This is a genomic window from Pantoea sp. A4, from assembly GCF_000295955.2.
GTDB classification, from domain to species: Bacteria; Pseudomonadota; Gammaproteobacteria; order Enterobacterales; family Enterobacteriaceae; genus Pantoea; species Pantoea multigeneris.
Genome location: NZ_ALXE01000004.1, coordinates 1 through 57,671, shown reverse-complemented (window position 1 = coordinate 57,671; position 57,671 = coordinate 1). Strand labels below are relative to the sequence as shown.

Annotated in this window: 46 protein-coding genes, 1 riboswitch and 1 other annotated feature (1 of these 48 running past the window's edge); of the genes, 28 read left to right on the top strand and 18 right to left on the bottom strand. The window is 52.4% G+C overall.

What is annotated here, in order from left to right:
- On the bottom strand, positions 1–148 hold the start of the coding sequence (robA, locus tag B880_RS0101540; RefSeq protein WP_017345626.1) for an MDR efflux pump AcrAB transcriptional activator RobA. The gene continues 731 nt to the left of window position 1, outside the view; only the first 148 of its 879 coding nucleotides appear in the window; the start codon lies at positions 146–148; its stop codon lies beyond the left edge, outside the window.
- A 194-nt stretch (positions 149–342) separates the two neighbouring features.
- Here robA and creA point away from each other — a divergent pair, with 194 nt between their 5' ends.
- A complete protein-coding gene (creA, locus tag B880_RS0101535; protein ID WP_017345625.1) occupies positions 343–816 on the top strand; it encodes a protein CreA in 474 nt (157 codons plus the stop codon).
- A 69-nt stretch (positions 817–885) separates the two neighbouring features.
- On the opposite strand, the gene arcA is transcribed toward creA, so the two are convergent.
- Positions 886–1,602, bottom strand: coding sequence for a two-component system response regulator ArcA (gene arcA, locus B880_RS0101530; RefSeq protein ID WP_017345624.1), 717 nt, complete (start codon positions 1,600–1,602; stop codon positions 886–888).
- Positions 1,603–2,196: 594 nt separating this feature from the next.
- Between arcA and B880_RS0101520 the strand changes: the two genes are divergently transcribed.
- The 8 genes from B880_RS0101520 (at position 2,197) to B880_RS0101490 (ending at position 12,537) form a co-directional block, all read left to right on the top strand.
- Complete coding sequence (locus B880_RS0101520; protein ID WP_017345622.1) at positions 2,197–2,901, top strand: tRNA/rRNA methyltransferase; 705 nt, start codon at positions 2,197–2,199, stop codon at positions 2,899–2,901.
- Positions 2,902–3,088: 187 nt separating this feature from the next.
- The gene (thrL, locus tag B880_RS27275; protein WP_071524358.1) at positions 3,089–3,157 is read left to right on the top strand and encodes a thr operon leader peptide; all 69 of its coding nucleotides are present in this window, start codon (positions 3,089–3,091) and stop codon (positions 3,155–3,157) included.
- Positions 3,096–3,215 (top strand) — a sequence feature (Thr leader region). (Overlaps the previous gene by 62 nt.)
- A 25-nt stretch (positions 3,216–3,240) precedes the next feature.
- Positions 3,241–5,703: a bifunctional aspartate kinase/homoserine dehydrogenase I gene (gene thrA, locus B880_RS0101515; protein ID WP_017345621.1), complete on the top strand. Its 2,463-nt coding sequence runs from the start codon at positions 3,241–3,243 to the stop codon at positions 5,701–5,703.
- 2 nt (positions 5,704–5,705) lie between these two features.
- Entirely contained in the window at positions 5,706–6,635 is a 930-nt protein-coding gene (thrB, locus tag B880_RS0101510) for a homoserine kinase (protein WP_017345620.1), read from the top strand.
- Between the two features lie 3 nt (positions 6,636–6,638).
- A complete protein-coding gene (thrC, locus tag B880_RS0101505) occupies positions 6,639–7,925 on the top strand; it encodes a threonine synthase (RefSeq protein WP_017345619.1) in 1,287 nt (428 codons plus the stop codon).
- Between the two features lie 434 nt (positions 7,926–8,359).
- Positions 8,360–8,689 carry a hypothetical protein gene (locus tag B880_RS0101500; protein ID WP_017345618.1) on the top strand — a complete coding sequence of 110 codons (330 nt, stop codon included), beginning with the start codon at positions 8,360–8,362 and terminating at the stop codon, positions 8,687–8,689.
- Positions 8,690–9,160: 471 nt separating this feature from the next.
- On the top strand, positions 9,161–10,438 hold the full coding sequence (locus B880_RS0101495; protein ID WP_017345617.1) for an HlyD family efflux transporter periplasmic adaptor subunit: 1,278 nt from the start codon (positions 9,161–9,163) through the stop codon (positions 10,436–10,438).
- A complete protein-coding gene (locus B880_RS0101490; protein ID WP_017345616.1) occupies positions 10,438–12,537 on the top strand; it encodes a peptidase domain-containing ABC transporter in 2,100 nt (699 codons plus the stop codon). Before B880_RS0101495 ends, B880_RS0101490 begins: the two co-directional genes overlap by 1 nt.
- A gap of 5 nt (positions 12,538–12,542) precedes the next feature.
- On the opposite strand, the gene yaaA is transcribed toward B880_RS0101490, so the two are convergent.
- Positions 12,543–13,319, bottom strand: a complete 777-nt coding sequence (yaaA, locus tag B880_RS0101485; RefSeq protein WP_017345615.1) for a peroxide stress protein YaaA — start codon at positions 13,317–13,319, stop codon at positions 12,543–12,545.
- Between the two features lie 224 nt (positions 13,320–13,543).
- On the opposite strand from yaaA, the gene tal reads away from it, so the two are divergent.
- From tal to nhaA, 6 genes are all read left to right on the top strand, one after another.
- Entirely contained in the window at positions 13,544–14,497 is a 954-nt protein-coding gene (gene tal / locus B880_RS0101480) for a transaldolase (RefSeq protein ID WP_017345614.1), read from the top strand.
- Positions 14,498–14,619: 122 nt separating this feature from the next.
- Entirely contained in the window at positions 14,620–15,207 is a 588-nt protein-coding gene (gene mog / locus B880_RS0101475; protein ID WP_017345613.1) for a molybdopterin adenylyltransferase, read from the top strand.
- Positions 15,208–15,320: 113 nt separating this feature from the next.
- The gene (locus B880_RS0101470) at positions 15,321–16,619 is read left to right on the top strand and encodes an MFS transporter (RefSeq protein WP_017345612.1); all 1,299 of its coding nucleotides are present in this window, start codon (positions 15,321–15,323) and stop codon (positions 16,617–16,619) included.
- Positions 16,620–16,822: 203 nt separating this feature from the next.
- A complete protein-coding gene (gene dnaK / locus B880_RS0101465) occupies positions 16,823–18,733 on the top strand; it encodes a molecular chaperone DnaK (RefSeq protein ID WP_017345611.1) in 1,911 nt (636 codons plus the stop codon).
- Positions 18,734–18,833: 100 nt separating this feature from the next.
- Positions 18,834–19,973: a molecular chaperone DnaJ gene (dnaJ, locus tag B880_RS0101460; protein ID WP_017345610.1), complete on the top strand. Its 1,140-nt coding sequence runs from the start codon at positions 18,834–18,836 to the stop codon at positions 19,971–19,973.
- Between the two features lie 178 nt (positions 19,974–20,151).
- Positions 20,152–21,330, top strand: a complete 1,179-nt coding sequence (nhaA, locus tag B880_RS0101455) for a Na+/H+ antiporter NhaA (RefSeq protein ID WP_017345609.1) — start codon at positions 20,152–20,154, stop codon at positions 21,328–21,330.
- Between the two features lie 31 nt (positions 21,331–21,361).
- Here the strand turns inward: nhaA and B880_RS0101450 are convergent, their stop codons facing one another.
- Positions 21,362–22,381, bottom strand: a complete 1,020-nt coding sequence (locus B880_RS0101450; RefSeq protein WP_017345608.1) for a YVTN family beta-propeller repeat protein — start codon at positions 22,379–22,381, stop codon at positions 21,362–21,364.
- 409 nt (positions 22,382–22,790) lie between these two features.
- Positions 22,791–23,054, bottom strand: coding sequence for a 30S ribosomal protein S20 (gene rpsT / locus B880_RS0101445; protein WP_026042361.1), 264 nt, complete (start codon positions 23,052–23,054; stop codon positions 22,791–22,793).
- Between the two features lie 317 nt (positions 23,055–23,371).
- Between rpsT and ribF the strand changes: the two genes are divergently transcribed.
- From ribF to ispH, 5 genes are read left to right on the top strand one after another with little or no spacing between them, the layout of a single operon-like run.
- Positions 23,372–24,310: a bifunctional riboflavin kinase/FAD synthetase gene (gene ribF / locus B880_RS0101440; protein WP_017345606.1), complete on the top strand. Its 939-nt coding sequence runs from the start codon at positions 23,372–23,374 to the stop codon at positions 24,308–24,310.
- Positions 24,311–24,337: 27 nt separating this feature from the next.
- Entirely contained in the window at positions 24,338–27,157 is a 2,820-nt protein-coding gene (gene ileS, locus B880_RS0101435; RefSeq protein WP_017345605.1) for an isoleucine--tRNA ligase, read from the top strand.
- On the top strand, positions 27,157–27,663 hold the full coding sequence (lspA, locus tag B880_RS0101430) for a signal peptidase II (RefSeq protein WP_017345604.1): 507 nt from the start codon (positions 27,157–27,159) through the stop codon (positions 27,661–27,663). Before ileS ends, lspA begins: the two co-directional genes overlap by 1 nt.
- Before the next feature lie 4 nt (positions 27,664–27,667).
- Entirely contained in the window at positions 27,668–28,138 is a 471-nt protein-coding gene (gene fkpB / locus B880_RS0101425; protein WP_017345603.1) for an FKBP-type peptidyl-prolyl cis-trans isomerase, read from the top strand.
- Positions 28,119–29,069, top strand: coding sequence for a 4-hydroxy-3-methylbut-2-enyl diphosphate reductase (gene ispH / locus B880_RS0101420; RefSeq protein ID WP_017345602.1), 951 nt, complete (start codon positions 28,119–28,121; stop codon positions 29,067–29,069). The genes fkpB and ispH overlap by 20 nt, the downstream gene beginning before the upstream one ends.
- A gap of 49 nt (positions 29,070–29,118) precedes the next feature.
- On the opposite strand, the gene B880_RS25565 is transcribed toward ispH, so the two are convergent.
- On the bottom strand, positions 29,119–30,150 hold the full coding sequence (locus tag B880_RS25565) for a pentapeptide repeat-containing protein (RefSeq protein WP_017345601.1): 1,032 nt from the start codon (positions 30,148–30,150) through the stop codon (positions 29,119–29,121).
- A 253-nt stretch (positions 30,151–30,403) separates the two neighbouring features.
- Between B880_RS25565 and dapB the strand changes: the two genes are divergently transcribed.
- From dapB to folA, 5 genes are all read left to right on the top strand, one after another.
- On the top strand, positions 30,404–31,219 hold the full coding sequence (gene dapB, locus B880_RS0101410) for a 4-hydroxy-tetrahydrodipicolinate reductase (protein WP_017345600.1): 816 nt from the start codon (positions 30,404–30,406) through the stop codon (positions 31,217–31,219).
- A gap of 469 nt (positions 31,220–31,688) precedes the next feature.
- The gene (gene carA / locus B880_RS0101400) at positions 31,689–32,837 is read left to right on the top strand and encodes a glutamine-hydrolyzing carbamoyl-phosphate synthase small subunit (protein WP_026042360.1); all 1,149 of its coding nucleotides are present in this window, start codon (positions 31,689–31,691) and stop codon (positions 32,835–32,837) included.
- 13 nt (positions 32,838–32,850) lie between these two features.
- Complete coding sequence (gene carB, locus B880_RS0101395) at positions 32,851–36,075, top strand: carbamoyl-phosphate synthase large subunit (protein WP_017345597.1); 3,225 nt, start codon at positions 32,851–32,853, stop codon at positions 36,073–36,075.
- 527 nt (positions 36,076–36,602) lie between these two features.
- Positions 36,603–37,745: a porin gene (locus B880_RS0101390; RefSeq protein ID WP_017345596.1), complete on the top strand. Its 1,143-nt coding sequence runs from the start codon at positions 36,603–36,605 to the stop codon at positions 37,743–37,745.
- A gap of 229 nt (positions 37,746–37,974) precedes the next feature.
- Positions 37,975–38,454: a type 3 dihydrofolate reductase gene (folA, locus tag B880_RS0101385; protein ID WP_017345595.1), complete on the top strand. Its 480-nt coding sequence runs from the start codon at positions 37,975–37,977 to the stop codon at positions 38,452–38,454.
- A 51-nt stretch (positions 38,455–38,505) separates the two neighbouring features.
- Here folA and apaH read toward each other — a convergent pair whose 3' ends face one another.
- From apaH to lptD, 6 genes are read right to left on the bottom strand one after another with little or no spacing between them, the layout of a single operon-like run.
- Entirely contained in the window at positions 38,506–39,363 is an 858-nt protein-coding gene (apaH, locus tag B880_RS0101380) for a bis(5'-nucleosyl)-tetraphosphatase (symmetrical) ApaH (RefSeq protein WP_017345594.1), read from the bottom strand.
- Positions 39,364–39,423: 60 nt separating this feature from the next.
- Complete coding sequence (gene apaG / locus B880_RS0101375; protein ID WP_017345593.1) at positions 39,424–39,801, bottom strand: Co2+/Mg2+ efflux protein ApaG; 378 nt, start codon at positions 39,799–39,801, stop codon at positions 39,424–39,426.
- 4 nt (positions 39,802–39,805) lie between these two features.
- Positions 39,806–40,630 carry a 16S rRNA (adenine(1518)-N(6)/adenine(1519)-N(6))-dimethyltransferase RsmA gene (gene rsmA, locus B880_RS0101370; RefSeq protein WP_017345592.1) on the bottom strand — a complete coding sequence of 275 codons (825 nt, stop codon included), beginning with the start codon at positions 40,628–40,630 and terminating at the stop codon, positions 39,806–39,808.
- Positions 40,623–41,615: a 4-hydroxythreonine-4-phosphate dehydrogenase PdxA gene (gene pdxA, locus B880_RS0101365; RefSeq protein ID WP_017345591.1), complete on the bottom strand. Its 993-nt coding sequence runs from the start codon at positions 41,613–41,615 to the stop codon at positions 40,623–40,625. The genes rsmA and pdxA overlap by 8 nt, the downstream gene beginning before the upstream one ends.
- Entirely contained in the window at positions 41,605–42,900 is a 1,296-nt protein-coding gene (surA, locus tag B880_RS0101360) for a peptidylprolyl isomerase SurA (RefSeq protein WP_026042359.1), read from the bottom strand. Before surA ends, pdxA begins: the two co-directional genes overlap by 11 nt.
- Positions 42,901–42,954: 54 nt before the next feature.
- A complete protein-coding gene (gene lptD / locus B880_RS0101355) occupies positions 42,955–45,324 on the bottom strand; it encodes an LPS assembly protein LptD (protein WP_017345589.1) in 2,370 nt (789 codons plus the stop codon).
- A 181-nt stretch (positions 45,325–45,505) separates the two neighbouring features.
- Between lptD and djlA the strand changes: the two genes are divergently transcribed.
- Entirely contained in the window at positions 45,506–46,321 is an 816-nt protein-coding gene (gene djlA / locus B880_RS0101350) for a co-chaperone DjlA (protein WP_017345588.1), read from the top strand.
- 98 nt (positions 46,322–46,419) lie between these two features.
- Here djlA and rluA read toward each other — a convergent pair whose 3' ends face one another.
- The 3 genes from rluA to polB form a co-directional block, all read right to left on the bottom strand.
- Positions 46,420–47,073 (bottom strand): bifunctional tRNA pseudouridine(32) synthase/23S rRNA pseudouridine(746) synthase RluA, encoded by a 654-nt coding sequence (rluA, locus tag B880_RS0101345; RefSeq protein WP_026042358.1) that lies wholly within the window; start codon positions 47,071–47,073, stop codon positions 46,420–46,422.
- 39 nt (positions 47,074–47,112) lie between these two features.
- Complete coding sequence (rapA, locus tag B880_RS0101340) at positions 47,113–50,019, bottom strand: RNA polymerase-associated protein RapA (RefSeq protein WP_017345586.1); 2,907 nt, start codon at positions 50,017–50,019, stop codon at positions 47,113–47,115.
- Positions 50,020–50,174: 155 nt separating this feature from the next.
- On the bottom strand, positions 50,175–52,571 hold the full coding sequence (polB, locus tag B880_RS0101335; RefSeq protein WP_051005671.1) for a DNA polymerase II: 2,397 nt from the start codon (positions 52,569–52,571) through the stop codon (positions 50,175–50,177).
- Positions 52,572–52,687: 116 nt separating this feature from the next.
- Between polB and B880_RS0101330 the strand changes: the two genes are divergently transcribed.
- The gene (locus tag B880_RS0101330; RefSeq protein WP_017345584.1) at positions 52,688–53,452 is read left to right on the top strand and encodes a DedA family protein; all 765 of its coding nucleotides are present in this window, start codon (positions 52,688–52,690) and stop codon (positions 53,450–53,452) included.
- Here the strand turns inward: B880_RS0101330 and thiQ are convergent.
- The 3 genes from thiQ to thiB are packed head-to-tail and all read right to left on the bottom strand — an operon-like array spanning position 53,449 to position 56,700.
- Positions 53,449–54,144 (bottom strand): thiamine ABC transporter ATP-binding protein ThiQ, encoded by a 696-nt coding sequence (thiQ, locus tag B880_RS0101325; protein ID WP_017345583.1) that lies wholly within the window; start codon positions 54,142–54,144, stop codon positions 53,449–53,451. The two genes, B880_RS0101330 and thiQ, sit on opposite strands and share 4 nt — an antisense overlap.
- Entirely contained in the window at positions 54,128–55,714 is a 1,587-nt protein-coding gene (thiP, locus tag B880_RS0101320) for a thiamine/thiamine pyrophosphate ABC transporter permease ThiP (RefSeq protein WP_026042357.1), read from the bottom strand. The genes thiQ and thiP overlap by 17 nt, the downstream gene beginning before the upstream one ends.
- On the bottom strand, positions 55,714–56,700 hold the full coding sequence (gene thiB / locus B880_RS0101315; protein WP_026042356.1) for a thiamine ABC transporter substrate binding subunit: 987 nt from the start codon (positions 56,698–56,700) through the stop codon (positions 55,714–55,716). Before thiB ends, thiP begins: the two co-directional genes overlap by 1 nt.
- Positions 56,701–56,745: 45 nt before the next feature.
- Positions 56,746–56,835, bottom strand: a riboswitch (TPP riboswitch).
- Positions 56,836–57,157: 322 nt separating this feature from the next.
- Here thiB and B880_RS0101310 point away from each other — a divergent pair.
- Positions 57,158–57,586 carry a DcrB-related protein gene (locus B880_RS0101310; protein ID WP_017345580.1) on the top strand — a complete coding sequence of 143 codons (429 nt, stop codon included), beginning with the start codon at positions 57,158–57,160 and terminating at the stop codon, positions 57,584–57,586.
- Positions 57,587–57,671: the final 85 nt, after the last annotated feature.

Below are 57,671 nucleotides of genomic sequence, written 5' to 3'. Positions count from 1 at the left end.
TGGCATGACCGGTGACATCCTTAAACATCCTTTGCAAATGCCATTTGGAATAGCCTGCCTTGACGGCAACATTATCCAGGGAAAGGGGCTGATCAAGGTGACTCTCCAGCCAGACAAGCAAATCACGAATAATACCAGCCTGGTCCATATTACTTCCTCATACTCTGGTGTTGCAGCTAAACGAAGTCGCTGAATGATAGCACTAAATGCACAATTTAACTGGCGGGTTTTGTGTGGTTGATTGTGCTATATCAATGCAGTTTTTACTCTGCCATGTATTGGTCAATGATCGGTTTCCCCGTACATTACCGTTTTAACGATAAATCTTGCAATGGTAACCCAATGTCAACAATTCGCATTCTGATCGCAGCGCTCACCACACTGGCACTGAGCAGCCCGGCAATCGCCGAGGAGATTGGCTCCGTCGATACGGTATTTAAGATGTTCGGACCGGATCATAAAATTGTGGTGGAAGCCTTTGATGACCCTGATGTTAAAAATGTCACCTGCTACATTAGTCGTGCAAAAACCGGCGGCATTAAAGGCGGTTTGGGGCTGGCTGAAGATACCTCCGATGCTGCCATCTCTTGCCAACAAACGGGCCCGGTAGAGCTTAACGACAAAATTACGCAGGGCAAAGCGCAGGGCGATATTGTATTTCGTCAGCGCACGTCATTACTGTTTAAGAAGTTGCAGGTTGTACGCTTCTTTGACAAAAAACGCAACGCGTTGGTGTACCTGAGTTATTCCGACAAGGTGGTCGATGGTTCACCGAAGAATGCGATCAGTGCAGTTCCGATTATGCCCTGGCACTAAAAGCCAACGGGCTAATCTGAAAGCAGGATGAAGAGCGTATCCGCTAGCGGCCAGCGGATACGTAAAGACTTAACCTTCCAGCTCACCGCAGAAGCGATAACCTTCACCATGAATGGTGGCGATAATTTCTGGGGTATCTGGCGTTGATTCGAAGTGCTTACGAATACGGCGGATAGTGACGTCCACAGTACGGTCATGCGGCTTGAGTTCACGGCCGGTCATTTTCTTCAGCAGATCGCCACGGGTCTGGATCTTGCCCGGATTCTCACAGAAGTGCAGCATCGCGCGGAACTCACTGCGTGGCAGTTTGTACTGTTCGCCATTTGGGCTGACCAGTGAACGGCTGTTGATATCCAGCTCCCAGCCATTGAAGCGATAGCTTTCTACCAGACGACGCTCGTCACTTGGTACGGCCAGATTCATGGTACGTGACAGCAGATTGCGGGCACGAATCGTCAGCTCACGTGGGTTAAATGGTTTGGTGATGTAATCGTCAGCGCCGATTTCCAGCCCAAGGATTTTATCAACTTCATTATCACGGCCGGTCAGGAACATCAGTGCAACGTTTGCCTGTTCACGCAATTCACGTGCCAGTAACAAGCCATTTTTCCCTGGCAGATTAATGTCCATAATCACCAGATTGACATCATTTTCTGTCAACACCTGGTGCATTTCGGCACCATCAGTGGCTTCATAAACGACGTAGCCTTCCGCTTCAAAAATACTTTTGAGCGTGTTTCGGGTGACCAGTTCGTCTTCAACGATAAGAATGTGCGGGGTCTGCATGTCTCGCTACCTAAAATTTGCCAACAAATCGAAAACAGGGCGTACAGCGGTAATATTACCGGGTTCAGCAACAATGAACCACTATACGAAATTATGTAATTGATACACGATGCATCAACGTCAACAACAGAGTTAGCTCAGCCAGTCAGGATGAATGCTGCATGCCCCGGAATGATTGGTGCATATCCTAACCGTATTAACAGCAACCTTACAGCACCAACAACAACCGAGAAGCATAAAAAAAACGCTTCGTTGACTTATATCAAATGCAAGTGTAGCACGTTAACACTTTTGTGAAAAACTTCTCCTGGAATGCCAGCTTAGCTCACAAAATGCAGCATTTTTGCTACATCTTAAGACCTGTCTGAGATTGTCTCCTTTTTACAGAGATTATATTTCATTGCTTTGAATTAAAATGTTTTTATTTACATAGCAAAGATAAATCTCGTTCTTTGACTTAAAAACAGAGGGTGGCACATTTTTTCTGTCTTTTAACATTATTAACATCTCCTTTTCCTTTCTGCTGAGTGCTGTTAATTCCGGGCGCTGCATGCCAACATAGGCCGCGATATCTTATGAACCGGTGAAAGAAACATGCATTTCCCTCTTATTCTCGTCTCTCCTGCTCGCCCGGAAAATATTGGTGCGGCAGCGCGCGCCATGAAAACCATGGGCTTTACCCAGTTACGTATCGTTGCCAGTGACGCCTGGCAGGACCCCGCCGCCCGGCGTGTTGCCCATGGCGCAGGTGAAATTCTTGATACGGTGCAAACGTTTGACACGCTGGAGCAAGCGCTGGCGGATATTGACTTCTCAGTGGCGACTACCGCGCGTAGCCGGGCAAAGTTTCGTTACTATGCCACGCCACAGCAGGTCGAGACGTTGTTGCAGGAGAAGCGTCAATGGGTCAACAGCATGGCGTTGGTGTTTGGCCGTGAAGATAGCGGGCTGACGAATGAGGAGCTGGAGCAGGTGGACCTGCTGACCGGCATTCCGATGGCGAACGATTACCCTTCGCTCAATCTTGGTCAGGCGGTGATGGTGTACTGCTATCAACTGGCCTCACTCAATCAAGTGGCGGCGCAGGTAGAAGCGCCAGCGGATGGTCAGCAGCTTCAGGCACTGCGCCAACGACTGGAGCAACTCTTGCTCCAGCTGGAAGTCAGTGACGATCGTAAACTGGCGGACTGGATCGACCAGCGCCTTGGCCTGCTGGCGCAGCGTGACAGCGCCATGTTGCATCGTCTGCTGCATGACGTAGAAAAAAAACTTATAGATAATTCCGCTGGAAAAGCGTAGTTCTTCAGCAACAGATCGCATTTGCCTATGCTTTTTTAATCAATACAGCAGAAATCAGGGTGATCTGGCGCATGATTGCGCAGTGTTGAAAAAGTGTCCAAATGGACAAATGCGTTGACTTACATAGCACTTTGCTTTACTTCTGGAAGACAGGACAGACTTAAAAAGACAGACAGAAAAAATCTCAATGCGTACAAACAGCCTGATTATTACCATTATTACCACCACCATTACCACAGGTAACGGTGCGGGCTGACGCATACAGGAAAAACAAAGAAAAAAGCCCGCACCTAACCAGTGCGGGCTTTTTTTTCGGCATAAATTCAGGAGAGTTTTAACATGCGAGTGCTGAAATTCGGTGGGACCTCGGTAGCGAACGCGGAACGTTTTTTACGCGTTGCCGATATACTTGAAAGTAATGCGCAGCAGGGACAGGTTGCCACCGTGCTCTCTGCACCCGCAAAAATCACGAACCATCTGGTGGCGATGATTGAGAAAACCATCAGTGGGCAGGACGCTCAGCCCAACATCAGCGATGCCGAACAAATTTTCGCCAGCCTGCTGCAAGGCCTGGCTGATGCCACGCCGGGGTTTGACCTGGCGGGTGTTAAACGTCGCGTTGAGCAGGAGTTCGCGCAGCTTAAACAAGTCCTGCATGGCATCAGCCTGCTGGGGCAGTGTCCGGATAGCGTCAATGCGGCCATCATCTGTCGCGGTGAAAAACTCTCTATTGCCGTCATGGAAGCGCTGCTTCAGGCGCGTGGTTATGCCGTCACCGTGATCGATCCGGTAGAGAAGCTGTTGGCTGTGGGCCACTATCTTGAATCGACCGTCGATATTCCAGAATCAACCCGCCGCATCGCCGCGAGCCAGATCCCTGCGCAGAATATGATTTTGATGGCAGGCTTCACCGCCGGTAACGATCGCGGTGAGCTGGTGGTACTGGGCCGTAACGGTTCTGACTACTCTGCGGCGGTGTTGGCCGCGTGCCTGCGCGCTGACTGCTGTGAAATCTGGACCGATGTCGATGGTGTTTATACTTGCGATCCACGCCAGGTGCCGGACGCCCGTTTACTGAAATCGATGTCTTATCAGGAGGCGATGGAGCTCTCCTATTTTGGTGCGAAAGTGCTGCATCCTCGCACCATCGCTCCGATTGCGCAGTTCCAGATCCCGTGCCTGATCAAAAACACCGCGAACCCGCAAGCGCCGGGCACGTTGATCGGTGGCAGCAGCGAGCTGGATGACAGCCCGGTAAAAGGCATCACCAATCTGAATAACATGACCATGTTCAACGTCTCCGGGCCGGGGATGAAAGGCATGGTCGGTATGGCCGCGCGGGTGTTTGCCGCGATGTCACGTGCGGGTATTTCTGTGGTGTTGATCACCCAGTCTTCCTCCGAATACAGCATCAGCTTCTGCGTCCCTCAGGGCGAGCAGGCGCGAGCGCGTCGTATCCTGGAAGAAGAGTTCTACCTTGAGCTGAAAGATGGCCTGCTGGACCCTCTGGAAGTGATTGAGCGCCTGGCGATCATTTCGGTGGTGGGTGATGGTATGCGCACGCTGCGTGGCATCTCAGCGAAGTTCTTCTCGGCACTGGCCCGGGCGAACATCAATATTGTGGCCATCGCTCAGGGCTCTTCGGAGCGTTCTATCTCGGTGGTGGTGAGCAATGATGAGGTCACCACTGGCGTGCGTGTTGTGCACCAGATGCTGTTCGCTACTGACCAGGTCATTGAAGTGTTCGTGGTGGGCGTTGGCGGTGTTGGCGGAGCCTTGCTGGAGCAGTTACGCCGTCAGCAAGCCTGGCTGAAACAGAAACATATCGATCTGCGCGTTTGCGGGATTGCTAACTCCCGTGCGCTGCTAACTAACGTTCACGGTATCGATCTGGGCAACTGGGAATCTGCGTTAGCAGAAGCCAAAGAGCCGTTGAATCTCGGTCGCCTGATCCGTCTGGTGAAGGAGTATCATCTGCTTAATCCGGTGATTGTGGACTGTACTTCTAGCCAGGCGGTGGCCGATCAGTATGCTGATTTCCTCGGCGAAGGCTTCCACGTGGTGACGCCGAACAAAAAGGCCAACACCTCTTCCTGGGCGTACTATCAGCAGATGCGTACTGCGGCGGCTAAATCACGCCGTAAGTTCCTGTACGACACCAACGTAGGTGCGGGCCTGCCGGTTATCGAAAACCTGCAAAACCTGCTGAGCGCGGGCGATGAACTGTTGCAATTTTCCGGTATCCTCTCTGGCTCGTTGTCCTTTATTTTTGGCAAGCTGGATGAGGGTGTTTCGCTCTCGGAAGCAACCAAAATGGCGCGTGAGCTTGGTTTCACTGAACCAGACCCGCGTGATGACCTTTCAGGTACCGACGTAGCGCGTAAACTGCTGATTCTGGCGCGTGAAGCGGGCCATCAGCTGGAACTCAGCGACATTGAAATTGAAGCAGTGTTGCCAGATGAGCTGAACGCCATCGCTGATGTCGAAACCTTTATGCAGCGTTTGCCAGAGCTGGACAATGCGTTTGCGGCCCGCGTGGCGCAGGCGCGTGATGCCGGTAAAGTGCTGCGCTTTGTCGGCGCGATTGAAGAGGGCGGCAAGTGCAAAGTGCAGATTGCTGCGGTAGATGGCAACGATCCGCTGTATAAAGTGAAAAATGGCGAGAATGCCCTGGCATTCTATAGCCGTTACTATCAACCCATTCCGCTGGTGTTGCGCGGATACGGTGCGGGAAATGATGTGACTGCAGCGGGCGTATTCGCCGATCTGCTGCGCACACTGTCGTGGAAGTTGGGAGTCTGATAATGGTTAAAATTTATGCGCCGGCCTCGATTGGTAACGTTAGCGTCGGCTTCGATGTGCTGGGCGCGGCGGTATCGCCGGTAGATGGCACGTTGTTGGGTGACTGCGTTACCGTAGAAGCGGCTGACAGCTTTAGCCTGGTGAACGAAGGGCGTTTTGTCAGCAAGTTGCCGACCAATCCGCAGGAAAACATTGTTTATCAATGTTGGCAGCGCTTCTGTGAAGCGATTGGCAAGCAGGTTCCGGTAGCAATGAAGCTGGAAAAGAACATGCCAATTGGCTCAGGTCTGGGTTCTAGCGCCTGCTCAGTGGTTGCCGGACTGATGGCGATGAATGAGTTTTGTGGCAAACCGCTGACCGATACCGAATTGCTGGCGCTGATGGGCGAGCTCGAAGGGCGCATTTCTGGCAGCGTCCACTTTGACAACGTGGCACCTTGCTTCCTCGGCGGCATCCAACTGATGCTGGAAGAGAACGGCATCATCAGCCAGGAAGTTCCTGGTTTTGATGACTGGCTGTGGGTGATGGCTTACCCTGGCATTAAAGTGTCCACGGCTGAAGCGCGTGCCATTCTGCCCGCGCAGTACGCAAAATCCGACATCATCAAGCATGGCCGTCTGCTGGGGGGCTTTATTCACGCCTGCCACACACGCCAACCGGCTCTGGCCGCTAAACTTATGCAGGATGTGGTGGCTGAGCCTTATCGCACCCAACTGCTGCCGGGCTTTGCGGAAGCCCGTCAGGCCGCGCTGGAAATCGGTGCGCTGGCGTGTGGCATCTCTGGCTCCGGCCCAACGCTTTTCGCTGTTTGCAATCAAATGGAAACGGCACAGCAGATGGCAGCATGGCTGCAAGAAAACTATCTGCAAAACGATGAAGGCTTCGTCCATATCTGCCGTCTTGATACGGCTGGCGCACGTAAACTGGGATAACGCATGAAACTCTACAATCTTAAGGATCATAACGAGCAGGTGAGCTTTGCACAGGCGGTTAAACAAGGCCTGGGCTCACAGCAGGGGCTGTTTTTTCCACTGGAACTGCCGGAATTTGAACTGACGGATATCGACGCCATGCTGGAAATGGATTTCGTCAGCCGTAGCAGCAAAATTCTCTCTGCCTTCATTGGTGATGAGATCCCAGCCCATCAGTTGGCTGAGCGTGTTAAAGCGGCCTTTGCCTTCCCGGCACCGGTCGCAAAAGTCAGTGAAGATATCTCCTGTCTTGAGCTGTTCCACGGTCCAACGCTGGCGTTCAAAGACTTCGGCGGCCGTTTCATGGCGCAGATGCTCTCTTACGTGTCTGGTTCAGATGAGCAAATCACCATTCTGACGGCGACCTCGGGTGATACCGGTGCAGCCGTTGCCCATGCATTCTACGGCATGAAAAACGTACGCGTGGTGATCCTCTATCCAGAAGGTAAGATCAGCCCGTTGCAGGAAAAACTGTTCTGTACGCTGGGCGGCAACATCGAAACTATCGCGATTGATGGCGACTTCGATGCGTGTCAGGCGCTGGTGAAACAGGCGTTTGATGATGAAGTACTGAAGAAGGCGATTGGCCTGAACTCCGCTAACTCCATCAATATCAGCCGTCTGCTGGCACAGATCTGCTACTACTTCGAAGCGGTAGCACAGTTGCCGCAAGATAAACGCAACCAGCTAGTGATTTCAGTCCCGAGCGGTAACTTCGGTGACCTGACGGCTGGCCTGTTGGCAAAATCCCTTGGCCTGCCGATTAAACGTTTCATCGCGGCAACCAATGCGAACGATACCGTACCTCGCTTCCTCGGCAATGGTGCGTGGACGCCAAACCCAACTGTGGCGACACTCTCTAACGCCATGGATGTTAGCCAGCCAAATAACTGGCCGCGTGTGGAAGAGCTATTCCGCCGCAAAACCTGGCGTTTGACCGATCTGGCCTACGGGGCAGTGACGGATGAAACCACTAAAGAGACCGTGCGTGAACTGCGCGATATCGGTTATATCTCTGAGCCACACGCTGCGATTGCCTATCGCCTGCTGCGCGATCAGCTGCAGGAAGGCGAGTTCGGCCTGTTCCTCGGCACTGCTCACCCGGCGAAGTTCAAAGAGAGCGTTGAAGAGATTCTGGGCCAGGAATTGCCACTGCCAAAAGAGCTGGCCGATCGCGCCGATCTGGAACTGCTGTCGCACAAACTCTCAGCGGACTTCGCAGAACTGCGCGCGTTCTTACTGAAGGCGTGAATGTTGCAAGCAACATGACGTGTTCGTGCAGTTAAGTATCTCGTAACCCGGCATCGCCGGGTTTTTTTCATTAAAAATAGTTAGTTATAAAGTTAAATTAATAACAGTATGGGACTCAAAGGATTTATAAAAAAATCTAATGATGAGATTTGTGTCACAAAAAATCAAAATAATAAAATAAGCCAGAGTTAAGCTGCCACGCTAATTTTTATCTGAAAAGTGTTATTTAAATAAATATCTTTTGATTTGTATCAATGAAAGTTTATTTTTATTATCAATAGCTATCGATTTTTATATTAAAAGCGAGTCGCGTCTTGTTTTTAATTCATAAAGTGAACTTCATTAATTAGCTGTCGTGTTATTGAATGTATGGCTCTTTTGAGTAATTATTCGCGTGCCTCTTATGAAGGCCTGTTAACTACAAAGGAATAATTATGAAAAAGCTTAATAATGAAGAAATGATGATGGTCTCAGGTGCAGGTAACTTTGCGGATAAATCTTCCAATGGTCGGGTCAGTAATGATAGCCGAGGAGGGCGTGGTGATAGGCGAGGAACAATGAGCGAGCGCGTCAAGAGTTGTAATGATGGAATTATTGGTGGAACACTCGCCGGTAGTTTAGGTGGAGTACCTGGAATGGCTGTGGGGATGGTAGGAGGGGCTATAGCGGGTGGATGTTTTAGAAACGAGAGTTCATCGTCAAATAACAATAATGGTAAAGGTTCGGGGGGCGCTCAAAATTATGGAGCACAATGTAAATGGTAGAGGATATAACACACGAGGAAAATCATGAAGCGATATGTTAGCTGGATTTCTATTTTTCTGAGTGTGATTTTTGGAGCTTCCTTACTCAGTGGTGCAGGCATAGCTTTTGATAACTGGATTAAATTCCCTGTGTCGATATCAAGACCGTTGGTTATCATATTAACTTTATCAGCACTTGTTAAAGTGGCATTATGGCTAGTGAGGAAAGTATTCAGATGATGTTTTTTATCGTTTCACTTCGTAAATAATATGTTTAATATTATCTTTTTAGACTATTAATTATGAATGTTCATTTTTTCATCTTTAATGTGTGTTTAAGATGTGTTAATGAACAAGGTTTAGGTTGAAACCTGAGAGCCTAATAAGCATGTATATCTGATATTTATCTTCCAGTATTAATTTTCAAGGTTATATAAAGCCCACAAAGGAGTAATTTGTGGGCTTTATATGTGAAGTTTTGACAGGAGGAGCATGTCTGATATTTTCAGAAAGGAAGTATTTGAAAGGAATGAGGTGAAAAATTCTCACATACTCAGGTCAAACTTAATAAAAAGTTGGCTTTGTTCCTTCATCTTAACCTTGATAGTAGCATTTATGTGTTTATTAATAACCTTTGGGTCCTACACGCAACGAATAGAAGTATATGGGGAGTTAATATCCTCGGTTAGACCAATTAACATATTATCCCATCATCAGGGTTATATTTCAGAGAGATATTTTTCTACAGGAGATATGATAAAAAAAGGTCAGAGGATTTATAAAATAACAACCGGAAATGAGAATATTAGTGGTGAAGTTCCTTATCAACAAAAAAAGAGGATTGAATTGCAGATAGATAAAATAGAAGAGATTATGTCAGGACTCAGAGAGGATGAAAATATAACGATAACAGAGTTAATAAGTCAAAAAGAAAAATATTCCGATCTTGAAAAACAATCTGCACTATTGGTAGAAAATACAAGCCAGTCTATGAATTATTTTGGAAATATTGTAAGTGATTATGCTGAGCATCGTAGGAAGGGAATGATCACTAATGATCACTACATAGCTCAATTAAATAACTATTATCAGCAGGAAAGAATGTTAAATGATATTAAAATTCAGAATGCACAGGAAAATATACAGCTAATGACAATTGATAAAGAAATCAACTCTCGCAGAATAGAGTTTAAAAATAAATTATTAGAGCATGAATTGAAAATTCAGGAGCTTCTAAGGGAAAAAATAGTGGCCGAAGCAGAAGGTGAAATATATGTCACGGCTTCTCATGATGGTAAGATAGTCTCCGAGCATACCAGCCTTGGCCAGTTTGTGACGTTTAATGATAGCCTGGCTCAGATATTACCCGACTTTGAGGGTGATTATTTACTGACACTCTGGGTACCGGACACAACAATGCCCTATCTTATTTCTGATGCCGCAATAAACGTACGTTACGATGCCTTTCCTTGGCAAAAATTCGGTCAGTTTACCGGGGCAGTAAAAGAAATATCTACCGTTCCAGCCACCCTGCAAGAAATGGCTGCATATCGCAGTGCACCACGTGAGGAACTAATAAAAAGTGGCGGAAATTATTATCGTATAATTTGCAGCCTATCAGAAAAAGGATTGTATTATGAGGGGAGGTTCATCGAGCTCTCTAATGGGCTGACGGCTAGCGTTACTCTTTTTCTGGAAAAAAGAACGCTCTGGCAATGGATTTTATCGCCATTATATGAAGTTCAATCCAGCATTGCGGAGCCGGTTTAATGGAGAAATATCATGATGGGCTTCATTTTAACTGGAGAAAGCGTACGCCCGTTATTCTGCAATCAGAGGCAGCTGAGTGTGGGGTAACATCATTACTCATGGTAATGAATTACTATGGAGCTAACCTTGATCTTCTCAAGATAAAAAGTCAAAACAATATTCCATCCCGAGGTATGAACCTTTACGATCTCAACAAACTAGCAGAGAAATATCACTTTGATACAGAGCCTGTGTCTATTGATATTGATGAAATCCATGAGCTGACATTACCCTGTGTGCTGCACTGGGATTTAACGCATTTTGTTGTTCTTACGAAAATACAGAAAAGATATTTTACCCTACACGATCCCGCATTGGGCGAAATTAAGGTTAATAAAAAAGAGTTATCACAACATTTCACGGGTGTTGCTTTGCAGATCAGCCCAGCGAAAGGATTCGAAAAAAATGTGGAGCCAAAGAATTTAATATCCCTTAAGGCGCTTTTTTCAGGTGTGCAGGGATTGAAGAGTGCCTGTTTTAAAATATTTTTTCTTTCTTTAACTATAGAGTTTTTCACACTGCTGCTCCCGATGGGTAATCAATTGATGATGGACCATGTGCTTCCTGCGAAAGACTATGGTTTTTTGACATTAATTTGTATTGCGATGCTGTTACTGACCATTACCCAGACATTCATCTCTGTCATGAGAGAGTGGATGGCCATTATTTTTGGTACGAAGCTACAACTGCTTTGGCGAAAATCTATGTTCAGACATTTAATCAATTTACCGGTTAGCTTCTTTGAGAGGAGAAAACTCGGTGATGTTGTCTCAAGATTTAATTCACTCGATGCCTTAAGAGAGACCTTTACCACCAACATCATTCAAATCTTACTGGATATTATCATATTGATTGGCGCTTCAGTAATCATGATGCTGTATTCTCCTGTACTCTATTTTTTAGTTGTGTTTTTTTTGCTCATTTATCTATCGATACGGATTGTGACTTATAGCTATTACCGAAGGATATCCGCAGAGCAAATACACAAAAGTGCGTTGCAGAGCTCACATTTCATGGAAACTCTTTATTGCATAGCATCAATAAAGGGTATGAACATGCAAAGTGCCCGACTATCCTGTTGGCATAATCTGAATGTGAATGAATTGAATGTTGATTTAAAATCTGCACGGTTTAATATTGTTTATTCTACCGTGTCAGGGCTGATCTCGGCCCTGGACTCCATTATTGTTCTCTGGGTTGGTATCCAACTTGTGATTCAGAATGAACTCTCTCTCGGCATGTTAATGGCTTTCAATATTTATCGCTCTGAGTTTTCTCTGAGATCAGGGAATATTATTGATTCAATGGTTACGATAAAAATGGCGACGCTACACCAGGAGAGGGTATCCGATATCCTTTTATCAGAGGGGGAAGATTTAGGTACCCTCCAACTTCTATTACCTGTTTCAACAGATAGTTTAAGCCTTTCCTGTAATAATCTGGCATTTAGCTACGATGATTTTAGTCAACCCATTTTCAAAAACCTGTCATTTGATGTTCCTGCTGGCAGCAGTTTGGCAATAACCGGTGGTTCAGGGGTGGGGAAAACCACATTACTAAAAATCATGGCGGGGTTACTACAGCCCTCATCAGGGGAGGTTCAGGTTAATGGTAAGAGTATCCGCAAGCATGGGCTGGGAAATTACCGTAGCCAGATAGCTTGTGTCCTGCAGGATGATCGACTGCTTTCCGGCACTGTGAACGAAAATATCAGTAGTTTTGTCACCAATCCGGATCGCGAGCGTATTGTTTTCTGCGCGAAGCAATCTTCCATCCATGAGGAGATTATGGCGTTGCCGATGGGGTATGACACGTTACTCAGTGAACTGGGCGGTACAATATCGGGCGGGCAAAAGCAGCGCATATTAATTGCCAGAGCTTTGTATAAACAGCCTGTAATTCTCTTCATGGATGAATCAACCAGTCATCTGGATGCGGCGAATGAGAGGAAAATCAATCAGGCCATTTCTGCTCTCAATATCACCAGAGTTATCGTTGCCCACCGTCAGACAACGATTGACTCTGCTGATGTTGTTTTACATCTTTCAGATGCGCAGTGATCTTTTTAACGCTGCTCGTGCCGCTTGAACACAAATTCTTTCTCGTTGCTCTCTTCGGCCACAAAGAAGTAGCCATCAACATCAAACTGTTTCAGCTGCTCAGGCTGCGTCAGGCGCTGCTGAATGATGTAGCGGCTCATCAGGCCACGTGCTTTTTTCGCATAGAAACTGATGACTTTGAACTTGCCGTTTTTCTCGTCGAGGAAGACCGGTTTGATCAGGCGGCCTTGCAGCGCTTTGGGTTTGATCGCTTTAAAATATTCGTCAGAAGCGAGGTTGATAAGCACATCATCGCCCTGTTCCTGCAATGCTTCGTTGAGCTTTTGCGTCAGCAGTTCGCCCCAGAAATCATAGAGATCTTTGCCGGCCGGATTCGCGAGTTTAATGCCCATCTCCAGACGGTAAGGCTGCATCAAATCTAACGGGCGCAGTAAGCCATATAGTCCGGAGAGCATACGCAGATGCTGCTGGGCAAAGCTGAAATCTGCTTCACTAAAGGTCTCGGCTTGCAGGCCGGTATAAACGTCGCCTTTAAAGGCCAAAATCGCCTGACGGGCATTTTCCAGCGAAAAGGGCGGCTGCCAGGCGTTAAAACGATCGGTATTCAGATGGGCTAATTTGTCGCTAATGCTCATCAACGAGGCAATTTGTGCTGGTGACAGATCGCGCGCGACGTCAATTAACTGTTGTGACTTTTCTAACAGCGCTGGCTGGCTGAAGTGCTGCGTTGCCAGCGGAGAGTCGTAATCCAGTGTTTTTGCTGGTGAGATCACCATTAACATTGCTATTTCCTCAGTGAACCCGCAGAAATTTCAGGGTATTAACCCGGCTTTAATCGGTGCAGTGTAACAAAAAAAGCTGCACGCATCGGCAAATCACTGCTATCAGTTTGCGCTATCGTAATGCGCAAAAGCTCACCTTGCGCCACGGTCTGCGCGTGATATTATCGCAACATGCTTTTTACAGAATTGTTTACACCCTGACAGTTAACTAAGAGAAAAAAGCCATGACGGACAAACTGACTTCCTTGCGTCAACTGACCACTGTGGTTGCTGACACCGGCGATATCGCAGCGATGAAGCTGTACCAGCCGCAAGACGCAACGACCAACCCTTCCCTGATCCTCAACGCCGCCAAGATCCCTGAGTACCGTAAACTGATCGATGAAGCGATTGCATGGGCGCGTGAGCAAAATGGCCGCAAGGAAGACCTGCTCTCTCTGATTTCTGACAAACTGGCCGTCAACATTGGTCTGGAAATCCTGAAACTGATCCCTGGCCGTATCTCAACGGAAGTTGATGCGCGTCTCTCTTACGATACTGAAGGCAGCATCGCTAAGGCGCACAGCCTGATCAAACTGTACAACGATGCGGGTATCAGCAATGACCGTATCCTGATCAAGCTGGCTTCAACCTGGCAGGGTATCCGCGCTGCTGAGCAGTTAGAGAAAGAAGGCATCAACTGTAACCTGACTCTGCTGTTCTCCTTCGCGCAGGCTCGTGCTTGTGCAGAAGCAGGTGTATTCCTGATCTCACCATTTGTTGGCCGTATCCTCGACTGGTACAAAGCCAACACTGACAAAAAAGAGTACGCCGCACACGAAGATCCAGGCGTGGTTTCTGTGTCAGAAATCTACAACTACTACAAGCAGCACGGCTACGAGACCGTAGTTATGGGTGCAAGCTTCCGTAACGTAGGTGAAATCATTGAGCTGGCTGGCTGTGACCGCCTGACCATCGCACCAGCACTGCTGAAAGAGCTGGCGGAGAGCGAAGGGACTCTGGAACGTAAACTGAGCTACAGCGGTGAAGTTAAAGCGCGTCCAGCGAAGATGACCGAAGCTGAGTTCCTGTGGCAGCACAACCAGGATCCAATGGCGGTCGCTAAACTGGCTGAAGGCATCCGTAACTTTGCCGTAGACCAGGGCAAACTCGAGAAGATGATCGAAGAGCTGCTGTAATTCTCCTACCGTGGTGGCCCCGCTGCCACGGTTTTTCTTTTCTCCGCTTTCCCGCTTGTACTATCCTGTCGTCTGTCCCCTCTCTTTTTTGCGCTTTTGCGCCTGATTTTAGCGAAAACAGCATGAATACATTACGAATTGGACTGGTTTCAGTCTCCGATCGCGCCGCCAATGGGCTTTACCAGGATCAGGGCATTCCTGCACTTGAGGCCTGGCTGTCAGGTGCGCTCGCCACACCGTTTGAAATTGAAACCCGCCTGGTACCGGATGAACAGCCGATGATTGAGCATGCGCTGTGTGAACTGGTGGATGAGCGTTTCTGCCATCTGGTGCTGACGACCGGTGGCACCGGGCCCGCACGTCGTGATGTGACGCCGGATGCCACTCTGGCGATTGCCGACAGAGAAATGCCGGGCTTTGGTGAGCAAATGCGCCAGATTAGCTTGCAGTTTGTGCCTACCGCGATCCTCTCACGCCAGGTGGGTGTGATCCGTAAGCAATCACTGATTCTGAACCTGCCGGGTCAGCCAAAGTCGATCAAAGAGACGCTGGAAGGCCTGAAGGATAGCGAAGGCAAAGTGCTGGTGCCGGGCATTTTTGCGGCTGTACCATATTGTTTACAGTTGCTGGAAGGGCCATACGTGGAAACGCATGCGGCCGTGGTAGCAGCTTTCCGTCCTAAGAGTGCTATTCGTGAGATTAATCACTAAAAATCGCCGGATTACGTTATAAATGCAACTGCTGCTGGTGTGGCTAAAGATTGACGGTATAGTAACTGAAACTTTACAACCCGTTTAATTTTTACTCTGGAAGCTGCACCATTATGGACCCACATCAGCCTGTCACTCTTCGTCGCCAGGATTACACCACGCTGGCACTGGCCGCCCTGGGCGGGGCGCTGGAATTCTACGATTTCATCATCTTCGTGTTTTTTGCCACCGTGATTGGCCAACTGTTTTTCCCCCCGGATTTGCCAGAGTGGCTGCGTCAGTTACAGACCTTCGCCATCTTTGCTGCGGGTTATCTGGCGCGCCCATTAGGTGGCCTGGTGATGGCGCACTTTGGCGACAAGGTGGGCCGAAAGAAAATGTTCAGCCTGAGCATTCTCCTGATGGCATTGCCAACGCTGGTGATGGGCGCACTGCCGACGTTTGCCACGATTGGCGTCGCGGCACCTTTACTGATGTTGCTGATGCGTATGCTGCAAGGTGCTGCCATTGGCGGTGAAGTTCCGGGAGCCTGGGTGTTTGTTGCTGAACATGTGCCACAGCAGCGGGTCGGCTTTGCCTGCGGCACCTTAACGGCAGGCTTAACCGCGGGGATTCTGCTGGGGTCGCTGGTGGCCACTGGCATCAGCACCTGGTTGAGTCCTGCGGATATCAGCGCTTATGGCTGGCGTATTCCGTTTTTCCTCGGTGGCATCTTTGGTTTGATAGCCATGTACCTGCGCCGCTGGTTGCATGAGACGCCGGTCTTCAAACAGATGCAGCAGCGCAAATCGCTGGCCGACAAGCTACCGATCCAGACCATTTTGTCTCAGCATAAACGCAGTATTGTGGTTTCGATGCTGCTCACCTGGCTGCTCTCTGCCTGCATTGTGGTGGTGATTCTCATGGCACCGACATTAATGCAGAAGCAGGGCATTACAGCGGCGCTGAGTTTGCAGGCGAACAGTCTCGCCACCATCATGTTGCTGCTGGGCTGTATTGTGGCGGGATGGGCTGTCGATCGGTTTGGCGCACCGCGCGCACTGTTGGTGGGTTCGGTGTTGATGGGGATTTGCACCTGGCACTTTTTCCATCAGTTCCACAGTTCCACGGCTGCACTGTTTGCCAGCTATGCACTGGCGGGGTTTAGTGTCGGTGTGGTCGGCGTGGTGCCCTTTATTATGGTCAGCACTTTCCCTGCTGCGGTCCGCTTCACGGGCATCTCTTTTTCTTACAATCTCTCATACGCCATTTTTGGTGGTCTGACGCCGATCTTTGTCACCTTACTGTTGCAGGTAACGGCGCTGGCTCCCGCCTGGTATGTACTGATTCTGGCAGCGGTGGGGGTGTTGGTTAGCGCCTATTTACTCGCTTCACAGCGGGGTCGTGCGGTGCTGAGTGAAGTGAATATTTAATCGCCAATCTTTAGCGCATTAACGGAGAACGTAATTTTTTTTTAATTTAACCCTTGATGCGCTTTGAACTGGCCCCATTTAGTTGTCATCGAGAGGTTGTGAGCGATGAAAAAAAGAGGCGTTGCGAGTTGAAACTCAACAAAGCGACCGCATCTAAGGTTCACAACCCGAACTGGCAAAGAATTCAAGTGGGAGACGTTTAGATGGGTAAGATTATTGGTATTGACCTGGGTACAACCAACTCTTGTGTTGCGGTTATGGATGGCACCAAAGCGCGCGTACTGGAGAATGCTGAAGGCGACCGCACCACGCCGTCGATCATCGCATACACTCAGGATGGCGAAACTCTGGTCGGTCAACCGGCTAAACGTCAGGCTGTGACTAACCCGCAGAACACCCTGTTCGCGATTAAGCGCCTGATTGGTCGTCGCTTCCAGGACGAAGAAGTACAGCGCGATATCAAAATCATGCCATACAAAATCACCAATGCAGACAATGGTGATGCATGGCTGGACGTGAAGGGCCAGAAAATGGCACCACCGCAGATCTCTGCGGAAGTCCTGAAAAAAATGAAAAAGACTGCGGAAGATTTCCTGGGCGAGGCAGTAACTGAAGCTGTTATCACCGTTCCAGCATACTTCAACGATGCTCAGCGTCAGGCAACTAAAGATGCCGGCCGTATCGCGGGTCTGGAAGTAAAACGTATCATCAACGAACCAACCGCAGCTGCACTGGCTTACGGTCTGGATAAAGGCCAGGGCAACCGTACTATCGCGGTATATGACCTGGGTGGTGGTACTTTCGATATCTCCATCATCGAAATCGATGAAGTTGACGGTGAGAAAACCTTCGAAGTTCTGGCAACCAACGGTGATACTCACCTCGGTGGTGAAGACTTCGACAGCCGCCTGATCAACTATCTGGTAGCAGAATTCAAGAAAGACCAGGGTATCGATCTGCACAACGATCCACTGGCAATGCAGCGTCTGAAAGAAGCCGCTGAGAAAGCGAAAATTGAACTGTCATCTGCTCAGCAGACCGACGTGAACCTGCCGTACATCACTGCAGATGCCACCGGTCCTAAGCACCTGAACATCAAAGTGACCCGCGCTAAGCTGGAATCACTGGTAGAAGATCTGGTTGCTCGTTCAATCGATCCACTGAAAGTTGCACTGCAAGATGCTGGCCTGTCTGTTTCTGATATCAACGACATCATCCTGGTCGGTGGTCAGACTCGTATGCCAATGGTGCAGGCGAAAGTGACCGAGTTCTTCGGTAAAGAGCCACGTAAAGACGTTAACCCGGATGAAGCAGTAGCTGTTGGTGCTGCGGTTCAGGGCGGCGTGTTGGCGGGCGACGTGAAAGACGTACTGCTGCTGGACGTTACCCCACTGTCACTGGGTATCGAAACCATGGGCGGCGTGATGACTTCACTGATCACCAAAAACACCACCATCCCAACCAAGCACAGCCAGGTGTTCTCTACTGCAGAAGACAACCAGTCTGCGGTGACCATCCATGTGCTGCAGGGTGAGCGTAAGCGTTCAGGCGATAACAAATCACTGGGCCAGTTCAACCTGGATGGTATTCAGGCTGCGCCACGCGGTATGCCACAGATCGAAGTGACCTTCGACCTCGATGCTGACGGTATCCTGCACGTTTCCGCGAAAGACAAAAACAGCGGTAAAGAGCAGAAGATCACCATTAAAGCTTCTTCAGGTCTGAACGAAGAAGAGATCGAAAAAATGGTGCGCGACGCAGAAGCGAACGCCGAGTCTGACCGTAAGTTCGAAGAGCTGGTTCAGACGCGCAACCAGGGTGACCAGGTTGTTCACAGCACCCGTAAGCAGCTGGAAGAAGCCGGTGACAAACTGTCTGCCGACGACAAAGCACCAATCGAATCTGCGCTGACCGAGCTGGAAACTGCGCTGAAAGGCGAAGACAAAGCGGCAATCGAAGCGAAGATTCAGGCGCTGATGGAAGTTTCAAGCAAACTGATCGAACTGGCTCAGCAGCAGCAGGCAGGCGCGGCAGCAGACGCTGGCGATGCTTCAGCGAAGAAAGATGACGACGTTGTCGACGCTGAATTCGAAGAAGTTAAAGATAAAAAATAATTGCCCCTGACCGGGCACGACGGTTGGCCTGACAGCCGTTGAAACCAGCACGGGCGTAGGAGTTTTCTCCACGCCCGTGCGAGCATGTTAAGGGCTAAAAATGGCAAAACAAGATTTTTACGAGATCTTAGGCGTCTCAAAATCGGCAGACGAGCGCGAAATCAAAAAAGCCTATAAGCGTCTGGCGATGAAATACCACCCGGACCGTAATCCGGGCGACAAAGAAGCCGAAGCGAAATTTAAAGAAGTAAAAGAAGCCTACGAAATCCTTACCGATGCGCAGAAGCGCGCAGCTTACGACCAGTACGGTCACGCAGCCTTTGAACAGGGCGGCGGTGGCGGCGGCTTTGGTGGTGGCTTCGGTGGCGGTGGTGCTGATTTCAGCGATATCTTTGGCGACGTATTCGGTGACATCTTTGGTGGCGGCCGCCGTCAGCGCGCAGCCCGTGGTGCCGATTTGCGCTACAACATGGAGCTGACGCTGGAAGAAGCGGTACGCGGCGTGACCAAAGAGATCCGCATTCCAACCCTGGAAGAGTGTGACGTTTGCCACGGCAGCGGTGCAAAAGCCGGTACCAAACCACAGACGTGTTCAACCTGTCACGGTCAAGGTCAGGTGCAGATGCGCCAGGGCTTCTTCACCGTACAGCAGGCCTGTCCGACCTGTCATGGTCGTGGTTCGGTGATCAAAGACCCTTGCAACGCCTGTCACGGCCATGGCCGGGTTGAGCGATCCAAAACGCTGTCAGTGAAAATCCCTGCGGGTGTTGATACCGGCGACCGTATTCGTCTGAGCGGCGAAGGGGAAGCAGGAGAGCAGGGCGCGCCAGCGGGCGATCTCTACGTTCAGGTTTCTGTGAAGAAACACGCGATCTTCGAGCGTGAAGATAACAACCTGTACTGTGAAGTCCCGATCAACTTCTCAATGGCAGCACTGGGCGGCGAAATTGAAGTGCCGACGCTGGATGGCCGTGTGAAGCTGAAAGTGCCTTCTGAAACCCAAACCGGCAAGCTGTTCCGTATGCGCGGTAAAGGGGTGAAATCAGTACGCGGTGGTGCGGTAGGTGACTTGCTGTGCCGTGTTGTGGTGGAAACCCCAGTCAGCCTCAACGAGAAGCAGAAAAACCTGCTGCGTGAGCTGGAAGAGAGTTTTGGCGGCCCAACCGGTGAAAACAACAGCCCACGTTCGAAGAGCTTCTTCGACGGCGTAAAAAAATTCTTTGATGACCTGACGCGATAAGCAACAGGCTCTATCTTAAAGAGGCGGATATCTTGTATATCCGCCTCTTTTTTTATTGATTTATGTCATGTTCTTTACCTTTAAACGGTAAAGAAGCTTTTTCTTGAAGTAAACGCCCTTTTGGTCATGTGTAACAAAAGGTAAACTCCGCGCTGGCTGATTTAACTCAGGAGGAGTTGTGAATAAACCCCGCAGTTTGACGTGTTATTTAAAGAGTTTTATCGCAAGTGATGCCAGTACCGGCATTGTATTAATTATTGCTGCTGTGGCAGCGATGATCCTCGCTAACGCCAGCGCCACTGCGCACTGGTATCAGAGCATCTTACAGACGCCAGTTGAAGTCCGCTTTGGCGCGCTCGATATCAGTAAAGATTTGCTGTTGTGGATCAACGATGCGCTGATGGCCCTGTTCTTCCTGCTGATTGGCCTTGAGGTGAAGCGCGAATTGGTAAGCGGTGAGTTGGCGAGCCGCGACAAGGCGATTTTCCCGGTGATTGCCGCCCTGGGGGGCATGATTGCGCCAGGTCTGATCTTCACGCTGTTCAACCATGGCGATCCCATTGCCCGTAACGGTTGGGCGATCCCTACCGCTACCGATATCGCTTTTGCTCTGGGTGTGCTCGCTTTACTGGGCAGCCGTGTGCCTGCTGCGCTGAAAGTCTTCCTGATGGCGCTGGCGATCATTGACGATCTGGGTGCCATTGTCATTATCGCACTGTTCTATACCAGCGACCTTTCGCTGCTCTCTCTCAGTGTTGCAGCTGGGGCGATTGTGGTATTAGCGTTGTTGAACCGCTTCAATGTGCGCAACCTCGCTATCTATATGTTGGTTGGCGTGGTGCTGTGGACGGCGGTATTGAAATCCGGTGTCCATGCGACGCTCGCTGGCGTGGTAGTCGGTTTCTTTGTCCCACTGAAAGAAGAAAGGGGCCACTCCCCAGCTGAGCACCTGGCGCACGGTTTAATGCCGTGGGTAAACTGGCTGATCCTGCCGCTGTTCGCTTTCGCGAACGCCGGGATCTCGCTGGCAGGTATCACCTTTAGCGATGTCTTCTCACCGGAACCGATGGGCATTATTCTCGGTTTGCTGATCGGCAAGCCTTTAGGCATCACGCTGTTCTGTTGGCTGGCGGTGAAGTGGCGGCTGGCAGTATTGCCGGAAAATACCCACATCAGAGATATTGCGGCAATTGGTGTGCTGTGTGGCATCGGTTTTACCATGTCGATATTCATCAGCTCACTGGCGTTTGATGCCACCCATGAGCAACTGGTGACATTCTCGAAACTGGGTATTCTGAGCGGCTCGCTACTGTCAGCGGTGCTGGGATATCTGTTGTTACGGATCAAGTTGCGCTGATGGAGAAGGGGGGATGATTCCCCCCTTTTGCTTACTGCACCGTTTTAAGGGTGCGATGTGACTGGCGATCGAGCTGAACCAGACTGAGATCGGCATTCAGGACCCACACCGACTGGTTATCTTTACTGAACGCGATAGCCTGGCGAGGGCCGTTCAGCCCGGTGACGGTTTTCGTGACGGCGAGGCTGGCGACATCAATCACGGAAAGCGAGTTATCCGCCAGATTGCCGCTGTAAAGGAACTTCCCATCCGGCGTTAGCGCTGCGCCATAGGGCTCTTTACCGACGGCGATAGTCTTAACGATTTTGCGTGTCGCAACATCAACCACTGCGATCGAATCACTGCCGCTGTTTGCGGCAAACACCGTTTTGCCATCTGCGGTGATTGAAATGGCACGAATTTTATTAAATCCGGTAATCTCCCCCACGATGCGGTCACTGTTGGTCTCTACCAGCGTGATTTTATCGCCGACAAAATTGGTGACCAGTAGCAGTTTGCCATCTGGGCTGAGTTTGACGCCCTGGCGCGGTTGAGAGAAACCCTGAATGACAGCTGAGGCGATGCCGTACTCACTGCTGAAATGAGAGACTGTGCTGCTGGCCTGGTTGTTAGCGTAGAGACTTTTACCGTCCCTGCTGATGGCTGTTCCAAATACGCCAGGGCCAGCCGCAATATTCAGGGTGTTTTTTAATGTGGCGGTTTCTATTTTACTTATTTTTCCCAGACTGCTATCGGAAATATAAAAGTAGTCACCATCAGGCGAGAAGAGAATATTTCTTGGGGTCAGATAGCCTTGCAGTGTCTCCCTGATTTTACCCGTGGTTAAATCATAGATAATAATCTCTGAACGTTCGCTATTCGCGACAACCGCAATTTTTTCATCTGTGCTGATTGCCAGCGTGTTATTTTTAATCTGCGCATCAAAGCGCTGGTTATCGGCCACCGCTTTGGCGCTACAGCCCGCGACGGGCAGGACATTTGCCAGCGTAGAAGGGCTGAATGTGAGGGCGAGTAAACTGGTGATAAGCACGGCTAAGGCGTGTTTTTGCATAAAAGATTCCTGCGGTTCGGGGAGTTATGAGTATTAAGTCATCTCAGTATGGCCCGCGCAGGGTAGCAAATAATAAATGAGAATCTGGTCACCCCATGGTATTCCCAGACCGGTCTTTGGTTTTTTTGTGCGAAAGGGTATTCGGAGAAACATTATTCTCACGACCATTGAGTCGCGTTAATAAACTTTTTTCATCGCAACACTGTTGCGGCACGCATCAAGCCCATCGTCGCATGCGATCAGCAGAAAGGTTTTGTCGTGGGTGTGCAAACTGAAGTCTCAGGATGTTGGAGGGGCGGAACTATCCTGTGTGTTGGGTTGTTCGATGTCGTAGCCTGTCGAGAAAAAACAGGCGAAAAAAAACCGGCTCAGAGCCGGTTCTTTTCAACAAAGCGATAAGCAGTGGCGATTAAGCCAGTTTGCTGATCTGTGCAGCCAGGTTTGCTTTATGGCGTGCAGCTTTGTTTTTGTGGATCAGACCTTTAGCAGCCTGACGGTCCACGATTGGTTGCATTTCGTTGAATGCATTCTGCGCAGCAGCTTTATCGCCAGTAGCGATGGCCGCGTATACTTTCTTAACGAAAGTACGCATCATAGAACGGTTGCTCGCGTTATGCTTGCGACGTTTCTCAGATGTTACGGCGCGTTTCTTAGCTGATTTGATATTAGCCAAGGTACAACTCCCAAATGTGTTCTATATGGACAAATCAAAGGCCGAGGACTATGCCTTTTGCGCCTTCTTTTGTCAATGGATTTGTGCAAATAAGCGCCGCTTTAGGGGCAACACTCGGTTACGTATTTGATGGCGCAAGATTCTACCAGCTTCATGCCTGTGAATACAGCTTTTCGCCATAAAATTGTTGTAAGCAGGGCCGGGAGTGGCGCTTTGTAGCGAAAGCAGAGGCTTAATGCAGGAAAGGCGCGCAGACGGGTTAACCTTGACCGCTTTCAAGGGTATAATCCGCCGATTTCCACCGGTTTGAGTCTGCCATGAAGTTTATCCGCGGTATTCACAATCTGAAAGCACAACAGCAGGGCTGTGTCCTGACGATTGGTAATTTTGACGGCGTTCACCGGGGCCATCAGTCATTGATGTCCCAGTTGGTTGCCGAAGGCCAAAAACGGCAGTTGCCGGTCACTGTGATGTTGTTCGAGCCACAGCCGCTGGAGCTGTTTGCGAGCGATAAAGCACCTGCTCGCCTGACTCGCCTGCGTGAAAAACTGCGCTATCTGGCGGAGATGGGGGTCGACAATGTGCTGTGTGTCCGTTTTGACCGCCGCTTTGCGGCATGGACCGCAGAGGCGTTTATTCGCGAACTGCTGGTGGATAAACTCAATGTTAAACTGCTCGCAGTAGGTGATGATTTCCGCTTTGGTGCTGGTCGCGAAGGGGATTTCCTGCTATTAGAGAAGGCTGGCGCAGAATATGGTTTTGACGTGGTAAGCACGGAAACCTTCTGCGATGGCGGCAAGCGTATCAGCAGCACTGCCGTGCGCGAAGCACTGGCAAATGATGATCTGCAGCAAGCCCAGACGTTACTGGGCCATCCATTTAGTATCTCCGGGCGCGTAGTGCATGGTGATGCACTGGGTCGTACCATCGGCTTCCCTACGGCTAATCTCCCTTTGCGTCGCTCTGTCACGCCGGTAAAAGGCGTGTATGCGGTTGAGGTGCATGGGGTCAGCGAGCAGCCGATTGCCGGGGTAGCTAATATTGGTACCCGCCCGACGGTAAAAGGTGTACGCCAGCAGCTTGAAGTTCACCTGTTGGATACACATATCAATTTATACGGGCATCATATTGACGTGGTGCTCAGAATGAAAATTCGCAATGAGCAGCGCTTTGCGTCGCTGGATGCGTTGAAAGAACAAATAGCGAAAGATGTGGTGACGGCCCGCCAATTTTTTGGGCTAAAAACACCGGTTTAATGACCGAAATACGGAACCGAGAATCTGATGAGTGACTATAAATCTACCCTGAATCTGCCGGAAACGGGGTTCCCGATGCGTGGCGATCTGGCCAAGCGCGAACCGGGAATGCTGCAGCGTTGGACTGATGACAATCTGTACGGCATCATCCGCGCAGCTAAAAAAGGGAAAAAAACCTTTATTCTGCATGATGGCCCTCCTTATGCGAATGGCAGCATTCATATTGGTCACTCCGTTAACAAGATTCTGAAAGACATTATCGTGAAGTCCAAAGGCATGGCGGGCTACGATTCGCCATACGTTCCAGGTTGGGACTGCCACGGACTGCCGATCGAACACAAAGTCGAGCAGATGATTGGCAAGCCTGGTGAGAAAGTCACTGCGGCTGAGTTCCGTGCTGCCTGCCGTAACTATGCGGCTGAACAGGTTGAAGCGCAGAAGAAAGACTTTATCCGCCTTGGCGTTCTGGGCGACTGGGATCGTCCATACCTGACGATGGACTTCAAAACCGAAGCCAACATCATCCGCGCACTGGGTAAAATCATCGGTAATGGCCACCTGCACAAAGGGGCAAAACCGGTGCACTGGTGTATCGATTGCCGCTCAGCGTTGGCTGAAGCCGAAGTTGAGTACTACGACAAAACCTCACCGTCCATTGACGTGATGTTCAACGCTATCGATGCTGCGGCAGTGGCGGAGAAATTTGGTGCCAGCAACGTTAACGGCCCAATCTCTCTGGTCATCTGGACCACCACGCCGTGGACGATGCCAGCAAACCGTGCGATCTCACTGCACGCAGAATTTGACTATCAGCTGGTGCAAATCGAAGGCCGCGCACTGATCCTCGCGACCGACCTGGTAGAAGGCGTGCTGAAACGCGCAGGTGTCACCGAGTGGACCGTGCTGGGCGAAATCAAAGGCGCTGAGCTGGAGCTGCAGAAATTCCAACATCCGTTCCTGGAAAACATCCAGTCTCCGGTGTTGCTGGGTGAACACGTTACCCTCGAAGCGGGTACCGGTGCTGTACACACTGCACCAGGTCACGGCCCGGATGACTTTGTTATCGGCCAGAAGTACGGCATTGAAGTGGCTAACCCGGTTGGCCCAGATGGCGCTTACCTGCCAGGGACTTACCCAGGTCTGGATGGCGTAAATGTCTTTAAAGCCAACGATCTGATTGTTGAACTGCTGCGTGAAAAAGGCGCGCTGTTGCACGTAGAAAAACTGCTGCACAGCTACCCACACTGCTGGCGTCACAAAACCCCAATCATTTTCCGTGCGACGCCACAGTGGTTTATCAGCATGGATCAGAAAGGGTTGCGCGCGCAGTCACTGAAAGAGATTAAAGGCGTGCAGTGGATCCCAGACTGGGGCCAGGCACGTATCGAAGCGATGGTTGCTAACCGTCCTGACTGGTGCATCTCCCGTCAGCGTACGTGGGGCGTGCCGATGTCTCTGTTTGTCCACAAAGACACTGAGCAACTGCACCCAGACTCACTGGCGCTGATGGAAAAAGTCGCGCAGCGTGTTGAGCAGGAAGGTATTCAGGCATGGTGGGATCTCGACCCGCGTGACCTGATGGGCGATGACGCGGACAACTACGTTAAAGTCCCGGATACGCTGGACGTTTGGTTTGACTCAGGTTCAACCAGCTCTGCTGTGGTTGATGCGCGCCCAGAGTTCGGCGGCCATTCAGCTGACATGTATCTGGAAGGGTCGGATCAGCACCGTGGCTGGTTTATGTCCTCGTTGATGATCGGCACCGCAATGAAAGGTAAAGCGCCTTATCGTCAGGTGTTGACGCACGGTTTCACCGTTGATGGTCAGGGCCGTAAAATGTCCAAATCCATCGGTAACACCGTAGCGCCGCAGGATGTGATGGACAAACTGGGTGCCGACATTCTGCGTCTGTGGGTCGCTTCAACCGACTACTCAGGCGAGATGGCGGTGTCCGATGAAATTCTGAAGCGTGCCGCAGATACCTATCGTCGTATTCGTAACACCGCGCGTTTCCTGCTGGCAAACCTGGCAGGCTTCAATCCGGCAACGGATAGCGTGAAGCCAGAAGAGATGGTGGTGGTGGATCGTTGGGCCGTAGGCCGCGCGCTGGCAGCCCAGAACGACATCATCAACTCTTATGAGAATTATGATTTCCACGAAGTGGTACAGCGTCTGATGCAGTTCTGTTCTATTGAGATGGGCTCGTTCTATCTCGATGTGATCAAAGACCGCCAGTACACCGCGAAAGGCGACAGCCTGGCACGTCGTAGCTGCCAGACGGCTCTGTGGCACATTGCTGAAGCGCTGGTTCGCTGGATGGCACCGATCATGTCCTTTACTGCGGATGAGATCTGGGGCTACTTGCCAGGTGAGCGTACGCAGTATGTCTTCACTGAAGAGTGGTATGGCGATCTGTTTGGCCTTGCCGAAGGTGAAGCACTGAACGACGCATACTGGGACGATCTGCTGAAAGTGCGTGGCGAAGTGAACAAGGTACTGGAGCAGGCGCGCAGTGATAAGCGTCTTGGCGGTGCTTTGGAGGCTAACGTGACGCTGTTTGCTGAACCGGAGCTGGCCGCGAAGCTGCAAGCGCTGGGCGACGAGCTGCGCTTCGTACTGCTGACCTCCGGCGCAACGGTAGCGGATTACGCTCAGGCGGGCGAAGATGCACAGCAGAGTGAACTGTTCAAAGGTCTGAAAATTGCGTTGCAGAAGGCAGAAGGCGAGAAATGTCCGCGCTGCTGGCATTACACTACGGATGTGGGACAGAACGCAGAACATGCTGCAGTCTGTGGCCGCTGTTATACCAACGTCCACGGACAAGGTGAAGAGCGTAAGTTTGCCTGATGACTAAACCTGTACTTTCAACCGGATTGCGCTGGCTGTGGCTGGTGCTGGTACTGATTGGCGTCGATTTTGCCGCCAAGCAGTGGGTGATGGACAACATGATGCTGCATGAAACACTGCCGCTCATGCCGTTCTTCAATCTGTTCTATGCCCATAACTATGGTGCTGCGTTCAGCTTCCTCGCCGATAAAGGCGGCTGGCAGCGCTGGTTCTTTGCGGGTATTGCGATTGCAATCGTCGTAGCGCTGTTGGTGATGATGTACCGCAACCGCGCTAGCCAGAAGATCACCAACATCGCCTACGCGTTGATTATTGGTGGTGCGCTGGGCAATCTGTTTGACCGTGCTTACCATGGTTTTGTGGTCGATTTTATCGACTTCTATATCGGTGACTGGCACTTCGCCACGTTTAATATCGCTGACTGCGGCATCTGTATTGGTGCCGCGTTGGTGGTGCTGGAGGGGTTCATCAACCCCGCCAGCAAACAGGAAAAACAGAAAGGGTAAGGCAATGACAGACTCTGTACAGCATGACAGTGCCGTGCTGGTGCACTTTTCACTGAAGCTGGAGGATGGCTCAGTGGCTGAGTCCACCCGTGCAAACGGTAAGCCTGCAATGTTTTTCCTCGGCGATGGCAGCCTGTCAGAAGCGCTGGAAAAGCAGCTGCTGACGCGTAAACAGGGTGACAAGTTCGCGTTCACCCTGGAGCCGGAGGATGCGTTTGGTCCTACCAGCCCGGATCTGATTCAGTACTTCTCCCGTCGTGAATTTAATGATGCGGGTGAACCAGAAGTCGGTGCCATCATGCTGTTCAGCGGCAGAGGCGGAAGCGAAATGCCTGGTGTGATTCGCGAAGTGTCGGGGGATTCGATTACCGTCGACTTCAACCATCCATTGGCTGGGCACCGGGTGCAGTTTGACATCGAAGTGCTGGAGATTGATCCGGTGCTGGAGGCAAGCGATGCAAATTCTGTTAGCTAATCCACGCGGCTTCTGTGCCGGTGTTGATCGTGCCATTAGTATTGTAGAGCGCGCGCTGGAGATGTATGGCGCGCCAATCTATGTGCGCCACGAAGTGGTGCACAACCGCTATGTGGTGAACAGCCTGCGTGAGCGTGGGGCGATCTTCATCGAAGAGATCAGTGATGTCCCGGACGACGCTATTCTGATCTTCTCCGCGCACGGCGTTTCGCAGGCGGTACGCTCAGAAGCAAAGGCACGTAATCTGACCATGTTGTTTGATGCGACCTGTCCTCTGGTCACTAAAGTACACATGGAAGTTGCGCGTGCCAGCCGCAAAGGGACGGAAGCGATCCTGATTGGTCACGCGGGACACCCGGAAGTGGAAGGCACCATGGGACAGTACAACAATGCCAACGGCGGTATGTACCTGGTCGAATCCCCGGAAGATGTCTTTAAGCTGCAGGTCAAAGATGAGAGCAATCTCTGCTTTATGACCCAGACCACGCTGTCAGTCGATGATACCTACGAAGTGATTGATGCACTGCGTCAGCGCTTCCCAGCCATTGTCGGTCCGCGTAAAGATGATATTTGCTATGCAACGACCAACCGTCAGGAAGCGGTTCGCGTGCTGGCGCGTGATGCAGAAGTCGTATTGGTGGTAGGTTCGAAGAACTCCTCCAACTCGAATCGTCTTGCGGAACTGGCACAGCGTGCCGGTAAGCTGGCTAAGCTGATTGACTCTGCCGACGACATCCAGGAAGAGTGGGTGAAAGGCAAAGAGATTATCGGCGTGACGGCCGGCGCTTCAGCGCCAGATATTCTGGTGCAGCAGGTGATTCAACGTCTGCAAGAGTACGGTGGCAAGGCGGCAATTGAGCTGATTGGCCGCGAAGAGAACATTGTCTTTGAAGTGCCAAAAGAGCTGCGAGTCGAAGTTAAGCAGCTGTAGCACAATAAAAAAACCGATGCCCAGGCATCGGTTTTTTTTTTGCACTCAATCAGGATTTTCCCGCCATTGAGATGACATCGGCACTGTGCAGCGCCAGCAGGTCATCCATTTTCTGCTGCAATTCCCGATCCTGATGGGCAAGCGATGCCACGGAGAGATTCAAAAAAACCTTCATCTGCTCTTTGATAAAGCGTTTCTTATCCGGGTGCTCAGTGAAAATGTCTGCCACCAGATGAATATCGGCGGGAGTATCAAGTGCGGAAGTTTTTCCCTGAGCCACTGGGCTGTGCGACAACACCTGGCGAAACAGGCGATCTTTGAGTGGCTGATACTTGCGGTCAATAGACGCAATACTGTTGAGGATTGACTCGAGGTGGGTACGGGCTAGAGGGGAATCTTTTAGCGCTGTGAAGTGCTGTTTCAGTTCGGCATTATTTAACGTCAGGGTGCTGCTATCCAGTATTGCCCCCTCAAACCGGGTTGCTGAGAGCTTAGCTTCCAGCAGCCGGGTTTGCGCCAGATTGGCCGCTCGCAGATCACAATGATGCAAAGAGCAGTTTTCTAATCGCGAACCCGCCAGGCTGGCATGGCTGAGGCTGGCATGATCCAGATTACAATTCACTAATTTAGCGGCCAGCAGCTGTGTGCCCTGCATGGTGCTGTTGCGTAAATCACAATCCTGCATTTCTGCGCGCACCAGCCGGTTATTATTCAACGTGCAGTGGGAAAGATTGCATCGCTCAAAGGTAAGCTGCGGCAGGTGCAGTTCTGACAGTTCAGACCCGCTAAAATTCTCCCCGGTTAACTGGCTCCCCGGCGGCAAAATTTGCTGGCGCAGCGCGATGGTTGGCGTTAGCGAATTCAGTAAATGTTTCACCAGCTCAGTTTCATTGCTGGCAACGGCACAGCGCGCCAGCTCGATTTTGATATCTTGTGGTGTGTGGTTAAAGCGATCCTGGAAACTGGCGTTATCGGCTTGCAGGAAACTGGCTTTAAGATCTTGCAGGCTGTTAAACGCCCGCGGTAAAGCCGTTAGTGGCTGTGATGTAGAAGTGGAAAGGGGATGGAAAATACCTGGCATAAAAATACTCCTCTGAGGATGCCGCTGTGTTTTCCAGTGGCTATCCGTTTCATAACGCGAGCCGGTTGGCTGTGCCCAGATTGGGTGATTGAAGTCTGCGGAGAGTTCGCATGCGGGCAATCTGTTTTACTGATAATCCCGTCCGGCTGGCGTAAAATTCTTATCTTCGATTTATAAGGGTAGCGTGCACGTTAACTGCTGGTTAACCTGAGTACGCTTTGCATGCATAGTTTGACTTCAGGAATGAATAGTTATGAAAAATAGCCGCATCGCCATTGTTGGCGCATCGGGCCGAATGGGCCGCTTTTTGATTCAGGCCACCCAACAGGCAGAAGGCGCAGAATTAGGCGCAGCGCTGGTACGCAGCGGTTCGACGTTAGTCGGCAGCGATGCTGGTGAACTCGCGGGAGTAGGACATATTGGTATCACGTTGACGGACGACCTGCTCAGCGTGATCGATGACTTTGATGTCTTGATCGACTTTACCCGCCCGGAAGGCACCCTGGCGTATCTGGAACTGTGTCGTCAGCACCAGAAAGCCATCGTGATCGGCACGACCGGATTCGATGAGGCAGGAAAAGCGGCTATCCGTGCTGCTGCAGAAGAGATTGGTGTGGTGTTCGCGGCTAACTTTAGTGTTGGCGTCAACCTGGTGCTTAAGCTGCTGGAGAAAGCCGCCAAAGTGATGGGTGACTACGCGGACATCGAGATCATTGAAGCGCACCATCGTCATAAAGTGGATGCTCCTTCGGGGACGGCGCTGGCAATGGGTGAAGCCATTGCGGATGCGATGAACTGGAAGCTGGATGAACATGCCGTGTATGCCCGTGAAGGCTACACCGGCGAGCGTGAAGCACAGAGCATCGGCTTCGCGACAGTACGGGCGGGTGACATTGTGGGGGAGCACACCGCGATGTTTGCGGATGTCGGTGAGCGCGTTGAAATCACCCACAAGGCCTCCAGCCGCATGACTTTCGCCACTGGTGCTGTGAAATCGGCGTTATGGCTCAAGGATAAGAAATCTGGCCTGTTTGATATGCGAGATGTGCTGGATTTATCGATGTTGTGAGTGTTGTGAACCATCGTGATGTGGTTGTTTCAATCAGTAATGCATTGATTGAAAAGGGCAATGTTATCATTGCCCTTAATTTTATATAAAAATAAAGTGTTTGATGCGATTTTTGTGTGTAACGGTTATTTTTTATTGATTTCCCTGTTTTTTGTCGTCAAAGGCCATTATTTTTGACCATTTGGTCAAAACAATTAGCTCGCTAGTCTATTTTTTCAGATCTAACACCCAGGCAAACGATTTTTTTACTGACTTTTTATCTGTTTTTACCCTGTACTCCTCTTTTTAGCACTCTGAACCCCGAAATAAGCAAAAAAAATGCCCTTCTGACTGGACAACTAGCGGGGTGATCATTAGAATGCGCGCAATTTGCCAAAAATCGATTAAACAGGCGTTTTTGACGTTGATTCAGGCAGTGGTTATGAATTAATATGCAATTAATGTGACTGTTTATTCCCTGGAGGATGTTTTGATTAAGTCAGCGCTCTTGGTTCTGGAAGACGGAACCCAATTCCACGGTCGGGCCATCGGGGCAACCGGAACGGCAGTGGGGGAGGTCGTTTTCAACACGTCAATGACCGGTTATCAAGAAATCCTCACTGATCCTTCCTATTCCCGCCAGATTGTCACTCTCACTTATCCCCATATTGGTAATGTCGGCGCCAATGCCGCAGATGAAGAATCTAGCCAAATTCATGCACAAGGCCTTGTTATTCGTGACCTGCCACTGATTGCCAGTAACTTCCGTAGCGAAGAGAGCCTGTCAGCGTATCTGGAACGTAACAACATCGTCGGCATCGCGGATATCGATACCCGTAAGCTGACGCGCCTGCTGCGTGAAAAAGGGGCGCAGAACGGTTGCATCATCGCGGGTGATAACCCAGATGCCGCACTGGCACTGCAACAGGCTCAGGCATTCCCTGGCCTGAAAGGGATGGACCTGGCGAAAGAAGTGACCACGGCGGAAACTTACGCCTGGCAGCAGGGCAGCTGGACACTGGAAGGTGACCTGCCAGCAGCGAAAACCGCAGCTGAACTGCCTTATCACGTTGTCGCCTATGATTACGGCGCAAAACGCAACATCCTGCGTATGCTGGTGGATCGCGGCTGCCGCCTGACGGTAGTGCCAGCGCAAACCCCGGCCGAAGATGTGCTGAAGCTCAATCCAGACGGTATTTTCCTGTCCAACGGCCCTGGTGACCCGGAGCCATGTGATTACGCCATCAGCGCGATTCAGTCTTTCCTGCAGACGGACATTCCTGTCTTCGGTATCTGCCTCGGCCACCAGTTATTAGCGCTGGCGAGCGGTGCAAAAACCGTCAAGATGAAACTGGGCCACCACGGTGGTAACCACCCGGTACAGGATCTGGACAACAACACGGTGATGATCACCGCACAGAACCACGGTTTCGCAGTAGATGAAAACAGCCTGCCTGCGAACCTGCGCGTGACGCATATTTCGCTGTTCGATAAAACCGTGCAGGGTATTCACCGTACCGACAAACCGGCGTTCAGCTTCCAGGGCCACCCTGAAGCCAGCCCGGGTCCGCACGATGCAGCACCGCTGTTTGACCACTTTATTGAGCTGATTGCAGCCTTCCGTTCTAACGCTAAGTAATCAGGAGCCTAAGATGCCAAAACGTACAGACCTAAAATCCATCCTGATCCTTGGCGCTGGCCCGATTGTTATCGGCCAGGCCTGTGAGTTCGACTACTCCGGTGCTCAGGCGTGTAAAGCGCTGCGTGAAGAGGGCTACCGCGTTATTCTGGTGAACTCTAACCCGGCCACCATCATGACCGACCCTAACATGGCCGATGCGACCTATATCGAGCCGATTCACTGGGAAGCGGTGCGCAAAATCATCGAAAAAGAGCGCCCGGATGCCGTTCTGCCAACCATGGGTGGGCAGACAGCACTGAACTGTGCGCTGGAATTAGAGCGTCAGGGCGTGCTGGCAGAGTTCGGTGTCACCATGATCGGTGCTACCGCAGATGCTATCGATAAAGCAGAAGACCGTCGTCGCTTCGACGTGGCAATGAAAAGCATCGGTCTGGATACCGCGCGTTCAGGTATCGCACACACCATGGAAGAGGCGCTGGCGGTGGCCGCAGACGTTGGCTTCCCGTGCATTATCCGCCCATCCTTCACTATGGGTGGAACCGGTGGCGGTATCGCGTATAACCGCGAAGAGTTTGAAGAGATCTGTGAGCGTGGTCTTGACCTGTCGCCAACCAATGAGCTGCTGATTGATGAGTCGCTGATTGGCTGGAAAGAGTATGAGATGGAAGTGGTGCGTGATAAAAACGACAACTGCATCATCGTCTGCTCGATCGAAAACTTCGATGCGATGGGGATCCACACCGGTGACTCCATCACCGTTGCGCCAGCACAGACCCTGACCGACAAAGAGTACCAGATCATGCGTAACGCCTCGCTGGCGGTACTGCGTGAAATCGGCGTCGAAACCGGCGGTTCCAACGTTCAGTTCTCGGTTAACCCAGAAAATGGCCGCCTGATCGTTATCGAAATGAACCCACGCGTTTCACGCTCTTCTGCACTGGCTTCTAAAGCGACCGGCTTCCCGATTGCGAAAGTGGCCGCTAAATTAGCGGTTGGCTTCACGCTGGATGAGCTGATGAACGACATCACTGGCGGTCTGACCCCAGCGTCGTTTGAGCCTTCTATCGACTATGTCGTGACCAAGATTCCACGCTTTAACTTCGAAAAATTTGCTGGCGCCAACGACCGTCTGACGACGCAGATGAAGTCAGTAGGTGAAGTCATGGCTATCGGCCGTACTTTCCAGGAATCAATGCAGAAAGCCCTGCGTGGCCTGGAAGTTGGTGCTAACGGCTTCGACCCTAAAGTCAGCCTGGATGACGCGGAAGCGGGAACCCGTATTCGTCGCGAACTGAAAGATGCGGGATCAGACCGTATCTGGTACATCGCTGATGCCTTCCGTTCAGGCATGAACGTAGAAGATGTGTTTGCCCTAACCAACATCGACCGCTGGTTCCTGGTTCAGATTGAAGAGCTGGTGCAGTTGGAGCAACAAGTTGAGCGTGAAGGCGTTAACGGCCTGTCAGCCGATTTCCTGCGTCAGCTGAAGCGCAAAGGCTTCGCCGATGCTCGCCTCTCTACGCTGGCGGGCGTGTCAGAGAACGAAATCCGCAAACTGCGTCAGCAGTACAACCTGCACCCTGTCTACAAGCGTGTTGATACCTGTGCGGCGGAGTTTGCTACCGATACCGCCTACATGTACTCCACGTATGAAGAAGAGTGTGAAGCCAACCCAAATCAGGACCGTGACAAAATCATGGTACTGGGTGGCGGCCCGAACCGTATCGGTCAGGGTATCGAATTTGACTACTGCTGCGTACACGCGGCGTTGGCACTGCGTGAAGACGGGTTCGAGACCATCATGGTCAACTGTAACCCAGAAACGGTATCTACCGACTACGACACCTCTGACCGTCTCTACTTCGAGCCGGTAACGCTGGAAGACGTGTTGGAAATCGTGCGCATCGAGAAGCCAAAAGGCGTTATCGTGCAGTACGGCGGCCAGACTCCGCTGAAGCTGGCGCGTGCGCTGGAAGCCGCTGGCGTACCGGTTATCGGTACCAGCCCGGATGCCATCGACCGTGCAGAAGACCGTGAGCGTTTCCAGCAGGCGGTTGAGCGCCTGGGTCTGAAACAGCCAGAAAACGCCACCGTCACCGCGATTGAACAGGCAGTAGAGCGTGCAGCAACCATCGGTTATCCGCTGGTGGTGCGTCCATCCTACGTGCTGGGTGGCCGTGCGATGGAAATCGTTTATGACGAAATCGACCTGAAGCGTTACTTCCAGACCGCAGTGTCAGTTTCTAACGATGCGCCAGTGTTGCTGGACCGCTTCCTGGATGACGCTGTTGAAGTCGACGTTGATGCAATCTGCGACGGCGAGCGTGTGCTGATTGGCGGCATCATGGAGCACATTGAGCAGGCGGGTGTTCACTCTGGTGACTCTGCGTGTTCTCTGCCCGCTTACACCCTGAGCAAAGAGATTCAGGATGTGATGCGTCAGCAGGTTGAGAAACTGGCGTTTGAGCTGAACGTACGTGGCCTGATGAACGTGCAGTTCGCGGTTAAAGACAACGAAGTCTACCTGATTGAAGTTAACCCACGTGCAGCGCGTACCGTACCGTTCGTTTCCAAAGCGACCGGCGTTGCGCTGGCAAAAGTGGCTGCTCGCGTCATGGCCGGCAAATCACTGGCAGAGCAGGGTGTGACGGAAGAAGTTATCCCGCCATACTACTCAGTCAAAGAAGTGGTGCTGCCGTTCAACAAGTTCCAGGGCGTTGACCCAATCCTCGGCCCTGAGATGCGTTCTACCGGTGAAGTGATGGGCGTGGGTCGTACCTTTGCCGAAGCCTTTGCTAAAGCGATGCTGGGCGCACAGAGCAATATGAAGAAGTCGGGTCGTGCACTGCTGTCAGTGCGTGAAGGCGACAAGAAGCGTATTGTCGCGCTGGCTGCGAAGCTGCAGCAGTTTGGCTTTGAGCTGGATGCAACTCACGGTACTGCTGTAGTGCTGGGTGAAGCAGGTATTAACCCGCGTCTGGTGAACAAGGTGCATGAAGGTCGTCCGCACATTCAGGACCGTATCAAGAATGGCGAATACACCTACATCGTGAACACCACGGCAGGTCGTCAGGCTATCGAAGATTCGAAACTGATTCGCCGCAGCGCCCTCCAGTACAAAGTGCACTACGACACCACACTGAACGGCGGTTTTGCCACAGTGAATGCACTGACTGCTGATCCAACCGAGCAGGTGATTTCTGTGCAGGAGATGCACGCGCAACTGAACGGCTAATCTAGCCAGAAAGTAGACGTGTTTAAGCCAGTCAGTTTACGCTGACTGGCTTTTTTAATGCCATAATGTCGTCAAGTGTCACCTTTGCCTGGTTGATATTTAGCCATTTGATATTTTTTATCGAAAATATCGTTAATTTTTTTTGCGGGTAGTTTCATGGTGGTACTAAATAATTTGCAGCTTTATCGCGTTAATAAACCTGATGCGCGGCATGATAAATAAACAATTAGGCTTCATACCATTCTGCCTCTAACGCTCTGCCTTCTGATCATTTCACTTTTAAAACAACAACAAACGTTAAACATGAGCAAAATGTAGGCTTATGACATATTTGGAAATGACACAGAATGATTAAACTATGACTAAACGCAATGATTTTACTTATGTTTTTAGCTTCGAAGGAAGGTTCAATTTGTGCATAATTAATCGCACAAAATTATAAAAATGACACTTCCTGAAAATTTAATTCATAAGTAAGATGTTTTTCGCTCATTACTGCAGCGATAACTATGGAAAACTATTAAAAAATGAAAATGCGTGCTTTTTCCCTGTGTGCAGTTGCTGCACTGATGGCAGGTCTTCCATTAGCCAGCCAGGCCGAAATTACTTTATTGAAGCAAGATCCAAAAGCGGGCGATCCGCTGAGTCGCCTCGATTTTAAAGTGGGTGGTAGCATCCGTGCTCAGACCCAGAGCATGACCGGTGTGGGCGACAAATCTTACAAACGTGACGGCTATGATGGCGGTTCACGTTTCCGTTTCACCGCGAACTACTACCTGTTTGATGACGTCAGCTGGGTAGGTTACTACGAGCTGGGCGTTAACTTCCCGGCATGGTTTGGTTGGGATGGTCACTATGCTGATGGCGCTCACAACACCACGCGTCGCCAGCTGTACACCGGCTTCACCAGCAAAACCTGGGGTACTCTGACCTTCGGTCAGCAGAACAGCGTGTTCTACGATGTGGTAGGTGTGAAAACTGACCAGTGGAACTACGACATGCTGGCGCAGGCACCAGGCAACGGTATCAACGGCGATTACGACGGTTCTTACCGTTCACGTAAAATGCTGAAGTACAAAAACACCTACGGTGCTGCGGACGTATATGCCTCTTACCTGTTTGAAGATACTAACTACCTGCCAGGCAAAGGCATCCGCTACAAGCGTGATGGCGGCGGTTCTCTGGGTGTGGACTACCACATCACCAAAGACCTGACCTGGGGTACTGCGTGGAACTACACGCGTGCTGATGTGCGTAACCGCGACAACAGCGATAACAAAACCTACAACCAGAACATCTATGGTACTGCTCTGAGCTGGACCCCAGGCAACTGGACGCTTTCTGGCGGTGTAGGTTACTACCAGAACTTCCTGCTGACCAAAACCAGCCAGGTACATAACTACTTCGCAGACGATGCATGGGGCGTTGAATACTACGCAGCCTATAAGTTCCCACTGGCAAACCCAGTGCTGACTTACATCCAGCCATACGCGATGGGTGACCGTCTGGAGTACGTGAATGGCCGCAACTATCAGCGTATCGATAACGGTCTGGGTGTGAAGCTTGGCTTTGGCTACGGCTTCAGCTTCTACTACGAGCATGTCTTCACCTCCAGCACCGACAAATCGCTGGGTGACGTGAACCTGCTGCGTCTGCGTTACGATTTCTGATAATAGCAACGGCTCCTGCGGGAGCCGTTTTTTTACCCTCTAATCCACTGCTTCTCTACATATCTCTGGCGATATCCATCACACTCCTGTGTTGTGACGGAGTTTTACGCTGACTTAGCAACAAAATGCGGTGGCAAAACGGCTTTACGCAATTAGACGTTCCCTCCTATCGACGAAACTTTGTGCTTTACGTATGATGGCGCCAATTTTTTACCTGTGAGTCTTAATCATGATTAGTCTGATCGCGGCACTGGCAGCAGATCGCGTTATCGGCATGGAAAATGCCATGCCCTGGGATCTGCCTGCAGATCTGGCGTGGTTTAAGCGCAATACACTCAATAAGCCAGTGATTATGGGACGGCTGACGTTTGAATCCATTGGGCGTCCGTTACCAGGGCGACTGAATATCGTTATCAGTAGCCAGCCTGGCATCCATGAGGGTGTTACCTGGGTCACTTCAATTGCAGATGCCCTGAGCGTAGCAGGCGAAGTCGAAGAGGTGATGGTGATTGGCGGTGGACGCATCTACGAACAGATGCTGAAACATGCAGATCGACTCTACCTGACCCACATTGATGCGGAAGTTGAAGGGGATACACATTTCCCGGATTACGATCCCGGCCACTGGCAGTCGGTGTTCAGTGAATTCCACGATGCAGATGCGAAGAACTCGCACAGCTACTGCTTCGAGATTCTGGAACGTCGTTAAGCGGTGTCAGAAGTGAAAACGCCCGGTCATTAAACACCGGGCGTTGTTTTATCAGTGTGTTGAAGGCTGTGTGACCGCTTCGGTCGCTGACGCCTGTTTGCGATTGGAAGGCTGAACATAGTAGGTCTGGCTCTCCCAGTGCAGCAAGGTCAGCACGCCACCCCAACAACAGCCGGTATCGAGGCCGTAAACGTGCTCAGGCGTGCCTTTGCCCTCCAGCGAAGCCCAGTGACCAAACACCACGCTGTACCCTTCAGGGATTTTGCTCGCCACGTTAAACCAGGGTTTTAAGGGCGGTGGTGCAGACGCAGGCTCTTCTTTGCAAATCATATCCAGTTGCCCGTTCGGGAAACAGAAACGCATCCGCGTCAGGGCGTTGGCACTGAAACGTAAACGAGACAGACCGCTCAGTTCGGGCGTCCAGTTGTTAGGCATGTCGCCGTACATGGAGTCGAGGAACAGCGGGTAGCTATCGCTAGAGAGGATCGCTTCCAGCTCAGCCGCACAGATCTTCGCAGTTTCAAGATCCCACTGGGGAGTGATGCCTGCATGCGCCATGACCAACTGCTTTTCTTCATCTACCTGCAACAACGGCTGACGTCGCAGCCAGTTAATCAGCTCATCGGCATCTGGTGCTTCCAGCAGTGGCGTCAGACGATCTTTCGGTTTGTTACGGCTAATTCCGGCATAGACTGCGAGCAGATGGAGATCGTGATTACCCAGCACGATGCGCACGCTCTCGCCAAGGGATTTCACGTAGCGCAGCACTTCCAGTGAGCCGGGGCCGCGTGCAACTAAATCACCCGTCAGCCACAGCGTGTCTTGCTCGGGCTGGAAATCGACCTGTTTCAGCAGTGCACGTAATTCATCGTAGCAGCCGTGAACATCGCCAATCAGGTATGTACTCATAAACGTTTCGTCCGGAATAGAAAAAAACAAAGCCCGGAGAGGCCGGGCAGCAGGATGCGATCAGTGGATGTGGGTATGAATGGCCAGACGGAAAACCGGGATGTCCACGGCAAACTCTTCACCGTTTTCATCTACCATGACATAGTGACCCTGCATGGTGCCCATCGGCGTTTCCAGTACCGCACCGCTGGTATACTGATATTCGCTGGCGGGGGAGATAGTGGGCTGCTCGCCCACCACGCCTTCGCCTTTAACCTCAGTTTCACGCCCGTTGCCGTTGGTGATAAGCCAGTGGCGGCGTAGCAACTGCACGGGATTTCGCCCCAGATTGCGCACGGTGATGGTATAGGCAAAAACAAAACGCTCCTCATCGGGTGAGGATTGGGTTTCTACATACAGCGTCTGCACCTGGATCACAACGCGAGGCGAATCACTCATGAGATTAACTCTCCTTCAGGCTTTCCTGATGGTCGGCCAGCCAGTTTGCCAACTGGCAGAATTGGGCTACGGAAACGTTCTCTGCACGCAGTGAGGCATCAATGCCCAGCTCTTCAAAAGCACCGGCCGCAACCATGTGGCTCAGGCTGTTGCGCAGCGTTTTACGGCGCTGGCCGAAGGCTTCCATCGTGATGCGGCTTAACAGGCGCACATCTTTCACTGGGTGTGGCAGCTCGGTGTAAGGCACCAGGCGCACTACCGCTGAATCCACTTTTGGTGGTGGAGTAAACGCAGAAGGCGGCACTTCCAGTACCGGGATCACCTGGCAGTAATACTGTGCCATTACGGTGAGACGGCCATAGGCTTTGCTGTTTGGCCCCGCAACCAGTCGATTAACCACTTCTTTTTGCAGCATGAAGTGCATGTCTTTAATCGAACCAGTATAGCTGAAAAGGTGGAACATCAGCGGCGTCGAGATGTTGTATGGCAGGTTGCCAAACACGCGCAGTGGCTGACCACGTTCCGCAGCTAATGCAGCGAAATCAAAGGTCATGGCATCCTGCTGGAAAATCGTCAGCTTTGGACCGAGGAACGGGTGTGTTTGCAGACGAGCAGCAAGGTCACGGTCCAGTTCGATGACGGTCAGCTCGTCCATGCGCTCGCCAACGGGCTCAGTCAAAGCTGCCAGCCCTGGGCCGATTTCTACCACGGCTTCGCCGCGCTGCGGATGGATGGCAGCTACGATGCTGTCGATGATGTACTGATCGTTCAGGAAGTTCTGCCCGAAACGTTTACGGGCAAAGTGCCCCTGATGGACGCGATTATTCATTACTGCTCTTGATCATGGTGATGGCGAGATTAAGCGCCGTTATAAAGCTACCCGGTTCTGCCTTGCCCAGACCCGCCAGTTCAAGGGCGGTGCCGTGGTCAACAGAGGTGCGGATAAAGGGGAGGCCGAGGGTGATATTCACCGCGCGACCAAAACCCTGGTATTTTAGCACTGGAAGCCCCTGATCGTGATACATCGCCAGCACAGCATCGGCATGTTGCAGATATTTTGGCTGGAACAAGGTATCAGCAGGCAGAGGCCCGGTCAGTTTGATGCCCTGGGCGCGCAGTTCTTCTAGCGCGGGGCTAATGGTATCGATCTCTTCACGTCCCATATGGCCGCCTTCACCCGCGTGTGGGTTAAGGCCGCAGACGTAAATTTGCGGTTCCGCAATAGCAAATTTCTGCTGAAGATCCTGATGCAGGATCGTGATCACTTCATGCAAGCTCTCACGGGTAATGGCATCGGAGACCTCTTTGAGCGGCAGATGCGTGGTCGCTAACGCTACGCGCAGCTCCTCGGTTGCCAACATCATCACGACGCGATGGCCACCAGCGCGATCGGCAAAGAATTCAGTATGACCGGTAAAAGGGATACCCGCGTCATTGATTACGCTCTTTTGTACTGGGCCGGTGATCAGGGCGGAAAACTCGCCGCTAATGCAACCGTCACAGGCACGAGCCAGCGTATCCAGTACATAATGCCCGTTCTCAACATTCAGCTTACCCGGCTGGACCGGCTGCGCAGTATCGATGTTGAGTAACGTCAGGCTGCCTGCGCGCTGAGGAACAGGCTCAGCGCTGGCATCATAATCACGCAGGCTGAGCGGTAAGCCCAGCTGCTCGGCACGGCTTTGTAGTAGTGCGCCTGAGGCGCAGACCACCAGTTCAACCGGCCAGTCTTGCTGGGCCAGTTGAACGGTGAGATCGGGACCAATCCCGGCGGGTTCGCCGGGAGTGATCACTACACGATAATTACTGGCCATTGTTATCCAGAATCTTCACATAGGCTTGGGCACGCTGCTCTTGCATCCAGGTTTGCGCTTCTTCAGCAAACTTACGGTTGAACAGCAGGCGATAAGCACGGTCTTTTTCTGCCGAACCGGTTCTGTCCACTTTACGGGTATCCAGCAGCTGAATCAGGTGCCAGCCGAAAGAGGAGTGAACAGGCTGGCTGACCTGGCCTTTTTGCAGCTTCAGCAGCGCATCGCGGAACGCAGGATCGTAGATGTCTGGGGAAGCCCAGCCCAAATCACCGCCCTGGTTGGCAGAGCCTGGATCGTCAGAGAACTGTTTCGCAGCAGCAGCAAAAGTGGTTTTCCCACTGCGGATATCAGCAGCAATCTGTTCGATTTTGGCACGCGCCTGGTCATCACTCAGAATCGGTGACGGCTTCAGCAGAATGTGGCGTGCGTGGACTTCTGTAACGGAGACGTTAGGCGTCTCTTTACGCACATCGTTCACTTTCAGGATGTGGAAGCCAACACCAGAACGGATTGGACCAACAATGTCGCCTTTCTGCGCGCTAGCCAGTGCCTGGGTGAACAGGGTTGGCAACTCTTCAATTTTGCTCCAGCCCATGTTGCCGCCTTTCAGCGCCTGTGAGTCCGCTGAGTAGGTCACGGCCAGTTTGCCGAAATCAGCACCGCCTTTCAGCTGAGCGATCAGCTGGCGAGCCAGTTTTTCCTGATCGTCAACCTGCTGCTGCGTTGGGTTCTCTGGCAGTGGCAGCAGGATATGGCTGACATTCACTTCAGTACCCGGTGCGTTTTGCGCGCCCATCTGCTGCGCCAGCGTATCCACTTCCTGCGGCAGAATAGTGATGCGGCGGCGAACTTCACCGTTGCGCACTTCAGCAATGGTCATCTCTTTGCGGATCTGAGCACGGTAGGTATTGTAGTCAATGCCGTCATAGGCAATGCGGCTACGCAGCTGATCCACTGTCATTTTGTTCTGTGCAGCGATGTTACCAATTGCCTGATCCAACTGTTGATCGGTAATTTGCAGGCCGGCTTTATCACCCATTTGCAGGATGATGCTGTCCATGATCTGCTGCTCCAGGATCTGATGGCGCAGGGTGTTGTCGTCTGGCAGTTGCTGACCAGCCTGAGTCGCCTGGGATTTCACCGTACGCATCATGCTGTCGACGTCACTTTCCAGAACCACACCGTTGTTTACCACAGCGGCAACTTTGTCCACCATTTGTGGTGCTGCGAACGCAGTGTTGGCAGCCATCGCCACACCAAGAATCAGCATTCTCCAGTTCTTCATACTTTATCCATTGTTGTTTCCGCACTGCGGGATTGCCTGTCAAACATCACAACATCAGAAAGCGCGCTGGTAAGGGATAATGCCCTCACGCAGCATCTGATCGGTGCCCAGGCCATAGCCAGAACTCAGACCACGTAGCTCAATGTTGAATGAGATTTGGTTGTCATACTTACTGTCGTTATTTTCCCAACCGTTGATTTTGCGCTCGTAGCCAACGCGGATTGCATAGCAGCAAGAGCTGTATTGCAGGCCGAGTAGCTGTTCTGCCGGACGGCTGTTACGTGTGTCATAGTAGGTTGCACCCACCACAGACCACGAATCAGCAATTGGCCAGCTGGCGGTGGCCCCTACCTGTGAAATCCCGTTTTTGTAGATCGGGTTATTCAGCAGAGAAGAGTCATTCAGCGCACTAGCAACGTATTCCGGGCTGCTGTAACGGTAGCTCAGTTGAACCATACGGTCGGCATCCTGACGATACTCAACAACCGCATTGCCCTGCGCTACGTTATCAAGGCGCGTGTCATACTGAATGCCGCCGCGCACACCCCAGCGATTGCTAATTTTCCAGTAGCTGTCACCTGCCCAGATCAAGCTGCCGGTGTCATCTTCATCGGTTGTTTGCGTCGCGCCCGTACGAGACGGGGTAAACGAGTAGATTTGACCAACAGAAAGGTTAAAACGTTCAACCAAATTGTCATCATAAATACGCGTCGTGACACCGGTGGCTAGCTCGTTGGCAGAGGCAATGCGGTCGAGGCCAGAATAAGTACGATCGCGGAACAGGCCGGTGTAGTCCGTTTGCAGTAACGTTGAGTCGTACGGATAAATATTGCTCTGGTTGCGATACGGGATGTAAAGGTACTGAACGCGCGGTTCCAGCGTCTGGGTGTACCCTTTTGACCAGTCCATATCGCGGTCAAACACCATACGGCCATCAATCTTGAACTGAGGCATGGTGCGGTTGACCGAGTTTTTCAGCTGGTTGGTGTGTGAGGTATCAATGTTTTCATTGTAATAATCCACACCGGTTTGCTGATAGTGGGTCGCGAGGAACTTCGCTTCTGTATCCAGGCTCGCCCAGCTATTGGACAACGGCAGGTCGAGCGTTGGCTCGATGTGCAGTCGTGTGGCTTCCGGGTAGGCGTTGTTTACGTTGGTAAATTTCACCGCCTGCGCATAGATACGGCCATCAAACGGACCGATATCATTCTGATAGAGGTTAACGTCCAACTGCGGCATAGCGCGATAAACGTTATTGCTGCTGGTGTTACCGAATACCTGGAAGTCTTTGGTGGAGAGTGTGGCGTTCCAGTTGGTATCGGCATAGCCGAAGCTGAATTTCTGCGTGGCGTAGCCATCGGTCGAGCTGTAATAGCGCGAGGTCAGATCGTTAAAGTAGTAAGGATCGCTGACTTTGGTGTAGTCAACGTTCATGCGCCAGTGCTGATCGTACACACCAGAGTGACGCCAGTAGAACAACCAACGGTTGGAGCTGTCATCATCGGCAATGCTGCGTACCGCTTTATCACGGTTGTACTGGGAATCATGAGGCAGGAAATCCAGCTCCATCAGACCCGCACCGAACTGCGACAGATAACGGAATTCATTCTGCAATTGCAGGCCGCGCTTACTCATGTAGTGCGGCGTAATGGTGGCATCCGCCTGCGGCGCGATGTTCCAGTAGTAAGGCAGCATGAATTCGAAACCGTTGCTGCTGCCATACTTCGCGTTCGGGATCAGGAACCCGGAACGGCGGCGGTCACCAATCGGTAATTGCAGGTAGGGGCTGTAGAAGATCGGCACACTGCCGAGCTTAAAGCGCGCATTCCAGATTTCAGCCACTTCTTCCTGGCGATCCTGAATCACTTCAGAACCGACTACACTCCAGGTGTTGGCACCTGGCAGGCAAGAGGTGAAGCTGCCATTTTCCAGAATGGTGTAGCGATTATTGCCGCGTAGTTTCATCTGGTCTGCGGTACCCCGTCCCTGGCGGCCTACCATCAGGTAGTCCCCGTTCCAGACGTTGGTATCTTTGGTATTCAGATTAGACCAGGCTTTAGGACCATTCAGGATGACCTGATTGTCGTCATAGTGCACATTACCCAGCACATCAACGGTGCGCACCGGGGTGGTCTGGCCGTCTTGCTGACGTTGATGCAACTGCATTTCATCGCCAGTCAGTCGCCCGTTGCCCTGTTGGACATCTACGTTGCCGGTGAAAACCGCGTCATCAGGATAGTTACCTTTCACAGAATCCGAGTGAATGGTGACCGGAAGCTGATTCGTCGTGCCGGGAACCAACGGACGATTGTAGCTCGGCACGCCCAGCATACACTGCGACGTGAGGTCGTCAGCCAGCGAATACTGGCTGTATAGTGCGGCACCAATCATGGTTGCCAGCAGGGTAGGTATCTGTTTTTTCATACGCGGTTCGGGATTTCCATGAAAACGGGCATCATGCCGACAATCGGCTCAGAGACTAACTTACTGCCCGGCGTTGTGCCAGTGTTAATCCATGTCTGATCGCGTTGCTGTTAGGCACTGAAGTAAATGAAAGGTATGATAATGCAATTTTCAGCCGCAAGCATGGCGAATTGAGGAGTTTATGCGCTACTGGGGAAAAGTAATCGGTCTCTTGCTGGGGTTAATTTCCGGTTTTGGCTTTTGGGGGATTGTTGCGGGGTTGCTGATTGGGCACCTGGTGGACGTGGGTCGCAGTGAGCAGGTGAAGGCGTTCCGCGCCAATAACCAGACGCGGCAGGCCACCTTTTTCCGTACCACTTTCCAGGTAATGGGACATCTCACGAAGTCGAAGGGGCGAGTCACGGAAGCGGATATTCAGGTGGCCTCTTTGCTTATGGATCGCATGCAGCTGCATGGGGAAGCTCGTGTGGCAGCACAGCAGGCTTTCCGTGAAGGCAAGCAGAGTGATTTTCCACTGCGCAGCAAGTTACAGTCTTTTCGCAGTGTCTGCTTTGGCCGTTATGATCTGATTCAGATGTTTCTCGAAATTCAGATCCAGGCCGCCTTTGCTGATGGTTCGCTGCATCCCAGCGAGCGCCAGGTGTTGTATATCATCGCGGAAGAGCTGGGTATTTCCCGGATGCAGTTTGAGCAATTCTTGCGCATGATGCAGGGCGGCCAGCAGTTTGGCGGCGGTCATCGCGGCGGTTACGGCGGTGGCTACCAGCAGGCCCAACGCGGCCCAACGCTGGAAGATGCATGCAGCGTATTGGGTGTGAAAGCCACGGATGATGCCACCACGATTAAGCGCGCCTACCGTAAGCTGATGAGCGAACACCATCCAGATAAACTGGTGGCTAAAGGTTTGCCACCGGAAATGATGGAGATGGCCAAGCAAAAAGCCCAGTCAATCCAGTCAGCTTATGATCTGATTCGCAAGGAAAAAGGATTTAAGTAACAGCGGGTTATTCTGGCTGATACGATGAACGAAACACCGGTTTACTTCATCGGTCGGCCAGAAAACGGTTTGGCTGTGAGGCAGTGGCGGAGTGCGAATTAAAACTCCGCAGGCTGACGAAAAGTCATGCTGTTACCGAATTTCGGATGCACAATCGTCAGTGATTCGGCATGCAGTTGCAGGCGCGAAGCCATGGCTTTAGCCTCTGGATGGGCATAAAAGTTATCGCCAAGAATCGGATGACCCAGCGCCAGCATGTGAACACGCAACTGGTGCGAACGGCCAGTGATGGGTTTTAGCGAAACCCGCGCACTGTTATCCGCATCGTAAGAGAGCACTTCATATTCGGTTTGCGCCGACTTACCGGTTTCAAAGCACACTTTCTGCATCGGCCGATTCGGCCAGTCGCAAATCAGCGGCAGATCCACCAGGCCTTTTTCCGGCGTCGGATGCCCCCACACGCGAGCCACATAGGTCTTGGACGGCTCACGATCGCGGAACTGGCGTTTCAGCTCGCGCTCAGCGGGTTTGGTCAGCGCGACCACAATCACACCACTGGTGGCCATATCAAGGCGATGCACTGACTCCGCTTCAGGAAAATCACGCTGAACGCGCGTCATGACGCTGTCTTTGTGCTCTTCCAGTCGGCCAGGTACGGACAACAAACCGCTCGGTTTATTGACGACCATAATAAAATCGTCCTGGTAGAGAATATGCAGCCAGGGGTCGCGCGGGGGGTTATAAGGTTCCATCATCTGTTCCAAAACAAGGGGCCTTACGGCCCCATAAACTTACTGGTGTGTCACCACAATCAGGCGTAACGCATCAAGACGCCAGTTGGCATCGTTCAGGCTGTTCAACACTTCCTGACGGTTGGTTTCCAGCGCTTCGACTTCATCGTCACGGATGTTCGGGTTCACCGCTTTCAATGCTTCCAGACGTGACAGCTCAGCACTCAGCTGCTCATCCGCTTCCTGACGGGCAACCTCAATCAGCGCACGCGCTTCTGGTGCTACCACATCTTCACCTTTGGTCAGAATAGCGTGAACTTCTTGCTGTACGGCATTCACCAGCTTGCTGCCAGTATGACGGTTAACGGCGTTGAGCTGACGGTTGAAGCTTTCGAACTCCACTTTACCCGCCAGGTTAGTGCCGTTGCGGTCCAGCAGGATGCGCACTGGCGTTGGCGGCAGGAAGCGGGTCAGTTGCAGGTGCTTCGGTGCCTGGGCTTCCACCACATACACCAGCTCCACCAGCAGCGTGCCGACCGGCAAGGCTTTGTTTTTCAGCAGCGACAGGGCACAGCTGCCGGTATCACCTGACAGGATCAGATCCAGACCGTTACGAATCAGTGGATGTTCCCAGGTGATGAACTGCGCATCTTCGCGCGACAGTGCCTGATTACGGTTAAAGGTAATGGTGCAGCCATCTTCCGGCAGGCCTGGGAAATCCGGCACCAGCATGTGGTCTGATGGCGTCAGGACGATCAGATTATCGCTGCGGTCCTCCTGGTTGATACCGACGATATCAAACAGGTTGAGGGCAAAGTTAACCAGCTCAGTGTCGTTGTCCTGAGCAGCAATTTCATCAGCCAGTTGCTGTGCGGCTTCGCCACCGTTGGAGTGCATCTCCAGCAGGCGGTCACGGCCCTGTTCCAGCTGCGATTTCAACGCATCGTGCTGTTTACGGCAGCCGTTAATAAATTCATCCAACCCTTCTGGGTTTTCAGGTGCCGCGAGATATTCGATCAACTGGCCATAGACGCTGTCATAAATGGTACGACCGGTCGGGCAAGTGTGTTCAAACGCATCCAGACCTTCGTGATACCAGCGCAGCAGCACCGCTTGAGCCGTTTTTTCCAGCCACGGCACCATGATCTCGATATCACGCATCTGACCGATACGGTCCAGACGACCAATACGCTGTTCCAGCAGGTCCGGGTTAAACGGCAGGTCGAACATCACCAGGCGGCTGGCGAACTGGAAGTTACGGCCTTCAGAACCGATTTCAGAACAGATCAGCACCTGAGCGCCATCTTCTTCTGAGGCGAAGAAGGCTGCCGCGCGGTCGCGCTCGATGATCGACAAGCCTTCATGGAACACCGCAGCGCGGATACCTTCGCGCTCGCGCAGAACCTGTTCCAGTTGCAGTGCGGTCGCGGCTTTGGCGCAAATCACCAGCACTTTATGTTTGCGGTTGGTGGTCAGGTAGCCCATCAGCCACTCAACGCGTGGGTCGAAGTTCCACCAGGTGCCGCTGTCGCCTTCGAACTCCTGATAAATCTGTTCTGGATAGAGCATGTCACGCGCGCGTTCATCAGCGCTTTTACGCGCACTCATGATGCCGGAAACTTTGATCGCCGTTTGATACTGCGCAGGCAGCGGCAGGCGGATCTGGTGCAGTTCGCGTTTCGGGAAGCCTTTCACGCCGTTACGGGTGTTACGGAACAGCACGCGGCTGGTGCCGTGGCGATCCATCAACATGCTGATCAGCTCTTTGCGTGCGTCCAGCTTGCCTTCGCGCTCGCTGTTAGCGACCTGTAGCAGCGGCTCAATATCCTGCTCGCCGACCAGATCGTTAATCAGGTTCATCTCATCATTGGAGATGGCGTTGTCAGCCAACAGCGAAGAGACCGCATCGGCAACCGGGCGGTATTGCTGCTGTTCGGCATTGAAAGCCTCGAAATCGTGGAAGCGATCCGGATCCAACAGGCGCAGGCGCGCAAAGTGGCTTTCCATCCCGAGCTGCTCAGGGGTTGCAGTCAGCAGCAGTACGCCAGGGGTGCTTTCAGCCAGTTGCTCAATCACCTGGTACTCACGGCTCGGTTCGCCTTCAGACCAGGCGAGGTGGTGCGCTTCATCCACCACCAGCAGATCCCACTCGGCTTCAGCCAGCAGGTTCAGACGCTGCTTGTTACGACGCACGAAGTCCAGCGAGCAGATAATCAGCTGCTCGGTGTCAAACGGGTTGGTGCTGTCGTGTTGGGCTTCGGCGTAGCGGTCGTCATCAAACAGGGCGAAACGCAGGTTGAAGCGGCGCAGCATTTCAACCAGCCACTGATGTTGCAGGGTTTCTGGCACCACAATCAGCACGCGCTCAGCACGGCCAGCCAGCAGCTGTTGCTGGATGATCATCCCGGCTTCAATGGTTTTACCCAGGCCCACTTCATCCGCCAGCAGCACGCGAGGTGCGTGGCGACGGCCTACATCATGGGCAATGTGGAGCTGGTGCGGAATCAGGTTGGTACGCATACCGCGCAGGCCACTGACGGCTAAGCGATACTGAGCACTCTGATATTTACGTGCGCGATAGCGCAGGGCGAAACGGTCCATACGGTCAAGCTGACCGGCAAACAGGCGATCCTGTGGCTTACTGAACACCAGTTTGCTGTCGAGCATCACTTCGCGCAGTATCACACCGCTCTCTTCGGTATCGAGGCGGGTACCAATATAGGTCATCAGGTCATTGGCATTGCGCACTTCATCGACGACCATCTGCCAGCCTTCGTGGCTGGTAACGGTATCACCGGGGTTGAAGATAACACGTGTGATGGGAGAGTCATTGCTGGCGTAAAGGCGGTTCTCACCCGTTGCTGGATACATTAACGTAACCATACGTGCGTCCACCGCTACCACGGTACCCAGTCCCAGTTCACTTTCCGTATCACTTATCCAGCGCTGACCTAATGTAAACACCATATTTTTTTAGCTCGATTCTCTTAGTGTGTTTTTGATATGTATTCCTGCTCACAGGCAATAGTTTGTCGCCAGGCGAAGGGGCCTGGTGCAGGTAACTTTGCAGTGAAGGTGAGGAAGGGCGCTATGGTACTGGAAGGCGGGGCTTTCGCCAACAGTCAAAACAGTCCTAACTGACCTGTTATGAGTGTAGCAAAGTCATCACCGACAAAAGGCAGGATGCCATCGGCAACCGGCTGTAGCTGACGACTAATGTAGTGATCATAGTCAAGCGGCGTTGAACGAGCTTCCAGCGGTTCTGGCCCGGCGGTGGCCATGACGTAGCGGATCGAACCGCCATTTTGGTAGAGCAACGGTCGCCCCTGTTTCTGATTGAAGTCATCGGCTAGCCGGGCTGCGCGCACATGTGGCGGTACGTTGCGTTCATACTCTTTGAGTGGGCGACGCAGGCGTTTTTTATACACCAGTTGGTCATCCAGTTCGCCGGCCAGCAGTTGGCTGACGGTGGTACGGATGTACTCCTGCCAGGGCTGGCGATGAAAAATCAGGCTATAGAGCTGTTGCTGAAACTGCTGCGCGAGTGGCGTCCAGTCGGTACGCACTGACTCCAGCCCCTTAAACACCATGTGGGCCTGCTCACCCTGGCGAATTAAACCAGCGTAACGTTTTTTACTGCCCTGTTCCGCACCCCGAATGGTCGGCATGAGAAAACGGCAGAAGTGATTCTCATACTCCAGCTCCAGTGCGCTGCTCAGCCCGTACTCCTGCTGCAAATGCTGCTGCCACCACTGATTAACGTGGCTTGCCAGCCGCTGACCAATCTCTGCGGCTTCGGCTTCACTGTGGGCGGATTTCAACCAGACAAAGGTGGAATCCGTATCGCCGTAAATCACGTCAAACCCTTCGGCCTCAATCAGTGCTCGTGTCTGCTGCATGATGGCATGGCCGCGTAGCGTGATTGACGAGGCGAGGCGGGGATCGAAGAAGCGGCAGGCGCTGGTGCCTAACACGCCATAAAAGGCATTCATGATGATTTTCAGCGCCTGCGACAGCGGCTTATTACCCTGCTGTTTGGCGTGTTCGCGGCCTTGCCAGATTTGCTCCACGATGGCGGGTAATGCGTGGGTATAGCGTGAAAAGCGCGCTTCGCGAAAGCCCGGTACGGAATCAACATCATCAGGATGGGCGAGGCCTTCCACCAGCCCGACCGGGTCGATCAGGAAAGTACGAATGATGGAGGGGTACAGGCTTTTGAAGTCCAGCACCAGCACGGAATCATACAGGCCGGGGCGAGAGTCCATCACGTAGCCGCCGGGGCTGGCTTCCGGTGCCACTTCGCCTAAATTGGGGGCGACAAACCCAAGCCGGTGCATGCGTGGAATGTAGAGATGACCAAACGCAGCGACAGAACCGCCATGCCGGTCTACCGCCAGGCCATTCACCGCCGAACGTTCCAGTAAAAAAGGCATCAGATCGGTTTTATGGAAAATGCGCGTGACCAGCTCGCAGTCTTTCAGGTTGTAGCGCGCCAGGGCTGGCTTGTCGTTCGCGAAGCGCCAGTTGATCTCTTCCATGCGCTGCCAGGGGTTGTCAATCGCTTTGCCTTCACCCAGCAACTGCTGGGCAACGGCTTCAAGGCTGAAAGAGGGGAAATCCCAAAAGGCGGATTTAAGCCCCTCGATGCCATCAATGATCAGGCGGCCGTTGGCCTGGGCAAAAAACACACCGGGCTTGAAGCCGTGTTCGCGCCACTCCAGTGCGCTATTATTGCGGCCCAGGCGCAGTGGAATACCGTAACGGTCAGCATGCTTTTGCAATACACGCAGGTCAAACTGCACCACATTCCAGCCGATAACCACATCGGGATCGTGTTGGGCAAACCAGGCGTTAAGCGCTTCCAGCAGCTGTGGGCGGCTATCAAGGTAGATCAGTTCAAAGTCCAGTTCACTTGCATCCCCGTTGGCGGGGCCGAGCATGTATACCTGACGCTGACCACAGCCTTCCAGGCCGATGCAGTACAGTTCACCGTGTTGCGTGGTTTCGATATCCAGCGATACCCACTTCAGCGGGGGGCGATAATCCGGGTGGGGCTTGATACGGGCATTGCGTATTACTCCGCCGCGTGGTTCACCATCAAACCACACCGCCGCGGTGATAAAACGCTCCATTAAAAAGCGCTCGGCGGGGCGAATATCCCCTTCATAAACCGGTATACCTTGCTCGCGTAGCAGCTTCTCTAGCCGCTGTAGCTGACGATATTGGCGGCAGTAGAGACCAAACACCGGACGATGCCGAAAATCCCGCAGCGTCAGCGGCGTGATGCGCCAGTGCGACTCTGCCTTTAACAAGGCTTCAACCTGTTCGCGCCAGGCTTCCGGAATAAAAGCCACCGCTTCCTGTGGCGGTAAAATCACCTGTTGCGGGCCACTGTCCGTAGCCAGCCACAGGCTGATTTCACTGCCTGTTGGGGTATCGCGCCAGTGGCGACTGAGAAGAAATCCGGCTTGAGGTGTGGTCACAATAACTCCGCTGCGTAGTTGCTCAGAGTATAGCATGTATATTTATACAGTTCCCAATGGCACTTAATGTCAATACCTCTCTACAATTCTCACCTTGACGCTGTCGGCCTGGCTCTGGACAATCCTGCCTTCGGTTGTCGTTAAGGATGGTTATGGAAGCCTGGGTACAACATCTGTTTACACAGTCACTGGAGTGGGCTTTATTTGCCGTTGCGCTGGTGACTTTTCTCGAATCTCTCGCGTTGGTCGGGTTACTGCTGCCGGGTACGGTGATGATGGCGAGCCTCGGTGCGCTGGTGGGCAGCGGCCAGATTGGCCTCTATCCGGCATGGGCAGCGGGGTTTGCCGGCTGCCTGCTGGGTGACTGGCTCTCCTACGGTATTGGCTGGAAATTCCAGGGACCGTTGCACCGCTGGAAATACCTGAAAAAGCATCAAAAGCTGCTCGATAAAACCGAACATGCGCTGTATGAACACAGCATGTTTACCATTTTGGTGGGGCGTTTTGTCGGGCCAACGCGGCCACTGATCCCCCTGCTGGCAGGAATGCTGGAGCTGCCGGTGCGGAAATTTATTGCCCCGAACCTGATTGGCTGCCTGCTCTGGCCGCCGATCTACCTGATGCCCGGTATTCTGGCTGGCGTTGCCATTGATGTGCCGAAGGCCGATCAGGGCGGTGGGTTTAAGTGGCTTCTGTTAGGCACGGCAGTGCTGGTCTGGTTGGGTGCCTGGCTCTGCTGGCGCTGGTGGCGCAGTGCAAAAACCCAGGACTGGCTGTCGCCCAAACTCACCGTGGCCCGACTCCGCTGGCTGGCACCACTCGGGCTTATCATCGGTGGTGGCGCGTTTGTTGCCCTGCAATTCCACCCGATGATGCCACTGTTCCGGCATTTACTGTGGCGGGTGTTTTTCGGCTAGCGCACCCCCAGAATACTGGCGGCGGGGCTTTCCCCCGTCAGTAGCTGTGCAGTAGGGCCATCCCAGTAAACTCTGCCATCCACCACCACTACGCTGCGCGGTGCAATTTGCTGCGCATCTTCCAGGCTGTGTGACACCATTAGCAGCGTCATCTGGCGCGCTTCACACAGGCTGCGAACCCGCTGAAGCATCTCTGCTCTCAGGGCCGGGTCAAGGGCTGAGAAAGGCTCATCGAGCAGCAACACCGGACGCTCGCGCAGTAAGCAGCGCGCCAGCGCCACGCGCTGCCGTTGCCCGCCAGAGAGCTGCCCAGGCAAACGTGACAGCATCTCCTCCAGCCCCATCTGTTGTGCAATCTCCAGCAACTGCGCGCGCTGCGTGGCATTCAGTTTCATGCCCGGATGCAGCCCCAGAGCCATATTTTGCTGTACCGTCAGGTGCGGAAACAGATTGTTTTCCTGAAACAGCATCGAAACCGGCCGCTGTGCCGGTTCACTGTGACTGTGATCGTCCCCGTTAATCCAGATGCTGCCCTGGCTCACGGGTAAGAATCCGGCAATCAGGTTGAGCAGGGTACTTTTCCCTGCGCCACTTGGCCCAAGAATCGCCAGCCGTTCGCCTGCCTTGATCTCAAGGTTGAAACGCATCGGCAGATGTTGATAGAGATAGGTCAGATTATTGAGTGTCAGCATGGCGACCTGAAAGTTTTTCCATCACGGTGAACAAAAGCAAACAGATGAGCAGTAGCAGGAGTGCGGTCACTGCCGCATCCGAGCCGCGATAAGCGCCAATCTGTTGATAAAGGTAAAAGGGCAGCGTGCGGAAATTCTCGTTGCCAAAAAGGGCAATAACGCCGAAATCCCCCAGTGACAACACACAGGCAAACGCCAGCGCCAGTGCCAGCGGGCGCTTTAATGCCCGTAGCTCAATCACTCGCAGTCGGTTAAGGCCGCTCAAACCAAGCGAGGCGCACAGTGGTGCATAACGCTCGCCTAGATCGCGCATCGGGATTTCCAGCACCTTCATCGCGTAGGGGATGGCAATCAACGCGTTAGTGAAGATCACCAGTCCATCAGGGCTCTCGGGCAGTCCAATGCTGTTATTGAGGAGTAAAAAGAAACCGGTCGCCAGCACAATGCCGGGCATTGCCAGAATTAACATCCCGCTGGCTTCCATACTCTGTGCCGCCAGCAAACGCTGACGCTGGCGAAGCTCCCGGCTGCTCCACAACAGCATCATGGTGAGCACAATACACAATATTCCTGCACCGAGTGCGATACGCAGTGACGTGAACGTTGCCTGCCACAGTGCAGGTTGCGCCAGCCCGTGGGCAACGCCTCCCTGGAGGCCATTCACCACCACTGCCAGTAGCGGCGGCAGCAACAGCAGCAGGGTAAACCCAATCAGCAGGCTATCGCTGATTTTCGCGAATCCAGAGTCGTGAGGATCGCGCCATTGCAGGAGTTGCGTATGCCCGCTGGGTAACGACTTACTCAAACGCTGACTCACCGCCAGCAGGCTCAGGCAGCAGAGCAGTTGCAGGAGCGCCAGCAGTGCCGCGCGAGCCGGATCGTAGTCATAACTCAGTGCCTGATAGATAGCCAGTTCGATGGTGGTGGCTCGCGGACCGCCACCCAGCGCCAGCACAGTGGCAAAACTGGCGAAGCACAGCATAAAAATCAGCGCCCCTGCGGGCAGCAGTTGGCGGCGCAACCACGGCCACTCCAGCAGGCGAAAGCCATACCAGCCGCGCAGGTTGAGCTGAGCCGCGAGCTGGCGCTGTTCCGCCGGGATGCGCTCCAGCGCTTGCAGCATCAGGCGAGTAGCCAGTGGCAGATTGAAGAATACGTGTGCCAGCAGAATGCCCTGCAAGCCATAGGGAGAGAAGTTCCAGGTCAGCCCTAAATACTGACAAAGCTGTGCCAGCCAGCCGACGCGCCCATAAACGGTGAGCAGACCAAACACGGCTACCAGCACCGGCAGCACCAGCGTCATGGCGCACAGCCGTAGCAGCCACTCCCGGCCCGGAAAGCGCCTGCGCCACAGTGCCCGAGCGATGAAGATCGCCGGAATAACCGACAGCAGCGCGGACAGCAGTGCCTGGCTAAAGGAGAAAAACAGCACGTGACGCAGATAGCTATCTTGCAGCAAACCCCAAAGATTGGTCGTGGGCGCGGAGAACCACAGTGCAGCGAAGGCCAGCAGTGCCACACTGCCTAGCAGCAGCATGGCACTTACGCCGGGAAGTAACCAACGTGGCATCAGCGGCTAACGGCTGCTTGCCAGGCGTTGACCCAACCGGCGCGATGCTCAGCCACCTGTGCGGCGGAGTAGCTCAGCGTGGTTGCAGGCTGAACCAGCCCCTGGAAACCGGCAGGGAGATCGGTTTTGATCACCGGATACATCCAGTTGCCCTGTGGAATGGTGTTCTGGAAAGCCGGGGAGACGATGAACTGCATAAACTGCTGTGCCAACTGCGGCTGTTGGCTGTTTTTCAGCTGTGCGGCCACCTCGACCTGCACATAATGCCCTTCGCTGAACGGCGCGGCGGCGTAATTCTGTTTTTTCTCTTCAATAATGTGATACGCCGGAGAGGTGGTGTAACTCAGCACCAGATCCGCTTCCCCTTTCAGGAACAGACCATAGGCTTCACTCCAGCCTTTGGTTACGGTCACGGTTTTCTGGGCCAGCTTCTGCCAGGCCGCAGGTGCCTGGTCACCATACACTTTTTGCATCCACAGCAGCAGGCCAAGCCCTGGCGTACTGGTGCGCGGATCTTCATAAATCACGCGCCACTTTTGCGGGCTTTCCACCAGTTCTTTCAGGCTTTTGGGCGGGTTTGGCAGCTTATTTTTGTCATAAACAAAGGCAAAGTAGCCGTAATCAAACGGGACAAAGGTGTTGTTCTGCCACGCCTCCGGCAGTTGCAGTTTGCTGGTATCCACGCCGCTTGCCTTGAACAAGCCCGTTTGCTGCGCCGCCTGGAGCAGATTGTTATCCAGCCCGACCACCACATCCGCCTTGCTGTTTTTGCCTTCCATACGCAGACGATTGAGCAGCGAAACGCCATCTTCCAACGCGACGTATTTCAGTTCACAGCCACATTGGGCTTCAAAGGCTTTTTTCACCGCCGGGCCAGGGCCCCAGTCAGAGGAGAATGAGTCGTAGGTGTAGACCGTTAATACCGGTTTGGCCGCGAAGGCAGGCGCTGTTATCAGCAGCAGGACAGGTAAGATTTTTTTCAACACTTTGCGCTCCAGAGGCATTTGTCATGTTATGCGCAAAGGATCTGAGTTTCACAGCCTCTCAAATCCCTCCGCTGGCATTAACCAGATCAGGTTCGACGGGTTTCTCTCAGCCTTGCGGCACCCCGTTGAGAACGCGCTCATTCTAGTGAAGCCGTGCAGAGACTGCCAGTGCTTTGCCCAATGTACGGTGGGGTAGCAGGAAATTTTTTTACGAATAATTGGGCAGAATATTGGTGGGAATCATCAGGTGTATCGCTGTATTTGCGATGCATTATTGCTCTGGATTTCACTGAGCAGCAGGATGTTTTATCCGGCCCATTAGATGAGACATGCGCTGGCGGATTTTTGCGCGTGGCTCTGATTGACATCATGCTTTAATTTTGTGAATGTTCCGCCGGTCGCGCTCCAGGCGGTGGGTCTGGTTGACGCATCAGGGATCACAAGACAGGAACCGGTTATGGATTATCGTTTTAACGAAGGCTCACTCTCACTGTTTCCTGCGGAGTGGCAGGACGCATCGACTCAAATTCTGCGTGATACAAAAGGTGGTCTGACTATTGTCATCAGCCGTGCGCCGCTCGCCAGCGGAGACACTGCGGCTCAGGCGTTTCGCCAGCAGTGGGAGATGTTGCGTCCGCAAATGCAGGTCACGGCGCAGAGTGAATTCAGCACCGTGTTGGTCGGGCCGGAAGGGCGCTTAGCGGCCACCGCGGTGGAAACGGCGTTCAGCCACAATAATCAGCCGCTGTGGCAAAAACAGCTGGCGCTACCGGTGACGGATGGCAAGCAGATGCTGGTGCTGACTCTTTCGGCAGCGCGTGAATTCACCGCCGAAGATCACCAACGCTGGCAGGAGATTTGTACGTCGCTGACGTTGCAAGGTTAGTTGAAGGGGGCACGTAAGCCCCTTAACCAGGATGTGATTTTTTGGGCCGATTGGCCTACCAGAATTTAAGGACAGAGCGCAGTGA

Coding starts and splice junctions, on each gene's coding strand:
- creA (WP_017345625.1), top strand. CDS start 343: ATGTCAACAATTCGCATTCTGATCGCAGCGCTCACCACACTGGCACTG.
- arcA (WP_017345624.1), bottom strand. CDS start 1,602: ATGCAGACCCCGCACATTCTTATCGTTGAAGACGAACTGGTCACCCGA.
- B880_RS0101520 (WP_017345622.1), top strand. CDS start 2,197: ATGCATTTCCCTCTTATTCTCGTCTCTCCTGCTCGCCCGGAAAATATT.
- thrA (WP_017345621.1), top strand. CDS start 3,241: ATGCGAGTGCTGAAATTCGGTGGGACCTCGGTAGCGAACGCGGAACGT.
- thrB (WP_017345620.1), top strand. CDS start 5,706: ATGGTTAAAATTTATGCGCCGGCCTCGATTGGTAACGTTAGCGTCGGC.
- thrC (WP_017345619.1), top strand. CDS start 6,639: ATGAAACTCTACAATCTTAAGGATCATAACGAGCAGGTGAGCTTTGCA.
- B880_RS0101500 (WP_017345618.1), top strand. CDS start 8,360: ATGAAAAAGCTTAATAATGAAGAAATGATGATGGTCTCAGGTGCAGGT.
- B880_RS0101495 (WP_017345617.1), top strand. CDS start 9,161: ATGTCTGATATTTTCAGAAAGGAAGTATTTGAAAGGAATGAGGTGAAA.
- B880_RS0101490 (WP_017345616.1), top strand. CDS start 10,438: ATGGAGAAATATCATGATGGGCTTCATTTTAACTGGAGAAAGCGTACG.
- yaaA (WP_017345615.1), bottom strand. CDS start 13,319: ATGTTAATGGTGATCTCACCAGCAAAAACACTGGATTACGACTCTCCG.
- tal (WP_017345614.1), top strand. CDS start 13,544: ATGACGGACAAACTGACTTCCTTGCGTCAACTGACCACTGTGGTTGCT.
- mog (WP_017345613.1), top strand. CDS start 14,620: ATGAATACATTACGAATTGGACTGGTTTCAGTCTCCGATCGCGCCGCC.
- B880_RS0101470 (WP_017345612.1), top strand. CDS start 15,321: ATGGACCCACATCAGCCTGTCACTCTTCGTCGCCAGGATTACACCACG.
- dnaK (WP_017345611.1), top strand. CDS start 16,823: ATGGGTAAGATTATTGGTATTGACCTGGGTACAACCAACTCTTGTGTT.
- dnaJ (WP_017345610.1), top strand. CDS start 18,834: ATGGCAAAACAAGATTTTTACGAGATCTTAGGCGTCTCAAAATCGGCA.
- B880_RS0101450 (WP_017345608.1), bottom strand. CDS start 22,381: ATGCAAAAACACGCCTTAGCCGTGCTTATCACCAGTTTACTCGCCCTC.
- ribF (WP_017345606.1), top strand. CDS start 23,372: ATGAAGTTTATCCGCGGTATTCACAATCTGAAAGCACAACAGCAGGGC.
- ileS (WP_017345605.1), top strand. CDS start 24,338: ATGAGTGACTATAAATCTACCCTGAATCTGCCGGAAACGGGGTTCCCG.
- lspA (WP_017345604.1), top strand. CDS start 27,157: ATGACTAAACCTGTACTTTCAACCGGATTGCGCTGGCTGTGGCTGGTG.
- fkpB (WP_017345603.1), top strand. CDS start 27,668: ATGACAGACTCTGTACAGCATGACAGTGCCGTGCTGGTGCACTTTTCA.
- ispH (WP_017345602.1), top strand. CDS start 28,119: ATGCAAATTCTGTTAGCTAATCCACGCGGCTTCTGTGCCGGTGTTGAT.
- B880_RS25565 (WP_017345601.1), bottom strand. CDS start 30,150: ATGCCAGGTATTTTCCATCCCCTTTCCACTTCTACATCACAGCCACTA.
- dapB (WP_017345600.1), top strand. CDS start 30,404: ATGAAAAATAGCCGCATCGCCATTGTTGGCGCATCGGGCCGAATGGGC.
- carB (WP_017345597.1), top strand. CDS start 32,851: ATGCCAAAACGTACAGACCTAAAATCCATCCTGATCCTTGGCGCTGGC.
- B880_RS0101390 (WP_017345596.1), top strand. CDS start 36,603: ATGAAAATGCGTGCTTTTTCCCTGTGTGCAGTTGCTGCACTGATGGCA.
- folA (WP_017345595.1), top strand. CDS start 37,975: ATGATTAGTCTGATCGCGGCACTGGCAGCAGATCGCGTTATCGGCATG.
- apaH (WP_017345594.1), bottom strand. CDS start 39,363: ATGAGTACATACCTGATTGGCGATGTTCACGGCTGCTACGATGAATTA.
- apaG (WP_017345593.1), bottom strand. CDS start 39,801: ATGAGTGATTCGCCTCGCGTTGTGATCCAGGTGCAGACGCTGTATGTA.
- rsmA (WP_017345592.1), bottom strand. CDS start 40,630: ATGAATAATCGCGTCCATCAGGGGCACTTTGCCCGTAAACGTTTCGGG.
- pdxA (WP_017345591.1), bottom strand. CDS start 41,615: ATGGCCAGTAATTATCGTGTAGTGATCACTCCCGGCGAACCCGCCGGG.
- surA (WP_026042359.1), bottom strand. CDS start 42,900: ATGAAGAACTGGAGAATGCTGATTCTTGGTGTGGCGATGGCTGCCAAC.
- lptD (WP_017345589.1), bottom strand. CDS start 45,324: ATGAAAAAACAGATACCTACCCTGCTGGCAACCATGATTGGTGCCGCA.
- djlA (WP_017345588.1), top strand. CDS start 45,506: ATGCGCTACTGGGGAAAAGTAATCGGTCTCTTGCTGGGGTTAATTTCC.
- rluA (WP_026042358.1), bottom strand. CDS start 47,073: ATGGAACCTTATAACCCCCCGCGCGACCCCTGGCTGCATATTCTCTAC.
- rapA (WP_017345586.1), bottom strand. CDS start 50,019: ATGGTGTTTACATTAGGTCAGCGCTGGATAAGTGATACGGAAAGTGAA.
- polB (WP_051005671.1), bottom strand. CDS start 52,571: ATGCTATACTCTGAGCAACTACGCAGCGGAGTTATTGTGACCACACCT.
- B880_RS0101330 (WP_017345584.1), top strand. CDS start 52,688: ATGGAAGCCTGGGTACAACATCTGTTTACACAGTCACTGGAGTGGGCT.
- thiQ (WP_017345583.1), bottom strand. CDS start 54,144: ATGCTGACACTCAATAATCTGACCTATCTCTATCAACATCTGCCGATG.
- thiP (WP_026042357.1), bottom strand. CDS start 55,714: ATGCCACGTTGGTTACTTCCCGGCGTAAGTGCCATGCTGCTGCTAGGC.
- B880_RS0101310 (WP_017345580.1), top strand. CDS start 57,158: ATGGATTATCGTTTTAACGAAGGCTCACTCTCACTGTTTCCTGCGGAG.